Source organism: Streptomyces liangshanensis (assembly GCF_011694815.1).
In the GTDB taxonomy this organism is placed as follows: Bacteria; Actinomycetota; Actinomycetes; order Streptomycetales; family Streptomycetaceae; genus Streptomyces; species Streptomyces liangshanensis.
The window spans coordinates 1-56,262 of the sequence record NZ_CP050177.1; the positions used below are offsets into that span (position 1 = coordinate 1).

The window sequence follows — 56,262 nt, forward strand, 5'->3', positions numbered from 1 at the left end:
CCCGTGAACGCCTCGCCTCAGGGGCCTGCCGGCGCCGTCCCCCACCGGGATCCTCCCGGCCACCACCGGCCGACCGCCGTCCCCAGGCACCGCGGCACCGGCGGTTCGGCCGCGCAGCTCACGAAGGTCACCAGGTACGTACGGGTACGTAGGAAGGCCCGAACCGCTTCCGGCGGTTCGGGCCCCTGGTATGTACGGGGGACTACAGGTGTACGGGGGCTACAGGACGATCTCGATCTCCTGGACGTCGGTGAACTCCACGTCCAGGCCACGGGCGCGACGCCCGTCGTCGCGGAAGTAGTACCGGCCAAGGCCCTCAGCCGCAATCTCAAGAAGATGCTGCTCAGTGTAGGGCCGTCCGTCCAGCGTTGAGAGCCCTCCGTTGACGGAGAAGAATTTACCGTCGGCCCCATCGGTGAAGGCCTTCAGCAGCCGGACATGCCCGATCCGGAGCATTTCATCCACCGTTCCCACTATCACCCAATCAGGGAAAGGGGGCCGCCGAGCGCCGACGGAGCCCCCTTTCCCTGTGCCGATACCCTACTCGGCAGCTGCAATTAACACGGAACGTCACTTCCGAAATCACTCAAAAGATCATCGCGAATCCACCCGGAAACGCCAGTGCTGTCGTTTCTGGTATATGTCCAACTCGCGCCATCATTTCCCACCGTGAAGCAGTGATAGTCCAACCGCTGACCCGAATTTGCCAAACCGTTGATCGCGCACGTGGTGCTGGAACCGCTACGCATGTTCGCTCCGCCCCCGGCGGCATTCCAGCTGCTCGAATCCTTGTCGCTGACTGTCGTGCCGCAAGAGGCATGTGCCGCAGCCGGACCGATTGAGGCCACGGAAGCAAACACCACAAGGACCGCCGCAATTGCGGCAGTAGCCGCTCCCCGCTTCAATGCTTGCACAAACTTCTCCCTAAATTTCGCCGACAGATGTCAGAGATGACATTGGGAGACTGACATGCGCATGCGGGAACTTCAAGACCGCGTCAGCGCTGATGGTTGCCGCACAGGGATATTACATAATTCGACTTCTCCGTCATTTCTGTGAAATACATAATGTCATGATCTGCACTGTTTAGGGACGGGAAGCCAGTGCAGGCACGGTGCGGGTGATCATGTGAGTGACTGGCTGGTCACGCTATCCGCAGCCTCCCGCAATCGGTCCCTGTACGAGTTAAAGGACGGACCCAGCCGGGCCTGCACCTCGATTGGCATACCTCGTTTTACCGAGGGGCCGTGGTCGTCATCCGGTGAACGATCCGACGGCCCGATCGTGACCGATCAACGCCCCTTTGAGGGGATCCTCTTGGCGTATCGCGTGGCATTTCAGCCTTCGATTTGACGAAGTCGGGGCGATCTCTCGCATGAGGCTCGTACATCAGGGAAAGCAGAGATCTGCGTGCTCATCAGGAGTTGCAAGCGTCGAACATTTCGGCGACTGCAGTCTTCTCCGCAGCGTCAAGCCTCGGGCTGTGGCAATACTTTACCCGCCCGCCCGTCCGTCTGCATCATGTGCTTCGCCTCAACGAAGAGGGACTGCTCCGCGCCGCGTCGGAACTGCGGCGGAATCCTGGACGTTACCGCAGTCTCCGGAATCGCCAACAGCAGACTATGAAAGTCCGCCAGCGTCGGCGGAGTACCCACGTGCCGAGGCTGACTACAGCCAGTCCGCAGTGGGACCTGGAGACTCGGGCGTACGGCACGACGGGGGCTTGGTCGCTCATCTGGTTCTCCCGGCAGAGGCCGTCACCTCACCGTGCGGGCGCCGGGCGGTCGTGGATGGGGTCATGGACGGACCCCCTCTACTGGGTGCACAGGGTGCCGGGCGACGGCTTGGGCGGGCTTGCGCAGGGAGGTCCTGTTAGTCCCAGGTGGCGACCACATCGTTGAGGGGTTTCGGCCGTGGCGCGGACACCTGGAGCATCAAACGACTCGGCGATCAGGGGATCTTGTGGCTACCTGATCGTTATGCCGGACACCGACAGATCCATCCCAGACCTCGGCCACAAGGGTCAGGCCGACTGCGCACACCACTCAAGCCGAGTAGCGATGCCCCTGCGTAACGTCCGCTGAATTCATCCCGAGCTGAAAGTCCCCAGCCCCGTACAAACCCCAGGCCAACACATCAAGGAACAGGTCTGATCGTGCGACTACTGAGGAAACGCCGTGGTCGAGCTGTACGAGGTCAACCGCCGCCCAAGGGCGAACCACAGGGACATTGCATGTAAGAACGAGCTGACGCTCCCCTCTGGAAATGACCGCGGCACGGATGTCGGGACGCCACGTCGGACACTCCAGGGCCGCCCACTGTTCACCCCGCTTGTACGACATTCCCTGCGGACGCTCCCGCAACTGACCCACACCACCCTTCACCGTCGCCTTCAGCGCAACAAGCACCGCCGCCATGCCCGGGTCTGCCTGCTTGTAACGCTCCATCGCCGCGAGGAACTCCACGTTCGACAGGTCCCTGGCGACGCCGAGTTCGGCGAGCGTCTCGACGTAGACGCTCCTCGAACGGTCGTGCCACGCTCCAGGTACACCTCCACCGGACGGACCTCATGGCCGAATTCCTGCGCGAAGGCGACGGTATGCGTCTGGTACCAGGCCGGACCGGCCGGGTACCGTCCGGGGTGAACGGCGAGAGAAGCCGGGGGTCGAGCTCGATACGCGAAAGATCGACCAACCAGAAACCGGGCACCTTCTGGTCGAACACCGGCGCACGGAAACGCTCCGCGGCCGACAACCCCACCGTCAGGCACGCCGAGAGGCCTCGAGGAACACGGTGTTGAGGTCCAGCCCGACCGCGAACGGCAGCGTGCACTCCTCGTCACCCAGTAGACCCACCACACGCACCCATTGATATGCCTCCTCGTTCAGGAACCCACCACTCCAGCCACCGTTCACCACCACAGGTTGCTCGGGAGGCGCCTCCGGAGGCGCCGGGTCCACCTGTTCCGTCCCAACGAGCCGGGATTACGCCCTGACACCCAACTCCCCTTCGCCAGGCCCCGCACCGCGCGGGTAGGCGGGCACAACGGCGTCATCAACTCCAGCCCCGAAACAGCGGTGTAACGCCGCGGAGTGATGACCCGCTGGGCATAGACACCAAGGACACCGGCGACACGGCCCGGCTCCATCTCCGCCACACCCAGCCAGGACCACTCGCCAAGAGCCCCCACGACAAAAACGCGAGCTGCACGCACCGCCGCTCACCGCCCTGCGCCTTACGGTAGATCCGCGGCCACGGGTCGAAACCACGCTGAGTGAGCCGCCAACCCGCCACCACCACCTCCTTCACGACCGGGTGCTCGGTGGACAGCCGCAAGGAACGGCACTGGCCAAGTCGCTACAAGCACTCCGGCAGACCCAACTTCACGGCAACCGCACCGGTGAGCACGACCAACGGATCGGAATCCTTACCGTGACGACGCGCCTTCCCAGCCTCCAGACCAGACACCCCCAGCGCCCACTCCACCAACTCCGGAATCGTGACCGCCGGACACTCCCACACAATCCCACCCACCCCATAAGCCCAACCCTCACCATCCAACACCGCGAGCGGACCATGGAGAAAACGCGAATCACCCACACCCGCGCCCGCACTCCGCCGAACAGAACCACGCGACGAGGCACGACAGGCAGAGCGATCCACAACCGCGAAAGACGCAATGGGCGCGGTGGACACGGTTGGTGACGCGGGTGAGGTGCACGAGGCGGACGGAGCAGACGAGGCGGCCAGGGGCGCCTCAAGAACAGGCAGGGAGGGTGCTGCCGACCGCTCCACGGAATCGACAACAGGAGACGGAGACACCAAAGGTGGCTGATATCGAACCGCAAGACCATCCAAACGCTCACCCCTCGGCGCGACCTGGCCCGCCTCCCACGCCACCACACTCGCCACCCGCACACCCGACGCCTCAGCGACCACACTCAAACTCAAACCACCCACCACACGTCCCCCGCTGGTTGGCGATCGGGGAGCAAGGGTCATTCCCGTGGTGGGTGTTAGCTGTTGAGGTCGAACACGCTCCATGTGGTGTACGGCTTGGTCTGGACGTAGATTTTGCTTCCTCGGCTGACGACCCGCCGGCGGCCCGGCGTACGGCCATCGGGCAGGGTGAGCACGCCGACCTCTCCCGGTTCTAGGGATGTTTCGGTCAGCTCTCCGTGTGCGAGTCGGTCCCGTTCCTCGCCGTAGCCGCCGTAGAAGGCGACTCGCTCACCGTGGACGGCCAGCGCTGTGGCGCCCCGTACGCGGTTGGCCCGCACCTTCACGGGCCGGTCGGGGTGGTCGGGGCGTATCTCGACGAGGGGGAAGTCCGTGTAGGGGCAGGCCCAGGCGGCGTTGCCCGACACGTTGAGGGCGTAGCAGTCGAAGAGGCCGGGGATGCGCGCGCCGTCCGACGTCCAGGCGAGTCGGCCCGTGGCGCTCCAGCGGCGGATTCCGGCCGGGTTCTCGTCGAAGTGCCCGACCCAGATGTGGCCGGCCTCGTCCACGAGCAGGTGCTCGATCGCGTCCCCGACGGAGAAGGACGAGGTCTCACGGCCGAGCGCGTCGAAGACCTGGACCTGGTTCGCGTCCTCGTACCGGCGGGTGCGAGACGCGGCGACGACGAACCTGGCGTCGGGCAAGCGGTCCAGGCGCGGCCAGCGCGCCCGCACGGCGCGCAGTTCGGTGAGCTCGACATCGCCGCCCGGGTGGACGGAAATTACCAGCGCGTCGAAGGGCTGGACATCACCGACGGGCTGCGGAGCCTGCTCGGTGAGCAGCCAGTGGGCGGCGCCGACGACGTCGACGGTGCTGGTCAGAACGTGGCGGTCGCGGTACGGGCGAGGGAGCTGGGCGTAGGGAATGAGGGCGGTCTTCTGCACGGGCGGGCTCTCCTTGGGTGGGCAGTCACGGCCATCGAGCGCTGAGGTGAGCGGCGAACGGGCGGCGCGCGGGCGGCGGAGAGCGGAGCGGGGCGCCTAGAGGGCATGGCCCTTTCTGGTCGTCATGAGGTGATCATCGTCGATGTCTGACGTTGCGACAAACCCTTTCGGCCTACTGTCAGATTGATCGAGTGGTGCGAAAGTACGGACCTGACCGCAGTCTGGACAGCCGCTATTGCCTCTCTGGAAGGTGCCTCGGGTTGAGCGCTCGGCTTCGTGGACTTCGCTGAGGATGCGCATGATGCTCCGGACTCGGGCCCGATCGGTTGATCCCCGCGGCTGATGCGGGAGGACGTGTGCCTGAGGCGCTGGGCTGCCGCCGGTCCCGGGTGTCTCGCTCGGTCCAGGTCAGGCAGCTGGTGGTCTCGTGCACATCGGGGAGGGCCGGCGAACGACGTGGTGGAGGGGTGCGCGGGTGGTGTCGGTGGCGGCGATGGCGCCGCCACCGATTGCGAGATGCGTTGCGGCCTGGGGTGGGAGTGGTAAGGGCCCGTCGTCCGCGTATCCGGTCCGGCTCCCTCCTCCGCGACTCGGTCAGGCGAGCCAGTCGGTGTAGCGCGTCGGGGCGATGTGGGCGTCGGGGCGGGCCGTGAGTACGTCGCCCTGGACGGCGGCGAACAGGCCGGCGGTGTTGTCGGTCACGACGCTGCGGCCGTCGGGGTGGGCGGCCAGGGTGATGCGGCCCAGTTCGTCGAGGGGGAAGACGTCGGGGCCCGCGATGTTGCGGATGCCCTGGAGGGGGTTGCCCGACGCGACCTCGGCTACCGCGTCGGAGACGTCCTCGGCCGCGATCGGCTGGAGCGGGGTGGCGGGCAGGCGGACGGTATCGCCGCTGGTGGTCCAGGACAGGGTGGCGTCCATGAACTCCATGAACTGGGTGGCGCGGACGATCGAGTACGGGACCGGGCCGGCCGCGAGGATGTCCTCCTGGAGCGCCTTCGCCCGGTAGTAGTCCAGCTCGGGGACCTGGTCCACGCCGACGATCGAGAGGATGACGAAGTGGCGTACGCCGTGCTTCTCGGCGGCGGCCAGCAGGTTGTCCATCGAGGTCCGGAAGAAGTCGAGGGAGGCCTCATCGAAGGTGGGCGAGTTCGTCAGGTTGATGACGACGTCCGCGCCTGCCGCCGCCTCGTCCAGGCCCTGGCCCGAGATGATGTCGACCCCCGTGGACTGGGAGTGCGGCACCGCCTCGTGGCCTGCGGCGTTCAGCTTCCTCACGACCTGCGATCCGATGAGCCCCGTACCGCCGATGACTGCGAACCTCATGACATGCCTTTCCGCTCGGGAGGTGTGTCCGACAGGTGGCATACATGCCCGTGGACGGGCCGTACGCGCAAACTCGGATACTTGTTGTCCGAGACAATACCCGGATGAATGTTGTCCGGGTCAAGGGCGTGGTGGATTAAAGTGACCGGATGAAGATCTCCGGTGGGGTCGAGTGGGCGTTGCACTGCTGTGTGGTGCTCACGGCGGTCGAGGAACCCGTCCCCGCGGCGCGGCTGGCCCAGCTGCACGACGTGTCGGCCACGTACCTCGCCAAGCAGATGCAGGCGCTGTCCCGGGCGGGGCTGGTGCGGGCGGTGCAGGGGAAGGCGGGCGGTTATGTCCTGACCCGGCACCCCGACTCGATCTCGGTGCTCGACGTCGTGGAGGCGGTCGACGGAGCGGGTCCGGCGTTCGTCTGTACGGAGATCCGGCAGCGGGGACCGCTGGCGAGCCCGCCCGAGGCCTGCTCGGCGCCCTGCGGCATCGCCCACGCGATGGCCACGGCGGAGGCGGCCTGGCGGGAGTCCCTCGCGGGGGTCTCGATCGCGGACCTCGCGCGAGGGGTGGATCCGCCGGGGAGCGGGACGGGCGGGCTCGCCCGGATGGGGGCGTGGCTGACTGCTGGACCGGAGGAGTGAGGGGGGCGTTGGCCGGGGGCCGTCCGGGGCTGGTGGTCCGGGGGGGGCCGCGGCGCTGCGATGGTTCGGGGGTTGGGGCTGCCGCCTGGGTCTGGTCGTTCGGCGGCCGGGGTTGACGCGCTGGGTTGGTGGTCCGGTGGCCGGGCAGTTGGGCCTTTTCGTTATGTGGGGGCGGGTCAGTTGCCTACGAAGCAGAATTCGTTGCCCTCGGGGTCCTGGAGGACCTGGAACCGGCCGTACGGGTCGGCCACCACGCCGCCCACCGTGACCGCCCCGAGCCGTACAGCCTCCGCCGTGGCCTCCTCGACGTCGCCCGCGTTCAGGTCGAGGTGGAGGCGGTTCTTGGCAACCTTGCCCTCCGGCACCAGCTGGAAGGCGATCCGGGCGAACCCGGGCGGGTCGACGTACGACCAGTCAGGGGTACGGTCCACGGGCTCGCCGCCCAACAGGGCCGCCCAGAACCGCGCCAGGGCCGCGGGGCCCGCACAGTCGAACACGATCTCCTCGATACGCGCGTGCATGGTCGTCACCCTACGGCGGGGGCGCACGGCGCGCCGACTCCGCGCCACGTCCCGTCGTGTTGACCGGCGACATCCGTGAACCGGTCGGTGGTTCCTCGGCGTCCTTCGCAGAGAGCGATCGGCGTCGGGGAGAGCACAGGTGCTGCGGATCCATTTCACCAGCGAGGACATCGGGCGGGTCAGGGTCGCCGCCGGACCGGTGCCGGCCTGGGAAATGTTGCTGAGCCTGCACGTACTGCGCGGGAGGGCCGACCATGGTGTCTTCGAGCCCTGGCGGGCCGGGGCGCTCGGGTGTCTCGACGCCTCTTCCCGTCCGCTGCTGGCGCTGGCCCCGCCGAAGGGCTACTCCCCCGACTTCCTCACGCCCTGCGACACCGATGTCGAGTCGGGCGTCGAAGCGGTACGGAGTACCCCCCGGGCCCGGCTGCGCAAGGACATCACGCTCCTGGCCGGACCGGGCGCGGCCGCGGGCGGGCTGCGGCCGCTGGCCGACGGCGACGTGGGCGCCCTTGGCCGGCTGGGCGAGGCGATGCGTACGTATCACGACCGGGCACTGGCCCCTGTCTGGGACCGTCTGCACACGGTGATCTCGGCCGAGCGGGCGGCCCGGGCGGCGGATCTGCTCGACGGCGGTGTGGAGCGCCTGCTGAGCCGTCTGCATCCGCTGGTCCGCTGGCAGGCGCCGGTCCTCTCGGTGGCGTATCCCGTCCGGCGTGACCTCCGTCTGGGCGGCCGGGGCCTGCTGCTCGTCCCGTCGTACTTCTGCTGGGCCCGTCCCATCGCCCTGCGCGACGCGGAGCTGGAACCGGTGCTGGTGTACCCGGCCAACAGGGGGCTGGAACGCCTGGTGGAACCGGCCGGTGACTCGCGCGGGGACGGTCTGGCGCGCCTGCTGGGGGCCACGCGCGCCGCCGTGCTGGAGGAGATCGCCACGACCGGGGGCGTCACCGGTACGGACGTCGCTCGCCGGCTGCGCATCTCGCCGGCCTCGGCGAGCGAGCACGCCACTGTGCTGCGGCACACCGGTCTCATCACGAGCCACCGCACCGCCAACACCGTGTTGCACATGCCGACCCCGCTCGGCCGGGCCGTCCTCGATCGCCGGACTCTGACACCGCGCCTCCGGTGAGGGGGTGGGGCGTTGGGCCTTGACGGGCTGTCAAGGCCGTGGCTGGGCGCTTGGCCGGCAGGTGCTGATGGGGCGGTTCTTCGGGTGGGGCCGAACCGGTTTGTCACGGCCGGGGGGCCGGGGCAGGCTGGTGACTCGTCGTCGGGCTCCGGCCAGGGAGGCGCGTGACCGCACGCCTCGTCCTGGAGACCGTCGTGAGGGGAACACTCGATGCGGGTACGGGGAACCGCGACCGCTCTGCTGTCGGCGGACGCCGCCGCCGGTACTCCGTACCCGTACCGCGTTCCCCGTCGAGACCGACCCGGTGCGCCTTGACCACGCACCATCGACCGCAACACGGGGGTATCACCTTGAAAGCATCCACGCGCAAGCTCTCCGCCGTCGTCACCGGCGTGGCACTCACCGCTCTGGGCACCGTCTTCGCCGGCACGGCCGAGGCGGCCAATCCGTGCTGGTGGGGCGACGGCGGTATGCGCATGTACTGCAACAACGTCTCGGGGGCCACGGTGTACGCCGACCCCAACACGAGCCGTCCGGTCGGCAAGATGTACTCGAACCCGAGCTGGTTCGAGTGCCGCACGGACACCGGCGCCTACGTCGGCGGGCCGCATCCGAACCGCTGGCTCTACACGCAGGCCGACAACGGTCAGTGGGGCTGGATGAGGGACACCGACATCTACAGCGAGACCGACCCGGTGCCCACGCACATCGGCAACGGTATTCCTCAGCTCTGCTGACGTCGGGCGATCACGCCTGCTCTCCGCTGTTGCGTCAAGGGGGGCGTGGTACGCGAGTGTTGGCGGCGGCTCGGGTGTGGTGGCGGTTCCGGAGCGTGGGCTGCGTCACAGGACTTGAACCTGACATTGGTGTCAAGGATTAGCTTTTCATCGTCCTCGGCCGACCGGCGGGCGAGGGCGGTGAGAGGGGAATCCGCCATGAGTACAGCCCTGGGGTACCGGGCCTTCGGTGGCGCCGATGTCCAGGAGTTCTTCGACCGGCCCGTTCCGTCGCCCGGGCCGCACGAGGTCCTGGTCCGTGTCGTGGCCGCGGGGGTCAACCCGTTGGATCATCTGCTCCGGTCCGGACACGTCCGGGCCCTGAACGGCCACCTTCCCTTTCCGCAGGTCCTGGGAATGGAGGCGGCGGGGACCGTCCTCGCGGTGGGTGCTGACGTGACCGGCCTGGCCGTCGACGACCGGGTCGCCGGATTCGCTCTGACCGGCGCCGGTACGTACGCGGGGACGACCCTGTTGTCGGCCGGGGCCACGGCCCGTATCCCTGACGCCGTGCCGGAGACCTGGGCGGCCACCATCCCTGTCGCCGGGACCACCGCGCTCGACGTTCTGGACCAGGTCGCGTTGCCCGCCGGGGCGTCCGTGCTCGTGAACGGCATTGGTGGTGGTGTCGGGATCGTCCTCGCCGAGATGGCGCGGGATCGCGGGCTGGTGGTGGTCGGCACCGGCAGTGCGGCCAAGCGGGAGCGGGTGGCGGCGACCGGTGCGCTCTTTGTCGACTACACGGCGGGCGATGTCGTGGACCGGCTCCGGGAGTACGCGCCGGGCGGCTTCGACGCCGTGCTCGACATGGTCGGGGGTGCCTCCCTGCGGGCCGTTGCCCCGCTGGCGGCGAAGGCTGAGGCGCTCGTCTCCGTCACCGATCAGTCGGTCGCCGAACTCGGTGGCGCGTACGTCCGCCGCCGTCTCGACCGGAGCGGCATCGAGCGCGTCGCGGAGCTGATGGCCGACCGGCGGATCGATCCCCACATCACGGCGAGCTATCCGTTGGCCCGGGCGGACGAGGCGCTGGCCCTGGTCGAGTCGGGCCACGCGGCGGGGAAGGTGGTCATCGACATGCGGCTCTGATCCGGCACTGCGGCGTGACGACGGGGTTCTGGTCTCACGCCGCGTCGTGACGACGCGGCTCTCTCACCTCACGACGGGCTGTGGTGTTGCGCTTGCGCGGGAGCGGGGAGGGGGTGGCTCCGGTGTTCGCCGAGTCGGTACCGGGTGTTGGCCTCGATCACGGCGTCCAACGAGTCCCGGGTCTCGACGAGTCGGCTGATGTCGGCGGTCAGACGGTCCCGCTCCCTGACCATGGTGGTGAACGCCTCCTCGGCCACGTCGGCGCCACCGCTGTCCACGCACGGCATCAACTGGGCGATCACCCTGCTCCCCAGTCCCGCGTCGAGCAGCCGCCGGATGAGATGGACGCGTGCGACCTCCGCTTCGGAGTAGAACCGCTGCCCGCCGCCGGACCGCGCGCTGTGGATCAGGCCCTGTTGTTCGTAGTACCGGAGCGACCGGGCGCTGGCCCCTGTCAGCCGGGCCAGCTCTCCGATTCGCATGGTCGGCGGGGAGGATGTTGTGTAGGTCACGAGGCGTCCCTCCCGCGGGGTGGCCGGTCCCCTCATGGCTTCAGCCTAATGCCCGGGCGGTAGGTGGCTGTTCGAGAGCAGTCGGCTCATGGGCTGGCGTTCCTCGTGTACTTCTGTTCGTGGAGCGGGGCGTGCTCCCCTGGTCGTGGCTGCCGTGCGGTCGGCGGGAGCGAGCGGCTGACCCGTCACTGCGTGGACTTGCCCTTCGAGTTCGCCTCAAGGGCGCGGGCTCTGGGGTGCGTTCGACGTCTCGCGTTCAGCGCCCGCGAGGTGGTTCTCGGGCGGACGTACGCACTCATGGGGGTCGGCCCCGAGGTCCGCGATGCGCTTCGCGGACTCTGCGCGATTTTTAGTGGAGCGGGCCGTTGAACAGCAACTTCGACGGATCCTGCTCGACGGGGACATCGCGCGAAGGGAATCATGGGTGGGTGACGTCGACTGAAGCAGCAGCGCGTGCCCTCCAGGACCATGCGGCTCTCTGGAGCGTGGGAGACGTACGGGCGAGCGACGTCGTCCTCGGGAGTTCGTCTTCCGGCTTCACCAGCGACACGGACACAAGCTGGCCCTGACCGAACCCCGAGGCCGTGGTTGCTCTGGGGTGGGTGGTCCGCGCGCGGGCGGGCTTGTGTGCGGAGGCCCGTGCAGCGGGCCTCGCTCACGGTGTTGCGGTAGTCGGTCCCGCTGCGGAGCCGGCACGTCCGCTGACGTTCGACATCAGCGCCCCGGGGCCGGTCGCGGGCGCTGGCGGTTGGGGCTGTGAGGGGTGCCCCTCGGGGGTCAGCCCGGCTCGGGTGGTTGGTCGGCCAGCGACGGGCGGAGTTCGTCTGGTCGACGGACACGTGCGTGTTGGGCTGGACGAGGGGGTCGGGGCGCTGGGTTCGGTGCGTGTCGAGGTCGGACCCGTATGACGAGGGTGATGCGGGAGTGGCTGTCAGGGGGACGTGCGGACTGTACGGGCTAGGTGGGGTAGCGCTCGCGTTCCTTGGTGCTCTGGTAGAGGGGGAACCACGAGGACTGGGGTGTCCAGGATTTGCCGTGTCGCGCGGGGGAAGATGCCTGGTTCCGTCGAGTGGCCTCTCCTGGGCGGCGCCAGCGGCTGACGCGCTCCATGGGCACGGACGTCTGCCGGGCCCCAGTCCGTGAGGCTCTGCGCGACTCGACAGCGGTAGCTACAGGAGTGCCATCGGGCTTGAGTCCGCGCCGGGGTTTGGGCTGGGCGTTCCGCTTATTGCTTGTGGGGTGGGGCGGCTACGCCGTCAGCTGTCGGTGCGCTCCTTGGGCTCTCAGTAGGCGGATCGCCGCTACCTGGTGGTGGCGGGGGCGGTTTGGGGTGAGGAGTTTGTGCAGTGCCTCCAGTGGGATGCGGTGGGCCGAGGGCAACAAGGACGCCGTTGCCTGACGGACCACTGCTGCCGAGGCGTCGTCCAGGAGGGGGCGTACGTCGTCGAAGCGCGTGGCGTCCAGGGCTCGTAGTCCTGCCACCGCGTGGGCGCGCACGGCGGGGGTCGGGTGGGTGAGGAGGGATCGGACCAGGTCCGCGTCCTCGAGTGTGCCGCACTCGCCGAGGCCTGCCGCGGCGACGGGGTGGGGTGTGGGGTCGGCGCACAGCGTGCGGTACAGCGGTGCGGGGTCGGTGCCGCCCTGGCGGAGTACCCACCGGGCGCACGCCCGCACCACGGCGGACCGGTCGGTGAGATACGGCTCGGCGTCGGCGTGCCGGCCGACCCGGCGCAGTGCGGTCACCCCGGCCGACCTCACCCAGGCGTGCTTGGATCCCAGGAGTACGGCGACGACCTCGGCGAACCCGTCCGGGGAGCCTTCGGCGAGGGTGGCGACGGCCGCGTCGGAGCAGAGGTCCCGCACCGCGACGTCGTCGTGGCGGGCGGCGGTGCGCGCGAGCCGCTTCGCGGGGAGGAGCCCGCGTGCGACGGCGGCGCGGTGCGCGAGGCGGGCCACGGCCCGGTCGTCGCTGCCGAGCAACGCCTCGACCCGAGCGGCGGGGCCCTCGCGCAGCGCCCTGGCCAGCAGCTCCTGCGCGAACCCGCCTCGCGACCGGCGGCCGACCCGCAGGATCAGCGCGGCGTGCGCGGTGAGCCGGTCCGGGGGCGTCCCGGCCAGGAGGGCGCGGGCCCGTTCCCGTACCGGCCCCGCCCAGTCCGCGCACCGGACGACGATCAGCGGAAGGAGCGCGGGCCGCCCGTCGGCCAGGTCGAGCGCGGCCTCGCGGGCGCGGCCGTCGGGGTGGCAGAGGGCGAGGGCGAGTTCGGCGTCGTCCGGCTGCCGGCTCCAGGTGAAAGTGGGCAACTGAGTGTCGCGATCCCAGCGCAGGCGCCGTCCGGACGGCGAGGCGTTCGAGTGGAACAACTCCGGTTGCGAACGGGCCAGTTCGCGCACCCCGGAGTCGAGGTCGATCCAGGAGTCCGGGTCCGACCCGTCCAGCGCCTGGTCCGGGGCGGTTCCGGCGGCCAGTTGTCCGATCGCCTCGTACGGGGCGTTCTGGCTGGTCGGCATGGGGGAAGTCTATTCGGTGGCCCGCTTGCGGGACACGGAATAGACCCGGTCGAGGTGGTGGACCAGTTCGGTGCGGGAGCGGATGCCCAGGGTGGCGAACACGTTGCGCAGGTGGTGGTCGACGGTGCGGGGGCTCAGGGACAGGCGCAGCGCCACCTCGCGGTTGGTGGCCCCCTCCGCCACGCAGCGGGCGATGCGCTGTTGTTGGGGGGTGAGGGTGCTGAACGGGCCTGTTCCGCCGGGGTGGTGAGCGTGCGGGTCGGTCACCGTTTCGCCTGCGGCGCGCAGTTCGCCGCGTACGCGTCCGGACCAGAGGTCGGCGCCGCAGCGTTCGAAGGCGATGAGGGCGTCCCGCAGCGGGCCTCTGGCCTCGCGGGTCCTGCGGCGGCGCCGGAACCAGTGGCCGTGGAGCAGGAGGGTACGGGCGCGTTCGAAGTCGCCGGTCGCGTGTTCGTGCCGGCGCAGCGCCTCCTCGTACCATCGCGCGGCCTCACCGGCGGGAGCGAGCAGGGCCCGGCAACGGGCCAGTTGGGCGGGTGCCTGCGGGTCGGCGGTGTGGGCCGCCCAGACGGCGAACTCCTCGACGGCGGTGCGGGCGTACGACTCCGCGCCCTGCCCGGCCAGCACCGCGGCCTCGACGTAGCAGGGCACGGCCGGCATCCGGACGGCGAAGTGGCCGCCCCGGGGGCCCGGCCGGACCAGCGGTGCCAGGCGGGCGGCCGCTTCCGCGCACCGGCCGTCGGCCAGGGCGGCGCGGGCCACGGCCCAGTCGGCGAGCGAGGCGGCCTGGGTGAGTCCGTGCGGTCCAGCGTCGGCCAGTGCCGCGCGCGCGTGGGTCGCGCAGAGCGCGGCGTCGCCCTCGACGGACGCGGCGAGGGCGAGTACGGCGTGCAGGTGGGCCATCGCGTTGCGCTGTCCGAGCCGTCCCGCCACGGCGAGTCCCTCCCGGGCGTGGGCGCGGGCCCGTGCGTGGCGCCCGGCGCGCAGCTCGCCGTAGGCGAGGTGTTCCAGCGCCTGCGGCAGCAGGGCGTCGGCCCCCCGGGCGCGCACGACGGCCAGGGCCTTGGCCCCTGTCCGGCAGGCGGTGTCCACCTCGCCCAGCACCAGGGCGACGACGCCGGCGCGTAACAGCGTCTCGGGCCCGGCGGGGAGGCCTGGTTGTATGGGTCCTGGAGGTTCGCCGGGTTGCGCCGGCTGACCGGGCTCATCGGGTGTCCCCGGCTTCGCGGGACGCTCGGGCACGCCGGGGTCCCCTGGATTCCCTGGCTCCCCTGGATTCCCCGGGCCTGCGGGATCCTTGGTGCGGACGGGCGGTCGTGTGCGGGGCCGTGTCCCGGCGGGGGAGCCCTTGCTCGTCCCTGCGGCGACGTCCTCGCCGGTCCCGCCCTGGATCCGCGGGCCGGGCAGCGGGGTGGCCTCGGCGTCCGGCTCCGGCGTTGGGCCGGTCCGGGTGTCGCTGTCGCCCGGCTGGCCGTCGTCTCCTCCGCCCCACGGCGGTCCGATCGTCCGGCCGGCCGCCGGGCGGCGGCTCGGGGTGCGATCCCGGGGGGTGGTCCGCGCCTTGGGTTCCGTGCCCGTGGGAGCCGTACCCGATGGTGGCCGGTCGGCAATCGTCACCACGACGCCGTCCGTGGGCGCGCTGGTTCCTGCCGTGCGGCCGAAGCCCGCCGCCCGGCCGGTACTCGGCGTCGCGACAGCGCCCGTCGTGGCGCCGGGGCCCGACGTCCCGGCAGAGCCCGACGTCCCGGCAGAGCCCGACGTCCCGGCAGAGCCCGACGTCCCGGCAGAGCCCGACGTCCCGGCAGAGCCCGACGTCCCGGCGGCTGTCGCCGCCCGGGCCGCCGGGTCCGTACCAGGAGGAGACGCCGGAATGCCGTCGGGGGCGGACGCCTCGTGGGGGACGGGGGCCTTCATCGTGTCCACGTAGCCGCGCAGCAGCGTGAGTCCCTCTACCGTGCGGCCCGACAGGAGCGCGGACATGCCCGCGCGGTACGAATCGAGCGCCGGGTCCGCGGGGTCGGGACGGATCCGGTCCAGCGCCTCGCAGACGGCCGGTGCGTCGCCCATGGCCCAGGCCGCCTCCGCCGCGCCCAGCAGCGCGGTCACCGCCCGGTCTGTGTCCTGGGCGAGGAGCAGCTCGGCCGCCGTGAGCAGGGTCTCCCTGGCGTCGGCCGCCGGGCCGTCGCGCAGGGCAAGCAGACCGTGGACATAGTGGGCGCGTACCGGCGCCGGTACGGTCCGCACCCGTGCCAGCAGCAGGCGGGCCTCCCCCGGCCGCCCGGCGAGCCACGCGTGCTCGGCGGCCGCGCACAGGCGCGCGCCGCGCAGGACCTCGTCCGCCGTGAGCCCGGCCGCGTGGACCAGTGCGGTGGCCCGGTCGGCGTACGAGCGCGGCGGGGCGGCGGCCCGGGTCAGGGCGTCCGCCAGCGCGGTGTCGGGCCCGGGCGCCGCGCACGCCCGTTGGACCAGGCGTGGCAGGGCCTCGTGGGCGCCGTCCAGGGCGGCGGCGAGGGTGCGGTGTGCCGCGCGGCGCCGGGCGGCGGGCGCTGTTCGCAGTACCGCCGTGCGCAGCAGGGGGTGGGTGAAGCGGACCCGGCCGCCCGCGCTGCGTATCACCCCGGCGTGTTCCGCGGGCGCCAGCAGGCCCGGGCGGATCCCGGCCGTCCGTCCCGCTCGCAGGACCAGTGCGGTGTCCGCGCCCGCCCCGTCCGGTTCGTGCTCGGCCGCCGCGGCGGCGAGCAGCAGCAGGTGACGGGTGTCGTCGGGCAGTGCGTCGAGGCAGGCGCCGTAGGCGTCCAACAGGTCCTCCCCGCCGGGCAGCGGTCGCGGCAGGGGCAGGTGGCCCGAGAGGTGCGCGGGGCTCAGGTGCTCCACGAGGGCGGTGAGGAGGCGGGGGTTTCCCGCGCCCTCGCGGCGCAGCTCCTCCCGGACGGCCGGGTGCAGTTGACGGTCCGTCACGTCGTTGAGCAGGGCGTCGACGGCGTTGTCGTCCAGGGAGTTGAGGCGCAGCGCCGGCAGGCCGGCGAAGGTGTCGGTGCCGGGGGTGTGGTCCGCCGCCGTGAGCAGGACCGCGACCCGGCCGCGGGCGGGCAGCCGGCGAACCGCGAACGCGAGCGCCTCGCGGGACGCGGGATCCCAGGCGTGGACGTCGTCCACCTGGACCAGGAGCGGTTCACGGGCGCCCAGGTCCGTCAGGCGGCGGAGCAGAGCCGTACCCGCGGGTCCCGCCCGCACTCCCGCGCCGAGCGGGAGGCGGAGCGGCACGGCTGCCGGCGGGGGCGGGTACTGCGCGGAACCCAGCAGCACGTCCAACCCGCCGTAGGGTACGAGCCGTTCGGCTTGCGCGGCCGCCGCGTGCAGGACCGCCCCTCCCCCGTGTGCGGCAGCGGTGTGTGCGAGCAGCGCGCTGCGGCCGAGGCCCGGTGGGGCGGTCAGGACGAGCGTGCTGCCGTGACCGGCTCGCAGGCGGTCCAGCAGCGTTCCCAGGATGGCCAGTTCACCACGGCGGCCGTACAGCGGGCGTGAACTACGCACGGTCGTCGATGAGTTCATTCCGGTGACGTTACTTGCGCGTAACGAACGCCGGAAGGCCCGCGTCCACGGGCGTGGGGCCCGTGGCGCGGGTCCTGGGCGCCGACCCAGCCGGGGCGGCGCCCGACTGTGCCCGGGCACAACCGGACGGACGGTGGGTCAGCGGCCGGGGCGGCGGGTCGGGAGTGCAGGAGACGGGTCAGGAGTGGGGGCAGTTGCCCCGGTACTCCTCGATGGTCACGCTCGGCCTCGGCAGCGGGCACAGGAACTGCTCGTAGCGGGTGTCGTCGTCGATGAACCGCTTCAGCCAGGAGATGCTGTACTTCGCGATCGTGGTGTTCGAGGAGTTCGGTGTGAAGTGCGTGGCACCGTTGAGCTCCAGGTACGCCTTGTCCAGGGAGCTGGGCAGTGAGGTGTAGAACGGCTCCGAGTGCGTGGCCACGGGTGCGACCGTGTCCCCGTCCGCGCCGATCACGAGGGTGGGCGTACGGAGCTCGGGCCAGGACTTGTCGGTGTTCCAGCCGGTCAGCGGGATGGCGGCCTGGAGCGAGGGGCGGCTCTTCGCGGCCTCCAGCGTTCCGCCGCCGCCCATCGAGTGGCCCATGACGCCCAGGCGGGTGGCGTCGATCCGGGTGCGTACGGACGAACGCTCCGTCAGGTAGTCGAGTGCGGCGAGCAGTTGGCGTCCCCGGCTGTCGGGCTGGTCGAGGGTGGAGTTGGTGTCGATGGTGAACACGACGAAGCCCTGGGAGGCGAGCCGGGGACCGAGCCAGGAGATGCTGGACTGGGTCGCGGTGAAGCCCGGCGAGATCACGACGGCGCCGAAGGTGCCGTCGGCCGTGCTGGTGGGGTAGTAGACGGTCCCCCCGCCGAATCCGGTGACGCCGAGCGAGGAGACGGACGTCTGGGAGACGGCGTAGGAGCCGCGGGCGGCCTCGATGCTGGACACCGAGGGCGCGGGGCCGCGCTCGTACGGGTTGGCGGCGGCCTGGGCCCCGGCGGTGCCGGGAACCAGTGCCGCGACCAGCGCGGCGGCGGTGACCGCACCGGCCCACAGCGTGCGGGGGCCGGTGCGGGGACGGGTGCGAAGGCGGGAGCGGACCGGGGTGCGGGCGTCGGAGAGCGGGTGCACTGGGGGGCCTCTCGGTCGGGGCGGGGGCACTCCGGTCGCTTGGACTCACCGGATGGACACCGCCGTACGGACTGGCAGTGGCCACTGTCCCCGCCCGCCCGGCACCCCGGCATCGGCGACTTCACCGGTCTTCGCGGTGAGTGTCCTGTCCGCACGGGTCGCCTGAGGGATTCCGGGTTCTCCGGGGCCTGAGCGGCCCGCGGAGTCCCGCGACCGTGTCCGAGGTTTAGGCGGCGGTGTACGGGCGAGGCGAAAGGTGTCCGGCGATACTCGACGAGCAAGACAGGGCGTGAGCGCGATGAAGGACAACGAGAAGACCGAGGCGAAGGTCGAGCAGGCCAAGGGCAAGGTCAAGAAGGCGGCCGGCCGTGCGGTGGGCAACGAGCGCCTGACGGCCGAGGGGCGTGCCGAGGAGTCGAAGGGCGACGTGCGGCAGGCCAAGGAGAAGGTGAAGGACGCCTTCAAGGACTGACCTGTACGGCCTCGAACCGAGGGGCATGACCGACGGTGGGGTCCGACCGGCTACGGCTGGTCGGACCCCACCGTCGTCGTGCGGGGCGGGGTGGGCGCCCCGGCACGTCAGACGTGGGCGTAGCCGGGTATGCCGGCCTTGATGCGGTCCATCTCGCGCGCGTCGGAGATGCCCTGGAAGTCGTACCGGGGGGTGTACGGGGCTTCGAGGCGGCGGGCCTCGTCGGCGGACAGGTCGAGATCCAGGGAGGCGACGGCGTCGTCGATCTGCCGGATCGTACGGGCGCCCACCAGCGGGGCGGCGACGACCGGGTTACGGCGCAGCCAGGCGAGCGCGACCTGGGCGCGGGAGACGCCCCGGGCGTCGGCGACGGCGCCGACCTCGTCGAGGATGGCACGGTCGCCTGCGGCGTCGGCCGCGTACAGCAGGTCGGCGTAGGAGCCGTCGGTGGCGGCGCGTTCCGTGGCGTGGGCCCGGTCGAAGGGGCGGGCGAGGCGGCCGCGGGCCAGGGGGCTCCAGACCATGGTGGCGACGCCCTCGTCGGCGCAGAGCGGGAGCATCTCGCGCTCCTCCTCGCGGGCGAGCAGGTTGTAGTGGTCCTCCATGACGACGAAGCGGGCCCAGCCGTGGCGCTCCTGGAGGTGGAGGAGCTTGGCGAACTGCCAGGCGTGCATGGAGGACGCGCCGAGATAGCGGGCCTTTCCGGACTTCACGACCTCGTGCAGGGCTTCCAGGGTCTCTTCCGGCGGGGTGTCGTTGTCCAGGCGGTGGATCATGTACACATCGACGTGGTCGGTGCCGAGGCGGCGCAGGCTGTGGTCGATCTCGGACATGATGGCCTTGCGGGACAGTCCGCCGCCGTTGGGGCTGCCGGGCCGCATGGTGTGGCGGACCTTGGTGGTGATGACGACGTCGTCGCGGTCCGCGAAGTCGTTCAGCGCGCGGCCCAGGATCTCTTCGCTGGAACCGTAGGAGTACAGGTTGGAGGTGTCGAAGAAGTTGATGCCGGATGCGAGGGCGTGCTTGATCAGCGGACGGCTGGCCTCCTCGTCCAGGGACCAGACGGGGTGGCCCCGCCCGGGGTCCCCGTAGGTCATGGCTCCGATGGCGACGGGAGAGACGTCGAGGCCGGTGCGGCCCAGCTTGATGTAGCGCATGGAGGGGCTCCTAGAATGTCCGGAGGAGTAAACGGAGAGATCTCCGGTCGGCTTGTGCCACGCTAACGGAGAACTCTCCGTATCGCAAACGAATGATCGTCCGAGTACCAGGAGGCCTTCCATGTCCGACGCCGCGCCGCAGCGCTCCGACGCGGTGAAGAACCGCGCGGTGATCCTTCAGGTCGCCCACGACGCGCTCGCGGAGTCCCCGGACGCCTCGCTCAACTCGATCGCCAAGCGCGCGGGCGTCGGCCCGGGGACGCTCTACCGGCACTTCCCCACCCGTGAGGCCCTGATCCTGGAGGTCCACCGGCACGACACGGAGCGCCTCGTCGCGTCCGTACCCGACGTACTCGCGGCGCACCCCCCGCTGGACGCGCTACGGCAGTGGTTCACCACGCTCGCGAGCTATGTACGCATCAAGCACGGCCTGGGCGAGGCCCTGCACTCGGCCGCCGCGCAGGAGGTGGTCAGCGCCTCGTGGCCGCCCGTCACCGCCGCGGTGAAGCAGCTCCTCACCGCCTGCGAACAGGCCGGCGAGGTGCGTCCGGGCATCGATCCGGTGGACGTCATCATGCTCATGAGCTGCCTGTGGCGCACGCCGGACAACGCCCAGGGCGCCGCCCAGGCCGGGCGTCTGCTGGAGTTGGCGATCGACGGCTTCCGGCCGAAGAGCTGAGGTCCACGGGTGGCCGGGCGCGTTCACGACCCGCCGGAGGCCGGCCTTCAGGATCCGTACGCGAAGACGAGGCACAGCGCCGCGAACGGCACGACGGACAGGCCGAGCAGCGTCAGCGCCGCCGGGACCGCCGCGGTCGGTCGCGGCTTGCCCCGGCGCCGGCCCGAGAGGAACACCCGGCGGGCCAGGACGAGCGGGAGCGCCACGAGGGCGAGGCCCAGCACCGGCACGACGAACCGGCTGAACGTGGTGAGGCCGGTCTCGGTGACCGCGTGCCACACGTTCAGCGCCGCGACCCAGACCGGGCCGAGGAGCAGGACGAACGAGAGGACCGACGCCACCGTGACGGTCAGCCTCTCCGTCAGTCGTTCGGCCCGTGAACGCTCCTGGCGCGCTTCCGCCGTCGCGTCGTGCTCCACGCCTGTTCCCCCAAGTCCGGTACTCCGGTCCCCCGTTCACCGTGATGATCGCATGAGCCCGGCGGCCGATCCCCTGCTTGTTCGTTCCCGCTGCCTATCCATGGCAGGGGCAGGCTGGGCGTCCCGGCCCGGCCCATACTCGGATCCATGAGCGGAAAAGTGCAGCTCGGGGACTTCTTGCAGACGCGGCGCTCGCAGCTGCGTCCCGAGGATCTCGGAGTACCCACCTACGGCGAACGCCGGCGCGTGCCGGGCCTTCGGCGCGAGGAGTTGGCGCTGCTGGCGGGTGTGAGCGTCTCGTACTACACGCGGCTGGAGCAGGGTCAGTCGCTCAACGCCTCGCCCCAGGTGCTGGACGCGCTCGCCCGGGCCCTGCGGCTGGAGGAGGCGGAGCGCCTGCACCTGCACAACCTGGCCAGGTCGGCGCGGGCCGCGGGTCGCGGGCGGCGGCCCGCGCCGGAGCGGGTCACGGCGGCGACCGGCCAGTTGCTGGACGCGCTGGGGGACGTACCGGCGATCGTGACCGGTCGTCGGGGCGACGTCCTGGCGTGGAACCGGCTGGGGCACGCGCTCTTCGCCGGGCACCTGGATCCGGACTCGGCGGACCGGCCCGCCGAACGTCCCAACATGGCCCGGCTGGTGTTCCTCGACGCGCACACCCGCGAGCTGTACGCGCACTGGAGGGGCAAGGCGCGGGCCGTGGTGGGGAACCTGCGCCTGGTGGCGGGCCAGTACCCGGACGACGCCGCGCTGCACGAGCTGGTGGGTGAACTGAGCGCGAAGAACGCGGACTTCGCGTCGATGTGGGCCGACCACCGGGTCAAGGCCTGCGCCGTCGCCACGTACGAGATGCGTCATCCGCTGGTGGGCCCGCTGACGGTCACGCAACAGACCCTCAGTCAGGGCACGGGCCAGAACATCGTGGTGGCCACCGCGGAGGCCGGCTCCCCCGCCCGTACCGCGCTGGCCCTGCTCGCCCGGGCGGTCACCGAGGGCGCTCCGGTACGGTCCGGGGCCCCGCCCCGGCCCAGGCGCGCCGACCTGACCTGATCCCGCGAGGGGCGGGCCGCGGCACGTCCGGCGCGCGTCCGAGGCGGTCGGCGGGGAGGCCGGGCCCACCAGGCCCGGGACTCCCCGCTCCGGGTCAACGCGCCTGAGTGGTCGGTGAGTTGTCGGCTTCGGGCGTATCCGGTGCCTGCGGGGCCCCGTCGTCCTGCCGCGCCGAGAGCGGCGCGGCGATGTCCTCCAGCGACTTGCCCTCGGCCGCCACGGCGAAGAACCACGCCACGATCCCGGCCAGCACCATCAGCGTCGCACCGACGCAGAACGCCGTCACCGCGTCGCTCACCACACCGCTGTCGGTGAGTTCGGCGAAGAGCAGCGGGCCGGAGATACCGCCGGCCGCCGTACCGATCGCGTAGAAGAAGGCGATCGCCATGGCGCGGGTCTCCATGGGGAAGATCTCGCTGACGGTGAGGTACGCGGAGCTGGCGCCGGCCGAGGCGAAGAAGAGGACGACGCCCCAACAGACCGTCATGGTCGTGGCGTTGAGCCAGCCGTTGCCGAACAGCCAGGCGGTGACGAACAGGAGGAGCCCGGACAGCACGTACGTGCCCGCGATCATCGGCTTGCGGCCCACGGTGTCGAAGAGCCGGCCGAGGAGCAGCGGGCCCAGGAAGTTGCCGAAGGCGATGGCCGCGAAGAAGTAGCCGGTCGAGCCGCTGGAGACGTCGAAGAACTTCACCAGGATCGAGCCGAAGCCGAAGGTGATGGCGTTGTAGAGGAAGGCCTGGCCGATGAAGAGCGAGAATCCCAGCACGGCGCGCTTGGGGTACTCACGGAAGAGCGTCCTGCCGATCTCGATGAAGCCGGTCGAGCGCCGTTGCTCGATGGTGAGGGCGCCCGCCGGTTCGGGCAGCGGGCGGCCGGTCTCCGCCTCGATCTCCTTCTCCACCCCGTCGACCAGGTCGTTCGCCTCGTCGGACCTGCCGTGGATGAACATCCACCGGGGGCTTTCCGGCACGTGGCGCCGGACGAGGAGGATGACCAGCCCCAGGACCACGCCGAGGGCGAAGGTGAGCCGCCACCCGAGGTCCTTCGGGAAGATGTCGGTGTTCAGTGCCAGTACGGAGAGCAGCGCGCCGCCCATCGCGCCGAGCCAGTAGCTGCCGTTGATGATGAGGTCGACGCGGCCGCGGTACTTGCTGGGGATCAGTTCGTCGATGGCGGAGTTGATGGCCGCGTACTCCCCGCCGATGCCGAAGCCGGTGAGGAAGCGGAAGAGGAAGAACCACCAGACGGAGAACGACACGGCGGTGGCGGCGGTCGCCGCGAGATACACGGCGAGGGTGATGAGGAAGAGCTTCTTGCGCCCGTACCGGTCGGTGAGCCAGCCGAAGAACAGCGCGCCCGCGCAGGATCCCGCTACGTACAACGCGGCGGCCAGGCCGGTGACCTGGGCGTCGGAGATCGGCAGGCCGCTGCCGTCCTCCGAAAGGCGACTGGCGATGTTGCCGACGACGGTCACTTCGAGGCCGTCGAGGATCCACACGGTCCCCAGGCCGATCACGATCATCCAGTGCCAGCGCGACCAGGGAAGCCGGTCGAGCCGCGCGGGAACCTTCGTGGTGACGGTCCCGGTGACCGCTTGTCCGGATGGGGTCATGTTCAGCCTCCTGCCTGACGGCGACCCCGGCGGCGCCCGAGGTGCGGCGTCCGGCTACCCGTGGCCGAAAGACACAAACGCCGTGCGGGTCGCGGGGGGTTCGGTAGCCTGCGGGGATGAGCTTCCGGCTGGCGGCGTACGCCCTGTGTGTCGAGCGGGGCAGCGTGCTGCTCGTCCGTCACCGCTCGGGGAACTGGAGCCTTCCGGGCGGCAAGGTCGAGCACGCGGAGGACCCGTTCGACGCCGTGGTCCGGGAGGTCGCCGAGGAGACCGGATGCGAGGCGGTGGTGGAGCGCCTGCTGGGGGTGGACTCGCGGGTGATCCCGGCGGCCGTGACGCATGCGGGGACCGAGCACCAGAACGTCGGTGTCTTCTACCAGGTCCGTCTTGTCAGCGGTGAGCTGCGGCCCGAACCCGACGGCGAGACGACCGGGTCGGTCTGGACACCGATCCCGGACGTCGCGCGCCTGCGCAGGTCGTCGCTCGTCGACATCGGCCTCGCCCTGGTGCGGGAGGCCCCCGCGACCGGCCACGTCGCCGCCGTGCCCGTCGGCGGCCTGGTCCAGTACTAAGGCCCGGTCCGGCGCCGAGGGCCGCCGGCGCCGCTCGCCGCGCGGGGGTGGGCGGGAGGGGTAGTCTGTTTTTGGGGGGAAAGTCGCCCTTGGGCGGCCCATGATCTGGGTGATGGTGCGCCGGTTCGCCCGCGCTGTGGTGCCACCGCCTCTGCGACACCACGGCCTCCCCGAGTGCCACGGCGCGGAGTGTTCTGGAGTCAGTGCGATGTCCCATCACCTCGATTCCCCGGCGGCCAGGGCGGACGCCCGGTTGAACATCTCGGACCTGTACGTCTTCCGCGGCGAACGCGGCACCGTCCTCACGATGAACGTCTGCTCCGACGCCGCGGGCCCCGATGCGCCCAAGGGCTTCCACCCGGAGGCCCGGTACGAGTTCAAGATCGACGGTACGGGTGACGCCGTCGAGGACGTGGCCTTCCGCCTGCGGTTCGGCGCGCAGGACGCGGAGGGGTCGCAGGCCGTCGAGCTGTGTCGCCTCGTGGGGGCGGAGGCGTCCGACGACATGGCGGAGGGCACCGTGCTCCTGACCGGGACGACGGGCCGGGTCGTGGGCGCCCAGGGCGGTCTGCGGCTGTGGGCCGGCCGGGCCGGTGACCCGTTCTGGATGAACCCCGCCGTGGTGGAAGCGGTCGGTCAGGCCTTCCAGCACGGCACGGACGTCGAGCTGCCCGCGCCGGACGGCGAAGAGGTGACCAGCCTGTTCTCGGGGAAGAAGGTACGGTCCATCGTGCTCGAACTCCCGGACGACGCCCTGCTGCCCTTCACGCGCGGCCGGGACATCGGCGTCTGGGGTGTCACGGCGCTGGCCACCGACGCCGGGGGCTGGCACCGGGTCAACCGGTGCGGCCTGCCGATGGTGTCGCCGATCTTCGCGCAGTTCGACGACGAGCTGGCGGAGAAATTGAACCGGACCGAGCCCGCCGACGACATCCCCACCTTCGGCGCGGAGATCACCGACCGGGTCGCCGCCGTGGTGGGCGTCCGCGGGACCACGTCCGATCCGCACCACTACGGGCAGGAGGTCGCGGACCGCGTCCTCCCCGACATCCTCCCGTACACGATCGGCACCCCCGCGGCCTTCGGCTTCGCGAGCTTCAACGGCCGGGCGCTGAACGACAACGCGGGCGAGGTCATGTTCTCCCTCGCCACCGACAGCGCCTTGAGCATCGGGCTGACGAAGGACGCCGTCGACGCGCCGCCGACCCCGTACTTCCCGTACGTGGCCGCCGCCTGACGCGGCAACCCGGGCGGCGCGGGGGCCCGTCCGCCTCCCGCATGCGTGCCCGAGAACGTGTGCCTAGGGTGGAAAGCACCGTAAACGCACTGGAATGCGGACGACAGCTCCCGGACCGTCGGGCCGAACCCCCACACACGCCTGTCGGGCGGGGTCGAGAGGCGGAGGCGTGATGGCGAAACTACTGTTCGTAGTGAGCGGGGCCACGTACTGGGTGCTCAAGGACGGCACGAGGTACGCGACGGGCTACTGGGCCGAGGAGTTCGCGGCCCCGTACCGGGCGATCACCGAGGCCGGGCACGAGGTGGTGGTCGCGACGCCCGGTGGGGTGACCCCGAACGTCGACATGATGAGCCTGCGCCCGTCGATGGCGGGCGGTGAGAAGGGCGCTCTCGAACTGGAGGAGATCATCCGCTCCGCCGAGGTGATGCGGCGCCCCCTCAAGCTGTCGGACGTACGGCTGGAGGATTACGACGCGGTCTACCTGCCGGGCGGCCACGGCCCGATGGCGGATCTGTCGTTGGACGCGGACGCCGGGCGGTTGCTGACGGCGCAGCTCGCGTCGGGCAAGCCGCTGGCGATCGTGTGCCACGCGCCCGCCTCGATGCTGTCCACCAGGATCCACGGGGTGTCGCCCTTCAAGGGCTACAAGGTCACGTGCTTCACCAACGAGGAGGAAGAGGCGGTGGGACTGGCCTCCAGGGCGACGTGGCTGCTGGAGGACGAGTTGAAGGACAAGGTCGGCGTCGACTTCAGCCGGGGTCCGATCTGGGAGCCGTACATGGTGGAGGACCGCAACCTGATCACCGGGCAGAATCCGCACTCGGCCGCGATCCTGGCGGAGCGGTTGCTGAAGATCCTGGTGTGAGGCGCGGTCACCTGACCGGTCCGGGATCGGCGTGATCAGCACGACCACGTCGCCGGGCCCCCGGAGTACGGAAGGGGCCCGGCGACGTCGTCGTGGGTGGGGGACCGTCAGATCGCCGCGACGCGGAGTCTGATCGTGCGCGCCTCGGGGCGCAGGGCGAACTCGGGCCAGACGTCGGGGCCGCAGGCCCGGGAGCCCAGGCCGTGCTGGGCCGCGTCGATGATCAGGTGGGTCGTCGACGACTCCGGGAGTTCGTGCGGGTGGGCCGCCCCGGTGATCTGCTGGGGGGTGTGGCGGCTGAGCGTGAACCCGGGACGGCGGTGACGCGTGTCCGGGAGAGCGGTGACCCGCAGGATGCCGCTTCCGGCGCTCGTCAGGGTCAACCGGCGGAGCTGGGAGCGGTGTCCGGTCTCCTGCGGCCGGGCGTACGCGACGGAGAGGTCGCGCAGGGGGGAGGAGAAGCGGCCGGTCCGGGCGGCGCGCATGCTGTCGGGGTACGACTCCAGGGGGCCCAGGCCGAACCAGTCGGCGCCGTCCACGGGGGCGTCGTCGTCGGGCAGGTCGAAGCGTATGCCGATGCGCGGCCAGACCGTGGGCCAGCCGGCCGACGGGGTGGTCTCCACGCGCAGTTCGAGCTCACCGTCCTCCAGGGACCAGACGGACTCGACCGTCACCGACAGCGCGGAGTGGGCGGCGGAGACCTTGTCCAGGACGCGCAGGGCATCCGGTGTGCGTTCGACGGCGAGGCGCCGCGTGGTGAGGCGGTCGAGTCCGTGGCGGCGCCACAGCGTGGCGTTGGAGATCCCGGCGACACTCGCGTCGCTCTCCTCGATCTCGCCGGAGGTGCCTTCGTCGTTGTCGGTCGGGGCGCGGAACAGTTCCAGCCTCGGGCCCGTCACCGGGCGGCCGGCGAGGCGTGTGAGGGTGCCGCCGGTGAACTCGGCGATGCCCAGGGCCAGGGTCCCGTCGCTCGGCCGCCAGTCGGTGCGGGGCCGGACCGGGGGTACGGGGCGGGGCGCCGACCGGTCCAGTTGGGCGGTCGCGAGGACGTGGCCCTCGCCCGCCCAGGCGGTGTCGGCCGCCAGGGTCGCGTCGAGGGTGAGCCAGGTCTCGCCGTCCGGTGACACCGGGACCGGGGGCAGGGCGACGCGCGCCGATCCGCCGGCCGGGATCACGGGGATCTCCAGGTGCCCGGAGGCCGCGGGCGTGCCGTCGTGTTCGACGCGCCAGGAGAAGCGGAGGTCGGACGTGTCGGCGGAGTGGCGGAGGTTGGTGATCTCCACGTGGTCGTGGCGTCGGTCGCGGCCCTGCTCGTGGTCGTAGTTGTCGTCGAAGGTGAAGCGGATCGGTTGGACGACGGCCTTGAACTCGTACAGGCTCGGCGTGGGGACGTCGTCGCTGAGCACCATGCCGTCCATCACGAAGTTGCCGTCGTGGACGACCTCGCCGAAGTCACCGCCGTACGCGAAGTAGGGGGTGCCGTCGGGCGTGGTCGTCGCGATGCCGTGGTCGCGCCACTCCCAGACGAACCCGCCGTGCAGGCGCGGGAATCGGTGGGTCAGCGCCTCGTACTGGTCGAGCGCGCCCGGTCCGTTGCCCATCGCGTGCGCGTACTCGCAGAGCAGGAACGGCCTGGTGCGCTGCCGGGCGCCCTGTGCGGGGGTGCAGCCCATCAGCGGCGCGCGTGAGCCGTCGGTGCCGATCTCCTCGGTCTCCAGGACCGAGGAGTACATGCGTGAGTAGACGTCGGTGTACTCGCCGGTGTGGTCGCCCTCGTAGTGGACGGGCCGTCCGGTGTCGCGGGCGTGGACCCACGCCGACATCGCGGCCAGGTTGCTGCCGGTCCCGGCTTCGTTGCCGAGGGACCACATGACCACACTGGGGTGGTTCTTGTCGCGTTCGACCGTGCGCCGGATCCGGTCGAGGTAGGCCTCGCGCCACGCCGGGTCGTCGCTGGGGTTGCCGGTCCAGCCGGTGTGGTCGAAGCCGTGGGTCTCCAGGTCGCATTCGAGGACGACCCAGAAGCCGAGTTCGTCGGCGAGGTCGAGCAGCCGGGGGTGCGGCGGGTAGTGGCTGGTGCGGATCGCGTTCACGTTGAAGCGCTTCATCCGGGCCAGGTCCTCGCGGGCGTGCTCCTCGTCGAAGACGCGGCCGCGCTCGGGATGGGTCTCGTGGCGGTTCATCCCGTGGAAGACGACACGGCGGCCGTTGACGAGGAACCGGTCGCCGCGGATCTCGACGGTACGGAACCCGATCCGCAGGGCGATGCTCTCGGCGGCGGACGCGACGGTGGCGTCGTACAGGCGGGGACGCTCGGCCGACCAGGGCTCGACGGCGCCGAGGTCGAGCGGGGAAACGTCGGCCGGGGTCGCCCAGACGTGCTCGACGCCCAGTTCCGGGAGGCGGAGCGTGACGGGGAAGGCGGCCGGGTCGGCGGTGATCTCCGGCTCGACGCGGCCGTGCCCGTCGGCGAAGGCGGTACGCAGCCAGACGTCCTCGACGCCGCCGGCCGGGCGGGCGACCAGGGTGACGTCACGGAAGATGCCGGGCAGCCACCACTGGTCCTGGTCCTCGACGTAGCTGGCGGCCGACCACTGGTGGACGCGTACCGCGACGACGTTGTCGCCGGGGCGGACGGCCGAGGTGACGTCGAACTCGTGGGCGAGGCGGCTGCCACTGGCGCCGCCGATCTCCTCGCCGTTCACCCACAGCCGGAAGAGCGACTCGACGCCGTCGAAGCGGAGGAGGATCCGCTCGGCGTCCGTCCACGCGGCGGGGATCTCGACGTGGCGGCGGTAGTCGCCGGTGGGGTTCTCGTCCGGCACGTGGGGCGGGTCGATCGGGAACGGGAACTGCACGTTCGTGTAGATCGGGCGGCCGTACGCCCCGTCGCCCTGGAGCACCCAGTGCGAGGGCACCGGGATGTCGTCCCAGCCGTGGTCGTCGAAGCCCTCGGCCGCGAAGTCCTCCGCCGCGTACGCCGTCGGCGAGAGCCGGAACCGCCACGGTCCGTTCAGGGAGAGCGAGGGGGCGTCGGAGCGCAGCCACGAGCGCGCCGCGCGCAGGGCGCCGCGCCCCGGCGCGGTGTCGGTTACATACCCGGAATGGGGGGAGGGCACGGGGTCACCACTTTCTCGATGGCGGAAGGACGTGTGGCGGGGCGCACCGCTCGCGGTGCCCGGGGTCCGGTGGACTTCGGGCTCCCGGCCGGTGGTGCGCCCCTGTTGTGGTGCGGTGACGGGTGTCTAGCGGACGACGACCGTGCGGATCTCCCACGGGCCGAGGGCGAGGTCGAGTCCGTCGGCGGCCGGTGTGGTGGACAGGGGCCGGCCGAGCAGGTCGACGGTGGTGGCCTCGGTGAAGGGGCCGGTCAGGCGGGCGTCGGCGCCGGTGTCGCTCATCGCGACGAGCCGTACTTCGGTGCCGGCGCCGCCGTCCTCGGTGGTGACGCGGCGGACGGCCGACACGGAGACGCCCGTGCCGTCGACCCGGATCCCGGTCGCGTCGGCGGGCAGCGGGTCCCCGGCGGGCGCGGTGCCGCGCGTGACCAGCACGTCGTTGCGGAAGCGCTCGGCGAGGGCGACGGCGTCCGCCTCCTGCCACCCGGCTGCGGGGGGCAGGACGGCGAAGCGGTTCTCGATGCGCATGCCGAGGTCCTGGGCGCCGGGGGCGGCGATCTCGGTGGCGGCGGGTTCGTCGCGGAACGGGTGGATGTTGACGCTGATCGAGCCGATGGCGCGCAGGAGGGTGACGGCCAGTTCGGCGCCCTCGCCGACCACTTCGTACTCGGAGGTGTGGTCGAGGAGGACGTGCGCGGCGCCGGCCGACACGAACGACTCGGCGGGGAAGGTCGGGATGGGGTACTCGCCCCAGCCTCCCTCGGCGGTGAGCCCGCGCGGGGTGACGGCGAACTGCCCGGCGGAGGCGGAGCCGGTCACCGGTTCGGGCAGCGGTACGTGGAAGCGGAGCCGGTGGTCGGCGGAGCGGTTCAGGAACGAGGTGGAGACCCGGACGAACGGCTCTCCGGCCCGTACCTCCACGAGGGTCTCGACCGGGGTCGGTACGGTCTCGGCGCTCCGCACGTCGCGGTCGGAGGTGAGCGCGACGGGCCACTCGTAGACGCGGGTGATCCGGGTCCGCGACCGCAGCGGGCCGTGCTCCAGCACCTGGACGGCGACCTCGGCGGGCTCGGACACCAGCACGTCCTGGGCGGGCGGGCCGTAGTTGTAGCTGTCGCCGCGGTCACCGCCGTCGACGAGGCGGCCGACACCGCGCAGGACGGAACCGTCGGCGCCGGTGACGTCCAGGGTGCCGTCGGCGGCGACGGCGACCTCGACCAGGCCGTTCGCGAGGGTGCGGTCCGTCGCGGTCGCGGGGACGAACGCGGCGGGCAGGTCGGGGGTCCGGTCGGCGGGCGCGACCTTGAAGCTCGCGAGGCCGGAGGCGGGGACGTCCACCAGGGCGAGCGCGGTCGCGCGGGCCTGCTCCAGTGTCAGGACGCGCCACTCCCCCGGGTGCGCGGCGGCGGCCTCGGCGACCTTCCCGCGCAGGGTCATCAGGTCGAAGGGTCCGCTGGCCGGCACCTCCGCGAGGTGGAAGACGAGGGAGCCCGGGGTGAGTTCGTACGTGTCGATCAGCCGGCCGAACAGCTCCCTGCGGTGGATGCGGCGCAGCACCCGTTCGAGCTGGGAGGCGTCCATGCGCTCGTCGCTGAGCACGGTGGGGGCCTGCGAGATCAGCTGGACGGGGCGTACGGAGCCGTCGGCGGCGGTGGCGGCCAGCACGCTGCCCTCGGGCGGGGCGACGACGTCGACCTCGACCGCGGCGGTGCGGGCGAACGGCAGGGGGTTGGCGACGAGGTGGCCGTCGCTGGGCACCCGGGCGGCGGCCTCGGCGAGGGCGGCGTCCCGTACGGCTCGGGCGGCCTGCGCGGCCTCGGCGAGGCGCGCGTCGACCTGGTCGCAGGTCTCGTCGGTGCCGGAGCCGACGACCGAGTCGTGTGCGGCCGACTCGATGATCTTGTGCCAGGCGAGGGTGAGGAACGGTGTGTCGTCGCGCCGGGACCAGAGGGCGTTCATCCGCTCGGCGTGGTCGATGGTCCGTTCGGCCACGGCCATGCGCTGCTTGAGCCCGAGCCGTACGGAGAGGACACCCGGGAGGATGTTGCCGCGTACGTGGCTGCGGAGTTCGCCGGTGACGACGGTGGTGGCCTCGTCGCGGACGTGCTCGCGGATGTACTCGTCGAGGGTGGCGATGGTGATGGCGCGCTCGTCGCTGGACGCGCGCCGCAGCCAGGCGGCGAGGCGCGGGTCGGGCGCGTTGTGGTCGGTGCCGGCCATCGCGAGCACCGGGTCGGTGCCCCAGCGGGCCGCGGTCATCTCCGCGTACTCGCCGAGGGCCCGGCCGATCTCGTCGGGCACCAGGAGGACGTCGAGGCCGTTGTCGTACCCGTCGAAGAGGAACTCCGTGCGCACCTCGGAGCCGTCGGGGGCGCGCCAGCGGAAGGCGTGGCCCTCGACGGTTCCGGGGACGCCGCGCCACAGCGCGGCGTGCTCGATGCCGGCGCGGGCCAGGATCTGCGGCATCTGCGCGACGTGGCCGAACATGTCCGGCAGGTACCCGATCGGCATCGAGCCGCCGAGCCCGGCCGCGGCGGCCCACCCCATCTGGAGGTTGCGTACGACGGTCTCGCCGGAGCAGAGGAACTCGTCGAGCAGGATGAGCCAGGGGCCGATCGCGATCCGGCCGTCGGCGACCAGTGCCGCGAGCCGGTCGCGGTTCTCGGGCCGCATCTCCAGGTAGTCCTCGATCGCGGCCATCTGCCCGTCGACGGTGAACCGGAAGTCCGGGTTCGCCTCGGCCGTCTCCAGCACGGTGTCGAGTGCGGCCACGAGCCGGTGCCGGAAGACCTGGAAGGGCTCGTACCATTCCCGGTCCCAGTGGAAGTGGGGCACGAAGACGGCGGAATTCTGCATGGATCAGGGACCTTCTGTCGGCGGGGTGCGGAGAGAGGGGAGTACGGGCGCGAGGGGTGGCTACGCGGTCACTTGAGCGAGCCGGTGGCGAGGCCGGTGCGCCAGAACCTCTGGAGGAGGATGAAGACGATGATCACGGGCACGATCGAGACGAGCGAGCCGGTGATCACGGACTGCTGGAGGAGCGGGGCCCTGGCGGTCTGGCCGTTCCAGGTGTACAGGCCGAGGGTGACCGGGAAGAGGGATTCCTTCTGGAGCATCACCATCGGCAGGAAGAAGTTGTTCCAGATGGCGACGAACTGGAAGAGGAAGATCGTCACCAGGGACGGCGCCATGAGCCGGGAGGCGACGGAGAAGAAGGTACGGAACTCCCCCGCGCCGTCCAGGCGCGCCGACTCCAGGAGTTCCTGGGGTACGGCGGCGGAGGCGAAGATCCGGGCCAGGTACACGCCGAACGGGCTGACGATGCTCGGCAGGAACACCGCCCAGTAGGTGTTGACGATGCCGGTCGCCGAGAACAGCAGGAACAGCGGCAGGGCGAGCGCGGTCGTGGGCACCAGGACGCCGCCGAGGATGACGGAGAAGAGGAACTCCTTGCCGCGGAACTGGAACTTGGCGAGCGCGTAGCCGCACAGCGCGGAGATCAGCGTGCCGACGGCCGCGCCGAGCACCGCGTAGATCACGCTGTTCAGGGCCCAGTGGAGGAAGATGCCGTCGCTGCGGGTGAACAGGGTGTGCAGGTTGCTGAACAGGTTGAAGTGCGAGAAGGCCAGGCCGTTGGTGGAGGCGAGGTCTCCTTGCGGTTTGGTCGCCGCGACGATCAGGAAGTAGACCGGCAGCAGGAAGTAGATCGTCAGGAGAAGCATCAGGGCCATGACCGCGGTGCGGCCGGCCCGGCTCTCGCGGACGGTGGGTTTGTCGCTCACGATCAGCTTGTTCACAGTCCGGCCCTCTTCGACGTCAGCCGCATGAACCCGAAGCTCAAGACGAAGGTGATGAGGGCGATGACCACGGAGATCGCCGCCGCCTGCTGGTAGTTGTTCCCCGAGGCCACCGCGTAGGCGAGCATGTTCGGGGTGTACGTGCTGGAGATGTTCGAGGAGATCTGGCGCAGCACGGCCGGCTCGGCGTAGAGCTGGAGTGTGCCGATGATCGAGAACACCGTGGTGAGGACGATCGACGGGGCGATCATGGGGACCTTGATGCGCCAGGCGATGGCCCAGTTGCTCGCGCCGTCGAGCTTGGCGGCCTCGTACAGCTCCTGCGGGACCGACTGGAGTGCCGAGTACATGATCAGCATGTTGTAGCCGGTCCACAGCCAGGTGGAGATGTTCGCCGCCGACCACAGCACGGCGCCGGGGCCGAGGAAGTCGGGGTGCAGGCCGAGGCCCTGCAACAGGTCGACCACGGGGCTGAGCTGCGGTGAGTAGAGGTACGACCACATGATCGCGGCGATGACGCCGGGCACCGCGTACGGCATGAAGACCGCGATGCGGAAGAAGGACTTGAGCTTCAGCAGCGGGGTGTCGAGGAGCAGCGCCATGATCAGGGCGACGAACAGCATGACCGGCACCTGCACGATGCCGAAGAGCCCGATGCGTCCGATGCTGGACCAGAACTCGGTGTTCTCGAAGACGTGTCCGTACTGCTCGAAGCCGCCGAACGTGGTGTACGAGGTGCCGTACTGGCCGCCGGTGCGGCGTACGACCCGGAAGCTCTGCCAGATCGCGTAGCCGACCGGGACCAGGTAGAAGAGCACGAACGGGAGGAAGAACGGGGTGAGGAACGCGGTGATGACGCCCGCCCGGGGCCCGCCGCCGTTGAGACGGCGGCGGGCTCCCTTGGACGCCGCCACCCCGCGTATCACGCGGGCGTCGGTGTCGGTCATGCTGCGGTCACTTGCCCGCCTGGGCGGGGATGGCCAGGTCCTTCATCGAGCTGAGCGCGGTCGACTGGGCGGTCTTGAGCGCGTCGGCGAGGGTGCCCTTTCCGGCGGCGGCCTTGGCCATGGCGTCCTGGAGGCTCAGGTTGACCGTCTTCTGGGTGGGTCCCCAGGTGAAGCTGGTGTCGATGTTCTTGGACGACTCGGCGAAGACGTCGAAGATCTTCTGGCCGGCGTAGTACGGGACGCCCTGGGCGAGCTGGGGCAGTCCGGTGCCGACCGGAGACGCCGAGTAGAGGCCGCCGAGCTTGTTCTCCAGGGCGAGGGCCTCGGGGTCGGTGTTCAGCCAGGTGTTGAACTTGACCGACTCGTACAGGTGCTTACTGCCCTTCATGAACGCGACGGTGGAGCCGCCCCAGTCACCGGACGCGGCGCTGGTGCCCCAGGTCGGCATGGGGACGATCGCCCACTTGCCGGACTGCTTGGGCAGGTTGTCGCGGAACATGCTGTAGCCCCAGGCGGCGCCGACGTAGCTGGCGATCTGGTTCTGCTGGTACGCCGCGTACATCTGGGTCGAGCCGTTGGCGAGGTCGGTGCGGACGAGCTTGTCGTCGATCATCTTCTGCCAGTAGTCGGCGACCTGCCGGCTCTGCGCGGAGTCGACGGTGACGTGCCACTTGCCGCCCGAGTACGAGTACATCTCGGCGCTGTTCTGCCAGAGCAGGCCGTTGAACCACTCGGCGTTGTTCGGGTCGAAGAACGTCATGGTGAGCTTGGGGTCGGCGGCGTGCAGCTTCTTCGCCTCGGCCGCGTACTCGTCCCAGGTCTTCGGTATCGCGAGGCCGTGCTGCTTGAAGAGGTCGCTGCGCACGTAGAGGGCCATCGGGCCGGTGTCCTGCGGGAGGGCGAAGACGCCGGTGCCCGCGAAGCTGGTCTGCGACCACGTCCAGGGGACGAACTTGGACTTGGCGGCGGTGGCCTCCTTGCAGGCCGACGCGTCCACGAACGCGTTCTGGGTCCGCAGGTTGGGCAGCTCGTCGTAGCCGACCTGCGCGAGGTCGGGGGCCTTGCCCGCCTTGAGGGCGTTGCTGATCGTGCCGTACTGGTCGTTGGAGATGTTCTTCGTCTGGACCTGGATGTCGGGGTTCTTCTTGTTCCACAGGGCGACGACCTGGTCCATGCCCGGAACCGTGTTCCAGTACTGGAGGGTGACCTTGCCCTTCGCGGGCTCGCAGGAAGCGGCGGCCGAGGAGCTGTCCGGCTTGTCGGACGACGAACAGCCGGCGAGCACGGCGATGCCCGCTGCCGCGGCGACGGCGGCGAGACGGACGCGCGAGGCGGTGTTTCTCATGATTTCCTTCCAGAGTGTCCAGCTGCACTGCTGGACGCGTCGACGTTGACACCTCAAGGCACGGGATGCCTTCTGGTTGGAATGCGCGGGTGTGGTCACCGGCGCCACTGCGTCGGACCGAGCATCGAACGCCGTTGCGGGAGTGGCACATCCTGTTCGCGTGAGCGCTCACGTGAACGTTCACGGAAGTCCGTGAATTTTCCGGAAGTTTGCGCTCCGGTCCGGATGTATGTCAAGACATTCGGGTCGAACAGACGTCGCGCAGGTTACGCGGACCCGCCCGGTCTCAGCTCGGCGCGGACGACGAGTTCGCCGGGCTCCAGGGAGTCGGCGCCGGTCAGCAGGCGTCCGACCTGGTCGATCGCGAGGGCGCCGAGCCGGCGTGTGTCGAGCGCCACGCTGGTGAGCGGAGGTTCGACGAGAGCGCCGAACTGGAGGCCGTCGAAGCCGATCACGGCGAGGTCCCGGGGGACGCTCCTGCCGAGCCGGCGCGCTTCACGCAGGGCGCCGATGGCGACGATGTCGTTGAAGGTGAAGACCGCGGTGACGTCGGGGTGGGCGGCGAGGAGGTTGCCGAGGCCCGCTCCCCCGCCGTCGGCCGACTGGCCGGCGCCGGCCACCAGGCCGGGGTCGACGCCGAGGGCCGTCGCGGCCGCGGTGAACCAGACGCGCCGGACGCTGGGCTCGGCGCGGTTGTCGTGGTCGAGCATCCCGATCCGCGTGTGGCCCCGGGCGACGAGGTGCGCGATCGCGGCGTGGACGCCGGCCTCGCCGTCGATCCGTATCGAGCTGAAGCGCCCCATCCGGGGTTCACGGCCGATGAGGACCATGGGCATGCCCCGGGTGAACCGGTCGAGGTCGCTCTCGGAGCAGCTGAAGTAGCCGACGACGGCGTCCACCTGGGAGCCGATCACCTGGAGCGTGCTCAACTCCTCCTCGGCCCGGTCCGCGGTGTCGTACACGACGACGTGCCAGCCGCGGGCCCGCGCCGCCTCCAGGGCCGCGGCGGCGACCTCGGTGAAGAACGGGTTGAGCAGGTCCGGGATCACCAGGCCGATGGTGGTGGTGTCCTGCCGTACGAGACCCCGGGCGAACCGGCTCGGCCGGTAGCCCAGTTCACGGGCGGCGTCCAGCACCCGCTGCTTGGTGGACCCGTCGATCTCCGCCTTGTCGTTCAGCGCCCGTGACACGGTCTGCCGGGACACCCCGGCCGAGCGGGCGACATCATGGATCGTCACCCTTCGGGGTTCCGACCTCGCCGGCGACACCATCGCGCACCTCCCGCTGCTCGCGGGCGCTGACGTGCCCCGCAGGGCCCGAGTATGCCCGACGTACCCGTGAACCTTCCCGGCTCCGGTGCGCGGCAGCGGCACCGCGGGTCCCGGCCGGGGCGGGCGGACCCGGGCGGGAGAGTGCCCGGCCGGGGCGATCCCGCCGTGATGCTTTCGTTTCCGAATTGCCACCGGAAACGTGATGGTGAATCGTGAGGGTGGATAAGGGAATCCGTGATTCTTTCCGCTGCCGGACAGGCGTCGCGGGCCACTCGGAGTGCGGGAGGAATTACCCCGGGATCCGTGTGTGTGAAGTGATCGCCCGGGGGCACACGCTGCCCTGGAGGTTGATAATCATGGTTCCCCTGCTTCTCGTTCTTCTGCTCGCCCTGATTCTTTTCGGCGCGGGCTTCGCACTCAAGATCCTGTGGTGGATCGCCATCATCGTGCTGGTGGTCTGGGTGCTCGGTTTCCTGGTCCGTCCCACCGGTGGGGGCGGCAAGCGCGGACGCTGGTACCGCTGGTAGACGGCGTCGCGCGTGACATGTGGGTGGGGCCCCGTCGATGACGCCGGGGCCCCGCCCACGTGTGACGCGGGGCCGGTCCCTTTTCCGGTACGAACTCCGCGGGTATTCACGGTCGGTACGAGGATGTCGGATGGATATACGAAACAGGAACCATGTGGTGGTGACCGGCCGCGCCGACGGTCCGGTGCTGATGCTGGCGCACGGATTCGGGTGCGACCAGAACATGTGGCGCCTGGTGGTGCCCGCTCTCGCGGAGAGGTTCCGCCTGGTCCTCTTCGACCATGTCGGTGCCGGACGCTCGGACCTGGCCGCCTGGAACGCCGAACGGTACGGGTCCCTGGACGGCTACGCGGACGACGTCCTGGAGATCTGCCGGGAACTCGGTCTCGGTCCGGTCACGTTCGTCGGGCACTCGGTCAGTTCGATGATCGGCGTGCTGGCCGCGAACAGGGAACCGGAGCGCTTCGAGCGGCTGGTCCTCCTGACCCCGTCCCCCTGCTACCTGGACGACGGGGAGTACCGGGGCGGATTCAGCGCCGAGGACATCGACGAGCTGCTGGAGTCCCTGGACAGCAACTACCTGGGCTGGTCGGGGGCGATGGCTCCGGTGATCATGGGCAATCCGGACCGTCCCGAGCTGGGCGAGGAGCTCACGAACAGCTTCTGCCGTACCGACCCGGCCATCGCGCGGGCCTTCGCCCACACCACGTTCCGCTCCGACAACCGGGCCGACCTGCCGCGCGTGAGCGCCCCGACCCTGGTGGCGGAATGCGCGGACGACGCGATCGCGCCGACCGGTGTGGGAGCCTTCGTGCAGGCGCGGATCAAGGGAAGCCGGCTGGTCACGCTGGACGCGACCGGCCACTGCCCCCAGTTGAGCGCCCCGGAGGCCACGGCCACGGCCATCACCGCGTTCGTGGAGGACACCCGATGATGTGCGAGACGGGAGGCCCCGCCGCCGGTCTGCCGGAGTCCGGGTCCGGTGGCGGGGCGCAGGACGGGGAAGCGGACCGGAAGAGCGGCGGAAGCGGAAGCGCGCTGTTCGCGTCCCTGCTGGAGGACAGCGCGGAGGACCTGTACGAGAACGCCCCGTGCGGCTACCTGTCCACCCTTCTCGACGGCCAGATCGCCAAGATCAACGGCACGCTGCTGGGATGGCTCGGCCACCGCCGCGAGGATCTCGTGGAGCGCAGGCGCTTCGCCGACCTCCTCACCGTCGGCGGCAGGCTCTACCACGAGACCCACTTCGCCCCGCTGCTGCGCATGCAGGGCGAGATCAGCGGGATCGCGCTGGAGCTCAAGGCCGCCGACGGCAGCCGCCTCCCGGTCCTGGTGACCTCCACGGTGAAGAAGAGCGCGGACGGGCAGCCGCTGCTGATCCGTACCACCGTCTTCGACGCGCGGGACCGCCGGGCGTACGAGACCGAACTGCTGCGGGCGCGCCGTGAGTCCGACCTCGAACGCGAACGGCTCCAGCGCCTGAACGCCACACTCCAGCGGACGCTGCTGCCGCCGGCCCTGGCCCCCGTGCCCGGCCTGGACGTCTCCGCGTACTACCGGATCGCCTCGGCCGACCTCGTCGGTGGTGACTTCTACGACCTGTTCGGCCTGACCCCGGGGACCTGGGGCCTGTTCCTCGGCGACGTCTGCGGCAAGGGGGCCGCCGCGGCGGCCGTCACCTCCCTGGCCCGCTACACCCTGCGCGCCGCGGCCGTCTACGACCCGGTGCCGACCGCCGTCCTCGCGAACCTCAACACCGTCCTCAACCAGGAGTACCAGGGCCACGACCCGCGCTTCTGCACCGCCGTCTTCGGGCTCCTCACCCCGGACGGCGACGGGGGCTTCGAGGTCACGCTGGCCGGCGGTGGTCACCCGCCCGCCCTGCTGATGCGCGCGGACGGCTCGGCCGACTACCTGCCCACCCCCGGCGGGCAGCTCATCGGCGTCATCCCCGACGCCCACTTCGCCACCACGCGGGTGCGTCTGGAAGCGGGCGACACCCTGCTCCTGTACACCGACGGCCTGACGGAGGCCCGCACGCCCCCGGACGGCGAACGCTTCGGCGACGACGCGCTCCTCGGCCTCGGCCGGGAGCTGGCACCGACCACGGCGGCCGCCGCCGTGGCACACCTGACCGGTCTCCTCGACACCTTCGGCGAGGGGCTGGACGACGACACCGCGCTCCTGGCCATCGGCGTGCCGCTCCCCGGGACGGAGGGCGCCCGGTGAACCCCCTCGGCGTCCGCACCCGGAGGTCCGCGGCCGGACCGGTCCTCGAACTCGCCGGCGACCTCGCCTACGAGTCGGCCCCGGAGGTCCGCGACCTGCTGCCCACCCTGGAGCTGGAACCGGGGCAGCAGTTGCTGGTCGACCTCGGCGGGCTGACCTTCTGCGACTCCAGCGGCATCACCGTCCTGATCGCCGCCCGCAACCACGCCGAGGCCGCCCGGGCCACGCTCGCCCTGGCGGCGGTCCCCCCGCATGTCGCGCGCATCCTGCGCCTCGTCGGGCTCGAACCGATCCTCACCAGCTACCCGACCCCGCAGGACGCCACCGACGCGTGGGCCAGGAGGGCGGACGGCTCCTGAGCCGGCGCGTCGCCGTGCCGACCGGTCCCCTCCGGCGCGGTGTCTCGCGAGGCCGGTAGGGGGTCAGTCCGACGCGGGGTACGTGCGCGCGGCGGTGTCCAGCGAGTCGGTGAGGGTACGGAGGCGGTCCCGCAGGTCCGCCGCCTGCTCGGGGCTCAGGCCGGTCGCCGCCATGATCTGCCCCGGCACCTCCCGTACCCGCTCGCGCAGGGCTTGGCCGTCCGCGGTCGGACGGACCGTCACCGACCGCTCGTCGGCCGCGTTGCGCTCCCGCGTCACCAGGCCCGCCGCCTCCAGCCGCTTCAGCAGCGGGGACAGGGTGCCGGAGTCGAGCCGCAGCACCTCGCCGAGCTGCTTGACCTGCATCTCGCGGTGTTCCCAGAGCGTCATCATCGTCAGGTACTGGGGGTACGTGAGGCCGGACGCGCCCAGGAGGTTCCGGTACACGCCGTTGAACGCCCTGGACGCCTTGAGCAGGTCGAAGCAGAGCTGGAGATCGAGCATCAGGCCGTCGCCGGTCTCCGCCGCTCCGGCCGTGTCGTCCGCTGACAGTTCTCCACCCATGGGTCCAGTCTACGCAGGTGAGCGGGCCGCGCCATATGGTTGTGCAAAATTCAGTTGTGTACTACCTTTCTGGTACGCGGAGCGGATCGCCGCCCCGCGAGTTGCGGGATCACCTGAGAGAAGTGGCAGACCCATGGTCAACAAGCTCGAGAAGGTCGTCTACACGGCGCACGCCCACACCACCGGTGGCCGCGAGGGTGGCGCGAGCCGCACCGACGACGGCGCGCTGGACATCAGCCTGTCCACGCCCGCCGTCATGGGCGGCTCCGGCGGACCGGGCACCAACCCCGAGCAGCTGTTCGCCGCCGGCTACTCCGCCTGCTTCATCGGCGCCCTGAAGGCGGTCAGCGGCAAGCTGAAGATCAAGGTGCCGCAGGACATGTCGATCGACGCGTCCGTCTCCTTCGGCCCGATCGAGAACAACGCCTTCGGCATCGCGGTCCGCCTGGAGATACACCTCCCCGGCCTCGACCCCGAGCAGCAGCGCCAGCTGGTCGACGCGGCGCACCACGTCTGCCCGTACTCCAACGCGACCCGCGGCAACGTGGAGGTCGACCTCGTCATCGCGTGAGTGCCCCGCGCGCGAACGGGCCGGTCGGGCGGATGTTCCGCGCGACCGGCCCGTTCGTGTCGGCGGACCTGTGTCCCTCCGCCGGGCTGTTCGTGTCAGCCGATGCGGGTGCCGTACACCTTGTCGACCGTGATCGTGATCAGAATCCTCCGGTCCGACACCATCACCGACCGGTACTCGTCCCAGTCCGGGTGTTCGCCCGCGGCCGCGCGGTAGTAGTCGACGAGGACCCCGACCTCGGGGCCGTGCGGGTCGCTCCCCGGTCCGACGAGGGTGGCCGTGCCCTCGACCGTGGCCCACGCCCGTCCGTCCTGACTGGTCACCTCCAGCGTGGCCCGCGGGTCCCGGCGCAGGTTCGCGATCTTGGCCGTCCGCTCCGTCGTCGACACGCGGATGACACCGGCGTCCCGGTCGTACGTCGGCATGACAGGGGAGAGCTGGGGGCGGCCGTCGGACTTGATCGTCGCGAGGACACCGAGCCGGCTGTGCGCGAGCAGCTCGTACGGATCGAAAGATGTGTCGGTCATGACGACCACAACCCGTGACCGGCCGCACCGTATTCCGTGGCGGGAGCCCGCCCGGTTCTTTCACTCCCCTGGGCTCTCCCGCTGGGCGCGTCGGGTGATCAGGGAGGGTGAGTACGCGTGCTCATGCGCCGCCGGTCGGGTGATCGAAGACTGGGCGCATGACACGAACTCCGTTACGGACCAGCACTACTGCACGCTCCCCGCGCCGCTCGCGGTACGCCGTCCCGGGCGCGACCTTGGCGATCACGGCGCTCGCCGCCCTCGCGCTGACCGCGTGCGGCACCACGAAGGCGGGGGCCGCGCACGCCCGGGACACGTCCGGCGCCGTGGGAGCACGGCCGGCCACCGGGATGCCCCGGCCCGATGCCGAGATGGCCTTCCTGGAGATGCTCACCACGGTCGGGGAGACGTGTGTGGGGGCCACCCCCGGCGGGGACGAGGTGATCCCCCCAGGGGAAAGGCCGCGGAGCCGTCCGGAGCGGATACCGCCGATCGGCGCGGCCCCGTCCGGTCCTCCCGCCACCCTCGCGCCGGATCGGGGAACGGAGTTGCACGAGGACGAGTGGTGCGCGAGGCGGCTCCACGAGGAGCGCGTGGGCCGGGCGCTCCGGAGCCTGGCGCGCCCCACCCCCGCACGGGTCAGGGAAGTCCTGAACCGTCTCGGGTACATCGATGCGCGCATCCACGGCGTCGGGCGGTCCGGCGCGACCATCCGGTTCTTCGTCGACCTGCGGTTCATGGGCAGCCGGCTCGCCCTCAGGGGCACGGCGGCCGGCCCGAGAAGCGTCGTCGAGGGGTTCGGGGTGTTCGAGTCGGGGCCGTTCGACCCGGGCGCGGTCCGGTGACGGCTATGTGTTGGGCACCTGGAGGTCGTCGTTCGTAGTGGGTGGGGGGAAGCGTAGGCCGCAGAACGGATGTGGCGTCAGGTCCCGGGCGTGGTGAGGGATCGCGGACGGGGCCAGTCCCGGTGGGGTGTCCAGCAGGTCGCGTACGGCGGCGCGTACCGTCTGCCGGACGAACGCGTACACGCGGTCCGGGGACGCGGCGCGGAAGGCCGCGGGCGCGTAGTGCTCGATCGAGTCGACGATGACCGCGCCCGCGCCGGTCAGGGGTGTCGGTACGTGGTCGATCCCGCGGCGGCGCAGGATCCGGGCCGTGGTGTCCTCCTCGGCGAGGACCGCGTTGGCGGATCCGATGACCGCGCCGCAGCGCAACCGCCCGGCCAGCGCCGGGTCGACGAGGTCGCTCACTGAGCAGGGCACCAGCACGTCGACCTCCCGCGCGGCCCAGTCCCGGACCGGGCGGCTCCCGGGGATGTCCGGGGCGCCGGGATCCGTGTCGTACGTCAGGACCGAGGCGCCCGCCGCGACCAGTTCGCGGGCCAGCGCGCCGCCGACCTTGCCGACGCCGTGCACCAGGACGCGCAGGCCGGTGACGGGGCCGCGGGCCCATGCCTCGATCGCGCCCCACACGCCGAAGGCGGTCGCCGTGTGGGGTGCGACGCGGCTTCCGATCGCGTTGAGCACGTACGGCGTCATGCGTGCCAGCCGTTCCATGTCCGCGGTGGTCACTCCCATGTCGGCGCCGGTGTAGAGCGTGCCCGCGTGCGCGTCCAGCACCCGGGCCACGGCCGCGAGCAGTGCGTCGTCCACCGCGTCGGCGCCGGTCACGAGCATCTTGGCGCCCCAGAAGCCGGTGCGGTGGAGTTGGTGCTTGAGCAGCATCTCGGTGGCCAGGCGGCGGGTGAGACGCTCGGGGTCGGGGAAGCCAGGGCCGCCCGCCTGTACGCGCAACCCCCCGTTGGCGGGCAGGGGTCGGGCCGGGTCGCAGGTGGCGAACGCCAGGTGGAGGGTCGTTCCCCGGGGGCCGGTGAACCGGCTGACGCGTACGGATCCGGCACCCGTACGGCCGGTCACGCGAGCGCCGACGCGGGGTCGTGGTGGGCGCTGTGGCCGTCGAGTGCCAGGTCCGCGCAGATCCGGCCGAACATGGGGACGAACTTGAAGGCCCATCCCGCCGACTGCACCACCACGCGCTCGCCGTGCGGGACCGTCGCGGGCAGCGCCCCGAGGTGGAACTGTCGGCCGGGGTCGGCGGGGAGTGCGGCGAGGCAGGTGCTCGCGCGTACGCCGCGCGGTACGAGACCGGGGAGGTGCTCGCGTACCCAGGCGGCGGTGGTGGCGAGGTCGCCGCCGTGCGGGAGACCGGGCACCGACGGGTCGGCGTCCCCGACGGGCCGCTCCGCGTCCGAGGCGGCCCGGACGAGACCGCTGCCCGTCCACGGGTTGTGGCCGAATCCGTAGAGGGATCCGTTGGCGGCGCCGTCCTCCGGTTCCAGGAAGGCGTACCAGGTCGGCAGGTCCATGCCGTCCGAGCGCCGGGCGAAGTAGGCGGAACTCATCCGGAAGACCCGCAGGTCCAGCGCGCAGCCGAGCGGGGCGAGCAACTCGTCGGTGAACGCGCCGGCGTTCACGACGACCGCGCCGGCCCGGTGCACTCCACGGTCGGTACGGACCGTCACGCCCTCGCCGTCGGGCTCGACGGCCCGTACCCGTTCGTTCTCGCGGACGCGCACCCCCGCGAGGGAGCAGAGCCGTGACAGGGCGCCGACGGTCCCCTTGACGTCGATCACACCGCCGTCGCGCTGATAGAAGCCCTCGTGGTCGGCCGGCAGCCGGGCGAAGCCGAAGCGTGCCTCGATCTCCGGCGCCGACAGCCATTCGTACGGCACGCCGAGACGTTCCAGCACCGCGCCCGCGGCCCGCAGTTCGCCCTCACTGGTCGCCACCCCGGCGCGGCCGAACCACAGGCTGCCCGTCCGGTGGACCAGCCGCAGGCCCGCCGCGGACTCCAGGGCGTGCCAGAGGGGCACGGTCTCCAGCGCGAGCCGTGACCACCGCTCCTCGCTGTACTGGATGCGCCACTGCCGTTCGAGTCCGGCGGAGCTCGCCCGGTCGTGGCCTGTGCCGAACCGTTCCAGCACGAGCACCGAGTGTCCGCGCCGGGCCACCTCCCACGCGGACGCGAGACCTATCGCCCCGCCTCCGACCACGATCACGTCCGCGTCGTTCGACGACATCGCCCACCCCATCACCCCGGCCGGAACTCACCACGGACGGCGCATTCCTTCCCTCGTGCCCCGGCGGGAGAACGCGACAGGCCCGGGCGTGCGGGAGCACGCACACGCGGTGCCCTCACCTCGCACGCCCGGGTCCGGGAGCCCCGTCGGCTACGAACCGCCGGCCGCCCCCACGACCCCGTCGGCCGCGCGGGCACCGTCGTTCACCGCGCGGCGCTGGCCCGGGAGGCGCGCCTCGCCCGGCGACGCGGTCCGCTCGCGGCGTACCACCAGCGTGCCGATCACGCACACGACGCCCACCAGGACGAAGGCGAACGGCGGGGTGGCTCCCTTGGGCACGGTCTCGTACGCGAGGGCCGCCGACAGCACCGCCACCACGGTGCCGGCCCGGCCGTTCCAGGTGGTGGCGGCGATGACGGTCATGCCCCAGAGCAGGTACCAGGGTTGCACCATCGGGGAGAGCGCGACCAGGGCCAGCAGCGCCAGCCCCAGCGCGTGGACCGGCTCCACGCGGCCACGCGCCGCCCGCCACCCGAGGTGGGCGATCACCGCGAGGGCCGCCACGAGGCCCAGGGTCCGGACGGCGCCCGTGACCGGGTCCGGGTCGGTGCCGACGAGGACGTGCAGCAGCGTGCCGAGCGCCAGGCCCAGGTCGCTGGTAGCCGACAGCGGGGTGTGTATGCCGGCCGCGACGCCCTGCGTCCGGAGCCAGCCGAAGCCGGTGCCGGCGATCAGTGTCACGGCGACGGCAACCGCCCCGGCGATCAGGCCGGGCGCCAGCAGGCCCTTGGCCGTGCGGCGTACGAGCGGTCCCGAGGCCGCCCTGCCCACGAGCACGCCGATGAACAACAGGGCCAGCGCGGCAGGGGACTTGATCATCAAGGCGAGCCCGATGAGCGCGCTCCCGGCGATCCACCTCCCGCGCAGGGCAAACACCACACCGGCGAGCAGGAGACCGATCATCAGGCCGTCGTTGTGCATGCCACCGACCACGTGCATGAGGAGCAGCGGGTTGAGCGCGCCGAACCGGAGCGCGGCGCTCTCGCTCCTGCCGAGATGCCGGGCGAGGTGGCGCAGGCCCCACACCATCAGGACCAGCGCGCCGAGGGCGAGGAGCCGCATGCCCAGTACGGCGGGGACGATCGCCCCGCCCGCCGTCCAGGCCACCGCCCGGGCGAGGATCAGGAAGAACGGGCCGTACGGCGCGGGGGTGTCGGTCCAGTTGCCCCCGACACTCGCGGCGGCATCGCCGCCGAGGCCCGCGGGGTCGACGACCGACGGTCCGGCGGTGTAGACGTCGTGGCCTTCGAGGACCATCGCGCCCTGGGCGATGTAGCTGTAGACGTCGGCGCTGTAGAGCGGTGGCGCGAGCAGCAGCGGGGCCACCCACCAGGCGAGGGTGACCAGCGTGTCCCGTACGCCCGCCCCGGCCTTGCCGTACCGCCACCAGGCCACGACGAGCACGCTCAGTCCGGCGTACGCGAGGACGGTGCCCGCCCCGGTGACGAGGGACCCGTGCCGTACCCAGATCCCCCACGGGTCACGGGCCGGGAGCGCTCCGGCGAACCAGCCTCCCACGGCGATCGCGGCGGCCCCGGCCGTTCCCCAACGACGGCACCCGACGGCGCTCATTGCCCACATGGTCGGTCAACCTACCGAACAATCATCGAACGGGCGCACGAGGCTTCACACTCTCGTGGAAGCCGCCCCGGGCCTCGGCCCTACCCGGGCCCGTCCCACACGAACACCTCGGTGCTCGGCCCCCGCTCGGAGAACCGCCCGGACGGGGAGGCCTCCCGGAGCAGCCGTGCCAAGTCCGCCTCGAAGGCGTCCCGTTGCCCGCCGAACAGGTGGGGCGCGGAGAACGAGAGCGAGAACACCCAGGCCGCGACGTCCTCCCGGGTACGGACCAGCTCCTGGCCGCCCGGCACCACGTACCGCCGCGGGCCGGCGTACCCGGCCCGGGTGAGGACGGCGGCCTCGTCGCCGGGTGTGCCGTGGCGGAGCATGCCGCGGCCGGCCCGTCGTACCGGCCCGAGGTAGCGCTCGGTCAGGGCGGTGATCTCGGCGTACGGGACCGCGGGGTGGGGCAGGCCGTCGGCGGTCCTGGTCTCCGTCTTCAGGTCCGCGAGGTGAAGGAGAGCCCCGCCGGGTACGAGCATGTCCTTGACGACCGACGCCACCAGGTCGCGTTCCATCCAGTGGAAGGACTGGCCGAACGCCGCGCCGGTGAACGTCCCGAGGTCCAGGGGGAGTTCCTCGGCGCGGGCCCGGACCCACCGGGTCTTGGCGGAGACGCCCGTCCCGCGCGCCTGCCGCTCGGCCTCCGCGATCATGCCGCCGTCCGGGTCCACACCGACCACGTCACCGAACAGGTGTGCCAGGCCCAGGGCGAGGGTGCCCGGTCCGCATCCCACGTCGAGGAGGCGTCCCCGGCCGTCGAGGGCGAGCGCGTCGGCCAGTACGTCCGGGAGTCCGGGGGCGTACGGGAGTCTCCCCCGCCGGTAGTAGGGGGCCGACCCCAGGAACAACGTGTCGTCCCACTCCCACCCCTCGGGCATGCCGGATTCCCCACTCCCCCGGTGCCCTCGCGGGCCCTTCCGGGCGGGGAAGGGTCCGGGGCCCGTCACCGCGATCATTCCACGGACCGGCCCGCCGGGTAGGCACACCGGTACCAGGCACACGACCGCGACCCGCAGCACACTGGAGGCATGGAGCAGCACCGCGACACACCCGGCCGGCACGAGCTCGGTGACTTCCTGCGCGCCCGCCGCGCCGCGCTCGACCCCCGGCGGCTGGGGCTGCCGGACGACGGCCGCCTGCGCCGGGTGCCGGGCCTGCGCCGCGAGGAGCTGGCCCAGCTCGCGCACGTGAGCGTCGACTATGTCGTACGGCTGGAGCAGGGCAGGACGCGCAGGGTCTCGCGCCCGGTGCTCGACGCGCTGGCGGACGCGCTCCGACTGGAGCCGGACGAGCGCGCGTACCTCTTCGCCGTGGCCGACGTCACCCAGGCCGCGCCCGCGCGGCGGCCGGCCGAGCAGCGGGTCGATCCGCAGCTCCTGCGGCTGCTCGACGGCATGCCCGACATCCCTGCGCTGGTCCTGGGGCCCCGGCAGGACGTGCTCGCCTGGAACTCCGCCGCGGTGGCCCTGCTGATCGACTTCGGGGCGCTGCCGCCACGGGAGCGCAACCTGTTCCGGTTGACGTTCCTCGACGACGGGTTCCGTTCCCTGTACGCGGACTGGCCGCGCGTCGCGCGCGAGTGCGTGGCGGTCCTGCGGATGGAGGCGGGCCGCCATCCCGACGACCCGGGCCTGGCAGCGCTGGTGGGCGAACTCAGCGTGCGTGACCCGGACTTCAGGGCGTGGTGGGGAACCCACCAGGTCCGGGGGCCCCGCGAGCTGACGAAGAGCTACCGCCACCCGGTGGTGGGCGCCCTGACCCTCGACGTCCAGCAGCTTTCCGTCGACACCCGGCCCGACCAGCGTCTGGTCACCTACACCGCGCCGCCCGGCAGCCCCGCCGAGGAGGCGCTCCACTTCCTGCTCCGCTGGTCCTCGCGGACCGAGCCGGCCGGTACGGATCACAGGCGGACCGGGCCGCACCCCTGACGCGGACACCGCCGCGTGCGCCGCGATCCGCGTTCCGGATCGCGGCGCACGCGCGGTCTCAGGAAGCAGGCTGGGGCGCCGGCAGGGGTGCGCACGTCAGATCGGCGTGACGGCCCGGGTGACGCGCGGGAAGCGCGCCGGTGGCGAGGTAGTCCGCGATCGGCTGGTCCACGCAGGCGTTGCCGGTCGGCGTGGCGCCGTGGTCGACGCCTCCCGCGACCGCGACCAGCGCGGAGTGCGGGTAGCGGACCCGTACTTCCAGGCTGCCCTCGAAGGGGGTCGCCGCGTCCTGGGTCCCGTCGACGAGAAGCGCGCTCGCGACGCGGGATCCGTCGATCCGCACGGGAGTTCCCGGGGCGGCGGGCCAGGTCAGGCAGGGGGCGTTGAACCAGGTGTTGCCCCACGTGGTGTCCGGGGCCTGGGCGTGGGCGGCCTGCGAGTCCGCACGCCAGGTGCTCCAGTCGGACGGGTACGGGCCGTCGGTGCAGATCTCGGCGAGGAGCGCCGCGTACGTGTTGTCGTTGCCCCGCTGGCTCAGCTGCGCGAAGAGCGCCTTCAGCGTGGCTCCGTCACCCTGGTGGACCCAGCCCGACAGGGCCGAGCCGAGCATCGGCCAGCTCTGCTCGAAGTACGAGGCCACGAGGAAGATGTCGATCCACTCGTCGGGACCCACCGCCCCGGCGGCCGGTGTGCGGCGCACCGCGGCCAGCTGCTCGTCCCAGACGCGGGCCACGTCGCTCTCGGTGGCGCCGAGACCGTACGTGGCGTCGTGCGAGGCCAGCCAGGCGAACCAGGTGTGCAGGTTCCGCTCCAGCGGGACCGCCTGGTCGAATCCGTTGGCGTCGTACCAGGTGCGGCGCGGGTCGACGTTGCTGTCGAGGACCATCCGGCCGACCCGCTCGGGGTGGAGCGTGGAGTAGACCTGCGCGACGTACGTGCCGTACGACTGCGCGTAGAGGGAGAGCCGGGGCGCGCCGAGTGCCTGGCGGATCGACTCCATGTCGGCGACCGTGTCGGTCGTCTTCATGTGGTCGAGGACCCCGCCGGGGTAGTTGGTCGCGCACTTGTCCGCGTACGACGCCGTCCGGTCGAGCCACGCCCGCTCGGCGGCGGCGTTCGCCGGTACGTAGTCGGGCCGGTCGAAGTCCATGTACGTGGGATCGCAGGACAGGGCCGGGACGCTCGGGGCGAGGCCGCGGCGGGCGAACCCGATCCAGTCGTACGTACTGGCGGCGCTGCCCGGCAGGCGCGAGCCGAGCAGGGACGAGGTGTATCCCGAGCCGCCGAGCGGATTGGGCGCCGCGAGCAGGACGCCCTGGTACGCGGTGTCGGGCGAGGTGTGCCGTACCCGCGACAGCGCCAGGGTGACCCGGGGTCCCGCGGGGTCCGCGTGGTCCAGCGGCACCTGGAGCGTGCCGCACTCGGCGCCGCCCTGGACGAGCGTGGGGTCGGTGCAGGCTCCCCAGGCGATGGAGGCCGCGCGGGCGGGGGTGGGAGTGCGGGTGGCGGTTGTGGTGAGGGGGGAAGCGACGGACGGCGCCGTGGACGACAGGGCGGCCAGGCAGAGTCCGGCGGCCAGTGCCGCCATGAGTCTTCTCAACGTCCAACTCCTAGGAACGCGAAGCGCGTTGGGTGCGGTCCGTGAGTCGTACACGGACCGGTCATCGCATTCTGCTCCACACGGTTCGCGGGAGTTGACCTTGGGGGGCGTAACCCGGAGTACCGGGTGTCAGTCCGGGGGGCGGACGCCCTCCGCCGGGTCGCGGGCCACCGCGTCCAGGGCGGCGCGCAGGTAGGGCACCAGCTGCTCCACGTCCGGGCCGTTCATCAGCGTGTTGCCGAGGAGCATCCTGCTCAGGAGGACGCCGGAGCAGATGGAGACCAGCAGGGCCGCGCGGGCGTCGGCGTCGGCGCCGGGCAGGGCGTCGGCCAGTTTGCGCTGGTAGTCGCCCTCGATGCTGGCCCGCATGATCGCGGCGGCCCGCGCGTTGGACGCCGAGCGGAGCGTGAGCAGCAGGCCGTCGGAGGCGGCCTCGTCCTCGCCGGTCAGCAGGGCGCGGGCCGCCTCGTCGGTGACGTCCGGCGTCATCATCAGGGACTTCTGGTAGGCGAGGTCGACGACCTCCGCGAACAGGCCTTCCTTGGAGCCGAAGTACCGGCCGATCAGCCGCGTGTCCACGTCCGCCGCCCGGGCGATCTCGCGCACGCCCGCCCCGTCGTAGCCCAGCCGCGTGAAGACCTCGCGGGCGGCCAGCAGGATGGACGCCCGGGTCGCCGCCGCGTCCCTGCGGCGCACCGGGGCGGGAGAGGGAAGGTCGTCCTCGTTCATACGCCCAGGATATCGGTGCCGCCGTGCCTGGTACGGGCCTGCATGGGCAACACCCTCCCTGGCACCCGCCTCGCCGCGGCGTGACAGTGGACGGGTCAGCGCAACAGCTCGCAGAAGATCATCATGGAGATCGTCATGAGGACGGACGTCACCTTCCCCAGCAACGGCCTGATGCTGGCCGGCCACCTGTACACCCCCGACGCCCCCGGCCCCCGGACCGAGGCCCCGCACCCGCTCCCCGCGATCGTCGTCGGCCACCCCGCCAGCGGCGTCAAGGAACAGGCGGCGGGCCTGTACGCCGAGCGCCTGGCGCGCGAGGGGTTCGTCACCCTCGCCTTCGACGCCGCCCACCAGGGCGAGAGCGAAGGCGTCCCGCGCGGCCTGGAGGACCCGGACCAGCGGGTGGAGGACATCAAGGCCGCCGTCTCCTTCCTCGGCGTGCGCCCCGAGGTCGACCCGGACCGTATCGGCGCGCTCGGGATCTGCGCCTCCGGCGGCTACGTCGTCCCGGCCGCCGCCACCGACCACCGGATCGGCGCGGTCGCCACCGTCAGCGCCGCCGACATCGGCCGCCAGTTCCGCGAGGGCGCCGACGGTACCCAGGACCCCGCCGTCGTCCGGGGCATGCTCGACGCGGCCGCCGCGGCCCGCAGCGCGGAAGCCCGCGGTGAGGGCGCGGGGGTGTTCCCGATCTTCCCGGCGACGGAGGAGGAGGCCAGGGCGCTCGGCCCGCACACCTTCGACGGCTGGGAGTACTACCGCACCGACCGGGCGCGGCACCCGCGCTCGGCGGAGGCCTTCACGTGGAACAGCGTCGACCGGATCGTGACCTTCGAGCCGTTCCGTTTCGTCTCGCTGATCGCCCCGCGCCCGCTGCTCATGATCGTCGGAACGGAGGCGGTCACCTCGCACATGACGACGGAGGCGTTCGCCGACGCGGGAGAGCCCAAACGGCTCCACTGGATCGACGGCGCCAGCCACGTCGACCTCTACGACAAGGACAAGTACGTCACCCCGGCGGTGGCCGAACTGACGGCCTTCTTCCGGAAGCGCTTGGGTGACGCCTCGCCGGTGGGCTGACGCGGGGAACGCCCCGGGGGGCATCTCACCGTTGACCGTCGGACGGACGACACGACACACGGACACGACACACGGAGAGGGTTCTCGGTGACCGGGACCGACCTGACACGCGGTGCGCGCCTCACCGCCCACGGCGCCGTCTCCACCCGCCTCGCCCGGCTCGGTGACGACGACCTGCGCGCCTTGGTGGACACCGGCGTCCCCCTGGGCACCGGGATCGGGGGGAAGTCGTCGTTGTCGTACGTCGACGGGACCCCTGTCTTCGTCAAGCGGGTGCCCCTCACCGACCGGGAGAGGCTCCCGGAGCACACGCGGTCCACGGCGAACGTGTTCGGGTTGCCCGCCTTCTGCCACTACGGCCTCGGCGGACCGGGGTTCGGAGCCTGGCGGGAGCTCGCCGTCCACGCCATGACCACCGACTGGGTGCTCGCGGGCGACCACGAGGGATTCCCCCTGATGTACCACTGGCGGGTGCTGCCGGACTCGACGCCCCTGCCGGAGGAGTTGGCGGACGTCGAGAGGACCGTCGCGTTCTGGGGCGGCGGAGCCCAGGTGCGCGACCGGATCGAAGGGCTGCGGGAGTCCTCGGCGAGTGTCGCGCTGTTCCTGGAGTACATCCCGCGCACGCTCCACGCGTGGCTGGGTGAGCGGATGGACGCCGGTGACGCGGGACGAGGCCGACTTCTTCGGGCGGCACCGGGGGTACGACCGCGCCTACAGCGCCGCGTACCTGGTCAACTGGCTGGTGACCGACGCGTACGGGTACGGGAGGGAGGAGCGCGAGGCGCGGGTGCGGGCGTACGCCCGGGGTGAGCGCCCCACCGGGATGCCGGAGGCGGCCGCCGCGCTCGTGGCGCGCCACGCGCCGGTCACGGCGGTGATGGCGGACTTCTTCCGCGCGCTCAGGACCGGGAGTAGGGAGACGCCCTACCCGGTGGAGGCGATCCGCGACGCGGAGAGAGCCGGGCGGGCGGGGCGGCGGCGTGCGCCCGAGGATCGTTCGCACGCACCGGAGGATCGTTCCGGGCCGGCCTGACACGTCGTGGTGGAGCGGACAGAGGCCCCCGACCCCGTGGTCGTCCGGGTCGGGGGCCGCTGTTGTCCTGGCTGCGCGGTGAGGCCGTCGCTCACACCGCGGGGGCGAGCGGCGACGAGCCGAGGAAGCCCTGCATCAGCTCGTCGAGCTTGATCTCGGTGGCGGCGGCCGGAACGGTGGCCTTCTCGCCCTTGTTCATGCGCAGCACCACCGCGAGCTGCTTCACCTTCGCGTTCTCCGCCAGCTTGGCGAGGTCCACGGACACCTCGGTGAGCGCGCCGTTCTTCAGGGCGAAGTCGGCCGTGACCTTCGCGTTGGGGGCGTCCTTGAAGTCCTTGTCCGTCGGGAGCTCGGCGCCCGCCGGCAGTTCCTTGGACAGGGGACGGAGCCCGTCGAAGAGCCCGGTGAGCAGCGTACGGAAGGGGGCGGTCGCGGTGATGTGCTCCGTCCCGTCCTTCTCGGCGGCGGTCTTGAACTCGACGTCACGGGCGATGACTCCCCGCAGCGCCTTCACGATCTTGTTCTGCGTCTTGGCGTCGAGCGTGGGCTCCGGCGACGGCTTGCCGCCGCCGGCCTCGCCGAGGGCGCCCTGCTGGAGGTCCTTCGTCGCGACCTTGACCCAGTCGCCCTCCAGGATGTTCTTCAACGCGCCTGCCTCCGGGGGCAGTTCGTCCGCGGCCGGGGCGGGGCTGCCCGCGGCGCTCGACAGGGCGTCCACGTCGGCACGGAAGTAGGTGTAGTCGCCGACGACCCGGTACTCCAGCAGGTCGCCCTTCGTGCCGGTGACCTTCACCGCCACGCCGGTGATGTCCTTCTCGCCGGACTCGGCGAGCGGCTTCTTCGACTGCACGGATACGGAGATCTTGGCGCCGCTGAGCAACTCGGCGACCTGGTCCGGCAGTTCCTCGCCGGGGGCCGCGTCGGCGTCCAGCGCCTGCAACGTCTTGGCGTCGGCGTCCAGGTCCAGCTCGAAGCCGAGCGAGCGCTCGGCGCCGAGCTTGTCGACGGCACGGTCGAGCTTCTGCCCGGCGGAAAGGTTCTCCACCGTGCCGCAGGCGGCGGAACCCGCCAGGACCGCCGTGACAACAGCGGTGGCGGTCATGGTCTTGCGTATGACGGAAATGGTGAGCTCCTCTTAGGTACGACCAATCTGCTGGTCATCCCTAAGACCCCCGGGCCCGCTGCGAAGTTGCACGTGTACGTACAGTCGTGACCAGTTCGTTGCCGTAGTCAGAGGCCGGCCGCGGCCGCTTCCGCCACCGTCTGGTCCTGTTCGCCCGAGCCGCCGCTGACACCGACCCCGCCGACGACCTTGCCGTCCCGGTAGAGCGGGACCCCGCCGGCGAAGATCATGACGCGGCCCTGGTTGGATCCGCTGATGCCGAAGAACTGCGCACCCGGGCCCGCGTTCTCCGCCAGGTCCTGGGTGGTGATGTCGAAGGCGCGCGCGGTGAAGGCCTTGTTGATGGAGATGTCGACGCTGCCGATCCAGGCGTCGTCCATACGAATGTGCGCCACGAGGTTCCCGCCGTGGTCGACCACGGCGATGTTGCTGGGCTGACCGATGTCCCGGGCCTTCTTCTCGCCCGCCTCGATCACTCTGCGTGCCTCGTCCAGGGAAACCGTCTCGATGGTGGTCATGCCGCCCTGCCTCCCGTCGTCAGCGTCGCCGTCGTCCCGTTCCAGCGTCCCACGGCGGAACAACCTGTCAACTCATGGCCGCGGCTCGTCACCTCGCCGCTCCGCCGGCCGCGGCGTCCGCCGCGCAGCCGATGCACGTCCTCGCCGTGGGGCGGGCGACGAGCCTCTCCGGGGCGATGGGCCCTCCGCAGTGCTCGCAGATCCAGTAGTCGCCGGTACGGATCCGCTCGGCGGCCCGCTCCAGGGCGTCCAGGTCGGCGTGCGCCTGCTTCAGGACGTCCCTGAGCTGGGCCCGCTCGAAGGCGACCGTGGCGCCTTCCGGGTCGTGCTCGTCGTCGTTGGCCACCAGGGCGGACGCTTCCACGACGTCGTCCCACAGGCGCGTCAGCGACTCGATGAGCCGCGCGCTGCCCGCCCGGGCCTCGTCGATCGCCTCCGTCGCGGCCCTGCGCCGGGCCGGCGAGCCTCCGGCGTCGCTCCCGCTCGTACCACTCTCCATGGCAAACCGGAACAAAGCACGCCGATCGCCTATTCCGGCGGCGGCGTCAGCGCAGGGCCGCGATCTCCCTGACCGCCGCCCGCGACGCCTCCTCCACGAAGGAGATGCCGGCCTCCTGCGTGGTGTGACCGTTCGTCAGGACGGCCATGAAGTAGGTCCTCCCGTCGATCTCGACCTGGCCGATGCTGTTGACGTCCCACTTCTTCGTCAGGGTCCGTTCCAGCCAGCCGTTCTTGAGCGCGGTCGCCGACGGGTCGTCCGCCACGACGGAGATGCCCCAGTCCTGGCCGGGGGCTATGTGGTGCATGAGCCCCTGGATGTACGCGCGGGACGGCTCCGACAGCGGCGAATCGGCGCCGAACACGCTCCGGAGCAGCCGTACCTGGTCCTCGGCCGTGGTCTGTGTCACGCCCCAGACCGTCCCGTCGCCGCCCTGGGTCTCGATGAGACCGAGCCGCTTGTTCGCCGCGTCGAGCCCGGTCGCGCTGCCGATGACGGTCCACAGCGCGCTGGTCGCGTCGTTGTCGCTGTTCTGGATCATGTCGGCGGCGTAGGCCTGCTCCTTCGTGGTCAGCACCCGCCCGGCGTCCTGCGCCTGGAGCAGCAGCGTGGCGAGGATGTCGACCTTGACGATGCTGGCCGTGTCGAAGGCACCGTCGCCGTACGCGGCCCATTCGCCGCTCGCGGTGTCCATCAGCGCCACGGATAGCCGCCGGCCGGCCAGGTTCGCGGTGATGCCGTCGAGGGCCGGTGCCAGATCCTCCGGCGCGGGCGTCGGGGAGGCGGACGGCGTCGCGGCGCCGGCGGACAACGCCTCCGGCTTGGCGTCGCCGCCGCCCGCGTCGCCCTGGCCGTTCGCGGCGCCGTAGGCGGCCGCGGCGACCGCCAGCAGGGCGGTGCCGGCCACCGTCCACACCACCTGTCGTCTCCTGGCCCTTCGGCGCCGCCGCTGTTCCCGGCGGGAGCGGGAACGGGAGCGGGTTCGGGAGTGGCGCCCACCAGGCATGTCCTCATGCACGCGTTCGATGGTAATCGACGGTCAGTTCGACACTCTTTGCGCCCTTCACCCCGAGATGCCCGCGCCCCGAGATGCCCGCACCGCGGCACCCCGTCACAACACGTCGAGGGACCTCTTGCGGACGGGAGCCGGGAAAGCCCGGTCGAGGGTACGGAGTTCGTCGGCGCTCAGACGGATGTCCAGGGCCGCGTGGTTCTCCTCGACGTGCGCGACGCTCGACGCCTTGGGGATCGCGATGACGTCGTCCCGGCGCAGCACCCAGGCGAGGGCCACCTGTGCGGGCGTCCTGCCGAGGGCGTCGGCCACCGCCTTCAGCGCCTTGTGGCCGAGCAGACGGCCCTGCTCGACCGGTGAGTAGGCCATGATCGGGACGGCCCGTTCCCGGCAGTGGGGGAAGAGGTCGAACTCCGGGCCGCGCCTCGTCAGGTTGTAGAGCACCTGGTCGGTCTCCCACCGGGCGCCGGCGGGAAGGTCCGCGAGGTCGGCCACGTCCAGGTTGCTCACCCCCCAGGCGCCGATGCTGCCCTCGGCGACCAGCGCCTCCATCGCCTCGGCGGTCTCGTCCAGCGGCACACTCCCCCGCCAGTGCAGCAGGTAGA

General features: G+C 71.5%; 49 protein-coding genes and 1 pseudogene (1 of these 50 only partly in view). 19 read left to right on the forward strand and 31 right to left on the reverse strand.

What is annotated here, in order from left to right:
- Positions 1-219: 219 nt before the first annotated feature.
- The 4 genes from HA039_RS33685 to HA039_RS00020 all read right to left on the reverse strand — a co-directional run bounded on the left by HA039_RS33685 (position 220) and on the right by HA039_RS00020 (position 6,209).
- Positions 220-465: a hypothetical protein gene (locus HA039_RS33685; protein ID WP_243868938.1), complete on the reverse strand. Its 246-nt coding sequence runs from the start codon at positions 463-465 to the stop codon at positions 220-222.
- 1,580 nt (positions 466-2,045) lie between these two features.
- Positions 2,046-2,465, reverse strand: coding sequence for a hypothetical protein (locus tag HA039_RS34555; protein WP_208298501.1), 420 nt, complete (start codon positions 2,463-2,465; stop codon positions 2,046-2,048).
- A 1,551-nt stretch (positions 2,466-4,016) separates the two neighbouring features.
- Entirely contained in the window at positions 4,017-4,883 is an 867-nt protein-coding gene (locus HA039_RS00015; protein ID WP_167021919.1) for a hypothetical protein, read from the reverse strand.
- A gap of 594 nt (positions 4,884-5,477) precedes the next feature.
- The gene (locus HA039_RS00020) at positions 5,478-6,209 is read right to left on the reverse strand and encodes an SDR family oxidoreductase (RefSeq protein ID WP_167021964.1); all 732 of its coding nucleotides are present in this window, start codon (positions 6,207-6,209) and stop codon (positions 5,478-5,480) included.
- Positions 6,210-6,358: 149 nt separating this feature from the next.
- On the opposite strand from HA039_RS00020, the gene HA039_RS00025 reads away from it, so the two are divergent.
- Positions 6,359-6,847 carry an RrF2 family transcriptional regulator gene (locus tag HA039_RS00025; protein ID WP_167021966.1) on the forward strand — a complete coding sequence of 163 codons (489 nt, stop codon included), beginning with the start codon at positions 6,359-6,361 and terminating at the stop codon, positions 6,845-6,847.
- Between the two features lie 176 nt (positions 6,848-7,023).
- Here HA039_RS00025 and HA039_RS00030 read toward each other — a convergent pair whose 3' ends face one another.
- The gene (locus HA039_RS00030; RefSeq protein WP_167021968.1) at positions 7,024-7,368 is read right to left on the reverse strand and encodes a VOC family protein; all 345 of its coding nucleotides are present in this window, start codon (positions 7,366-7,368) and stop codon (positions 7,024-7,026) included.
- A 139-nt stretch (positions 7,369-7,507) separates the two neighbouring features.
- Between HA039_RS00030 and HA039_RS00035 the strand changes: the two genes are divergently transcribed.
- From HA039_RS00035 to HA039_RS00045, 3 genes are all read left to right on the forward strand, one after another.
- Positions 7,508-8,497 (forward strand): winged helix-turn-helix domain-containing protein, encoded by a 990-nt coding sequence (locus tag HA039_RS00035; protein ID WP_167021970.1) that lies wholly within the window; start codon positions 7,508-7,510, stop codon positions 8,495-8,497.
- Positions 8,498-8,847: 350 nt separating this feature from the next.
- Positions 8,848-9,234: a hypothetical protein gene (locus HA039_RS00040; RefSeq protein ID WP_243868941.1), complete on the forward strand. Its 387-nt coding sequence runs from the start codon at positions 8,848-8,850 to the stop codon at positions 9,232-9,234.
- A 198-nt stretch (positions 9,235-9,432) separates the two neighbouring features.
- A complete protein-coding gene (locus HA039_RS00045) occupies positions 9,433-10,359 on the forward strand; it encodes an NADP-dependent oxidoreductase (RefSeq protein ID WP_167021972.1) in 927 nt (308 codons plus the stop codon).
- Positions 10,360-10,427: 68 nt separating this feature from the next.
- On the opposite strand, the gene HA039_RS00050 is transcribed toward HA039_RS00045, so the two are convergent.
- The 4 genes from HA039_RS00050 to bdeA all read right to left on the reverse strand — a co-directional run bounded on the left by HA039_RS00050 (position 10,428) and on the right by bdeA (position 18,045).
- Positions 10,428-10,841, reverse strand: a complete 414-nt coding sequence (locus HA039_RS00050) for a MerR family transcriptional regulator (RefSeq protein WP_167021974.1) — start codon at positions 10,839-10,841, stop codon at positions 10,428-10,430.
- Between the two features lie 1,278 nt (positions 10,842-12,119).
- On the reverse strand, positions 12,120-13,382 hold the full coding sequence (locus HA039_RS00055; RefSeq protein ID WP_243868944.1) for a hypothetical protein: 1,263 nt from the start codon (positions 13,380-13,382) through the stop codon (positions 12,120-12,122).
- Positions 13,383-13,391: 9 nt separating this feature from the next.
- Entirely contained in the window at positions 13,392-16,934 is a 3,543-nt protein-coding gene (locus tag HA039_RS00060) for a helix-turn-helix transcriptional regulator (RefSeq protein WP_167021976.1), read from the reverse strand.
- 178 nt (positions 16,935-17,112) lie between these two features.
- On the reverse strand, positions 17,113-18,045 hold the full coding sequence (bdeA, locus tag HA039_RS00065; RefSeq protein WP_167021980.1) for a bis(hydroxyethyl) terephthalate hydrolase: 933 nt from the start codon (positions 18,043-18,045) through the stop codon (positions 17,113-17,115).
- A 298-nt stretch (positions 18,046-18,343) separates the two neighbouring features.
- On the opposite strand from bdeA, the gene HA039_RS00070 reads away from it, so the two are divergent.
- On the forward strand, positions 18,344-18,517 hold the full coding sequence (locus tag HA039_RS00070; protein WP_167035842.1) for a CsbD family protein: 174 nt from the start codon (positions 18,344-18,346) through the stop codon (positions 18,515-18,517).
- A 107-nt stretch (positions 18,518-18,624) separates the two neighbouring features.
- On the opposite strand, the gene HA039_RS00075 is transcribed toward HA039_RS00070, so the two are convergent.
- Positions 18,625-19,674: an aldo/keto reductase gene (locus tag HA039_RS00075; protein ID WP_167021982.1), complete on the reverse strand. Its 1,050-nt coding sequence runs from the start codon at positions 19,672-19,674 to the stop codon at positions 18,625-18,627.
- Between the two features lie 121 nt (positions 19,675-19,795).
- Here HA039_RS00075 and HA039_RS00080 point away from each other — a divergent pair, with 121 nt between their 5' ends.
- Complete coding sequence (locus tag HA039_RS00080; protein ID WP_167021984.1) at positions 19,796-20,353, forward strand: TetR/AcrR family transcriptional regulator; 558 nt, start codon at positions 19,796-19,798, stop codon at positions 20,351-20,353.
- Between the two features lie 47 nt (positions 20,354-20,400).
- On the opposite strand, the gene HA039_RS00085 is transcribed toward HA039_RS00080, so the two are convergent.
- Complete coding sequence (locus HA039_RS00085; RefSeq protein WP_167021986.1) at positions 20,401-20,772, reverse strand: hypothetical protein; 372 nt, start codon at positions 20,770-20,772, stop codon at positions 20,401-20,403.
- Between the two features lie 147 nt (positions 20,773-20,919).
- Between HA039_RS00085 and HA039_RS00090 the strand changes: the two genes are divergently transcribed.
- Positions 20,920-21,822, forward strand: a complete 903-nt coding sequence (locus HA039_RS00090; protein ID WP_167021988.1) for a helix-turn-helix domain-containing protein — start codon at positions 20,920-20,922, stop codon at positions 21,820-21,822.
- Between the two features lie 94 nt (positions 21,823-21,916).
- Here the strand turns inward: HA039_RS00090 and HA039_RS00095 are convergent, their stop codons facing one another.
- Positions 21,917-23,437: an MFS transporter gene (locus tag HA039_RS00095; protein ID WP_167021990.1), complete on the reverse strand. Its 1,521-nt coding sequence runs from the start codon at positions 23,435-23,437 to the stop codon at positions 21,917-21,919.
- A gap of 116 nt (positions 23,438-23,553) precedes the next feature.
- Here HA039_RS00095 and HA039_RS00100 point away from each other — a divergent pair, with 116 nt between their 5' ends.
- From HA039_RS00100 to HA039_RS00110, 3 genes are all read left to right on the forward strand, one after another.
- Entirely contained in the window at positions 23,554-24,009 is a 456-nt protein-coding gene (locus tag HA039_RS00100; protein ID WP_167021992.1) for an NUDIX hydrolase, read from the forward strand.
- Positions 24,010-24,217: 208 nt separating this feature from the next.
- Entirely contained in the window at positions 24,218-25,246 is a 1,029-nt protein-coding gene (locus HA039_RS00105; RefSeq protein ID WP_167021995.1) for a DUF4331 family protein, read from the forward strand.
- 172 nt (positions 25,247-25,418) lie between these two features.
- Complete coding sequence (locus tag HA039_RS00110; protein ID WP_208298502.1) at positions 25,419-26,114, forward strand: type 1 glutamine amidotransferase domain-containing protein; 696 nt, start codon at positions 25,419-25,421, stop codon at positions 26,112-26,114.
- Between the two features lie 107 nt (positions 26,115-26,221).
- On the opposite strand, the gene HA039_RS00115 is transcribed toward HA039_RS00110, so the two are convergent.
- The 6 genes from HA039_RS00115 to HA039_RS00140 all read right to left on the reverse strand — a co-directional run bounded on the left by HA039_RS00115 (position 26,222) and on the right by HA039_RS00140 (position 36,593).
- Positions 26,222-29,233 (reverse strand): glycoside hydrolase family 2 TIM barrel-domain containing protein, encoded by a 3,012-nt coding sequence (locus tag HA039_RS00115; RefSeq protein ID WP_167021999.1) that lies wholly within the window; start codon positions 29,231-29,233, stop codon positions 26,222-26,224.
- Between the two features lie 126 nt (positions 29,234-29,359).
- Positions 29,360-32,089, reverse strand: a complete 2,730-nt coding sequence (locus HA039_RS00120; RefSeq protein ID WP_167022001.1) for a glycoside hydrolase family 38 N-terminal domain-containing protein — start codon at positions 32,087-32,089, stop codon at positions 29,360-29,362.
- A gap of 68 nt (positions 32,090-32,157) precedes the next feature.
- Positions 32,158-32,964 carry a carbohydrate ABC transporter permease gene (locus HA039_RS00125; protein ID WP_243869955.1) on the reverse strand — a complete coding sequence of 269 codons (807 nt, stop codon included), beginning with the start codon at positions 32,962-32,964 and terminating at the stop codon, positions 32,158-32,160.
- A 62-nt stretch (positions 32,965-33,026) separates the two neighbouring features.
- Entirely contained in the window at positions 33,027-33,977 is a 951-nt protein-coding gene (locus HA039_RS00130) for a carbohydrate ABC transporter permease (protein WP_167022003.1), read from the reverse strand.
- Positions 33,978-33,984: 7 nt separating this feature from the next.
- On the reverse strand, positions 33,985-35,322 hold the full coding sequence (locus HA039_RS00135) for an ABC transporter substrate-binding protein (protein WP_167022005.1): 1,338 nt from the start codon (positions 35,320-35,322) through the stop codon (positions 33,985-33,987).
- A gap of 266 nt (positions 35,323-35,588) precedes the next feature.
- Positions 35,589-36,593 (reverse strand): LacI family DNA-binding transcriptional regulator, encoded by a 1,005-nt coding sequence (locus tag HA039_RS00140; protein WP_167022007.1) that lies wholly within the window; start codon positions 36,591-36,593, stop codon positions 35,589-35,591.
- 356 nt (positions 36,594-36,949) lie between these two features.
- On the opposite strand from HA039_RS00140, the gene HA039_RS00145 reads away from it, so the two are divergent.
- The 4 genes from HA039_RS00145 to HA039_RS00160 all read left to right on the forward strand — a co-directional run bounded on the left by HA039_RS00145 (position 36,950) and on the right by HA039_RS00160 (position 39,708).
- Positions 36,950-37,120 carry a hydrophobic protein gene (locus tag HA039_RS00145; RefSeq protein ID WP_167022009.1) on the forward strand — a complete coding sequence of 57 codons (171 nt, stop codon included), beginning with the start codon at positions 36,950-36,952 and terminating at the stop codon, positions 37,118-37,120.
- Between the two features lie 130 nt (positions 37,121-37,250).
- A complete protein-coding gene (locus tag HA039_RS00150; protein WP_167022011.1) occupies positions 37,251-38,054 on the forward strand; it encodes an alpha/beta fold hydrolase in 804 nt (267 codons plus the stop codon).
- Complete coding sequence (locus HA039_RS00155; RefSeq protein ID WP_167035847.1) at positions 38,054-39,349, forward strand: PP2C family protein-serine/threonine phosphatase; 1,296 nt, start codon at positions 38,054-38,056, stop codon at positions 39,347-39,349. The genes HA039_RS00150 and HA039_RS00155 overlap by 1 nt, the downstream gene beginning before the upstream one ends.
- Positions 39,346-39,708, forward strand: a complete 363-nt coding sequence (locus HA039_RS00160) for an STAS domain-containing protein (protein WP_167022013.1) — start codon at positions 39,346-39,348, stop codon at positions 39,706-39,708. Before HA039_RS00155 ends, HA039_RS00160 begins: the two co-directional genes overlap by 4 nt.
- A 63-nt stretch (positions 39,709-39,771) precedes the next feature.
- Here the strand turns inward: HA039_RS00160 and HA039_RS00165 are convergent, their stop codons facing one another.
- Complete coding sequence (locus tag HA039_RS00165) at positions 39,772-40,272, reverse strand: MarR family winged helix-turn-helix transcriptional regulator (RefSeq protein ID WP_167022015.1); 501 nt, start codon at positions 40,270-40,272, stop codon at positions 39,772-39,774.
- Positions 40,273-40,405: 133 nt separating this feature from the next.
- On the opposite strand from HA039_RS00165, the gene HA039_RS00170 reads away from it, so the two are divergent.
- Entirely contained in the window at positions 40,406-40,843 is a 438-nt protein-coding gene (locus HA039_RS00170; RefSeq protein WP_167022017.1) for an organic hydroperoxide resistance protein, read from the forward strand.
- A gap of 95 nt (positions 40,844-40,938) precedes the next feature.
- Here HA039_RS00170 and HA039_RS00175 read toward each other — a convergent pair whose 3' ends face one another.
- Complete coding sequence (locus HA039_RS00175; RefSeq protein ID WP_167022019.1) at positions 40,939-41,370, reverse strand: PPOX class F420-dependent oxidoreductase; 432 nt, start codon at positions 41,368-41,370, stop codon at positions 40,939-40,941.
- 158 nt (positions 41,371-41,528) lie between these two features.
- Between HA039_RS00175 and HA039_RS33530 the strand changes: the two genes are divergently transcribed.
- On the forward strand, positions 41,529-42,215 hold the full coding sequence (locus tag HA039_RS33530) for a hypothetical protein (RefSeq protein WP_208298503.1): 687 nt from the start codon (positions 41,529-41,531) through the stop codon (positions 42,213-42,215).
- 3 nt (positions 42,216-42,218) lie between these two features.
- On the opposite strand, the gene HA039_RS00185 is transcribed toward HA039_RS33530, so the two are convergent.
- The 4 genes from HA039_RS00185 to HA039_RS00200 form a co-directional block, all read right to left on the reverse strand.
- A complete protein-coding gene (locus HA039_RS00185) occupies positions 42,219-43,286 on the reverse strand; it encodes a Glu/Leu/Phe/Val dehydrogenase (RefSeq protein WP_167022021.1) in 1,068 nt (355 codons plus the stop codon).
- The gene (locus HA039_RS00190; protein WP_167022023.1) at positions 43,283-44,449 is read right to left on the reverse strand and encodes an FAD-dependent oxidoreductase; all 1,167 of its coding nucleotides are present in this window, start codon (positions 44,447-44,449) and stop codon (positions 43,283-43,285) included. The genes HA039_RS00185 and HA039_RS00190 overlap by 4 nt, the downstream gene beginning before the upstream one ends.
- A gap of 150 nt (positions 44,450-44,599) precedes the next feature.
- Positions 44,600-46,090 carry a polyprenol phosphomannose-dependent alpha 1,6 mannosyltransferase MptB gene (gene mptB / locus HA039_RS00195; RefSeq protein ID WP_167022025.1) on the reverse strand — a complete coding sequence of 497 codons (1,491 nt, stop codon included), beginning with the start codon at positions 46,088-46,090 and terminating at the stop codon, positions 44,600-44,602.
- An 80-nt stretch (positions 46,091-46,170) separates the two neighbouring features.
- Positions 46,171-47,010: a class I SAM-dependent methyltransferase gene (locus HA039_RS00200; protein WP_167022027.1), complete on the reverse strand. Its 840-nt coding sequence runs from the start codon at positions 47,008-47,010 to the stop codon at positions 46,171-46,173.
- A 150-nt stretch (positions 47,011-47,160) separates the two neighbouring features.
- Here HA039_RS00200 and HA039_RS00205 point away from each other — a divergent pair, with 150 nt between their 5' ends.
- A complete protein-coding gene (locus tag HA039_RS00205) occupies positions 47,161-48,060 on the forward strand; it encodes a helix-turn-helix domain-containing protein (protein ID WP_167022029.1) in 900 nt (299 codons plus the stop codon).
- Positions 48,061-48,118: 58 nt separating this feature from the next.
- On the opposite strand, the gene HA039_RS00210 is transcribed toward HA039_RS00205, so the two are convergent.
- Both HA039_RS00210 and HA039_RS00215 read right to left on the reverse strand, forming a co-directional pair.
- Complete coding sequence (locus HA039_RS00210; protein WP_208298504.1) at positions 48,119-49,660, reverse strand: alpha/beta hydrolase; 1,542 nt, start codon at positions 49,658-49,660, stop codon at positions 48,119-48,121.
- Between the two features lie 129 nt (positions 49,661-49,789).
- Entirely contained in the window at positions 49,790-50,389 is a 600-nt protein-coding gene (locus HA039_RS00215; protein ID WP_167022031.1) for a helix-turn-helix domain-containing protein, read from the reverse strand.
- Between the two features lie 123 nt (positions 50,390-50,512).
- Between HA039_RS00215 and HA039_RS00220 the strand changes: the two genes are divergently transcribed.
- Together HA039_RS00220 and HA039_RS00225 are read left to right on the forward strand one after the other, a co-directional pair.
- Positions 50,513-51,469 (forward strand): alpha/beta hydrolase, encoded by a 957-nt coding sequence (locus HA039_RS00220; protein ID WP_243868950.1) that lies wholly within the window; start codon positions 50,513-50,515, stop codon positions 51,467-51,469.
- An 87-nt stretch (positions 51,470-51,556) separates the two neighbouring features.
- Positions 51,557-52,505, forward strand: a pseudogene (locus HA039_RS00225) (protein kinase family protein).
- 91 nt (positions 52,506-52,596) lie between these two features.
- Here the strand turns inward: HA039_RS00225 and HA039_RS00230 are convergent.
- From HA039_RS00230 to HA039_RS00250, 5 genes are all read right to left on the reverse strand, one after another.
- Positions 52,597-53,607 carry a hypothetical protein gene (locus tag HA039_RS00230; RefSeq protein WP_167022033.1) on the reverse strand — a complete coding sequence of 337 codons (1,011 nt, stop codon included), beginning with the start codon at positions 53,605-53,607 and terminating at the stop codon, positions 52,597-52,599.
- Between the two features lie 128 nt (positions 53,608-53,735).
- Positions 53,736-54,146 carry a GlcG/HbpS family heme-binding protein gene (locus HA039_RS00235; RefSeq protein ID WP_167022035.1) on the reverse strand — a complete coding sequence of 137 codons (411 nt, stop codon included), beginning with the start codon at positions 54,144-54,146 and terminating at the stop codon, positions 53,736-53,738.
- 88 nt (positions 54,147-54,234) lie between these two features.
- Positions 54,235-54,645, reverse strand: a complete 411-nt coding sequence (locus HA039_RS00240; RefSeq protein WP_167022037.1) for a TraR/DksA family transcriptional regulator — start codon at positions 54,643-54,645, stop codon at positions 54,235-54,237.
- A gap of 46 nt (positions 54,646-54,691) precedes the next feature.
- Positions 54,692-55,564, reverse strand: coding sequence for a serine hydrolase (locus HA039_RS00245; protein WP_243868952.1), 873 nt, complete (start codon positions 55,562-55,564; stop codon positions 54,692-54,694).
- Between the two features lie 192 nt (positions 55,565-55,756).
- On the reverse strand, positions 55,757-56,262 hold the 3' portion of the coding sequence (locus HA039_RS00250; protein ID WP_167022039.1) for an aldo/keto reductase. It continues 328 nt past the right edge of the window; the window shows 506 of its 834 coding nt (coding positions 329-834); its start codon lies beyond the right edge, outside the window; the stop codon is at positions 55,757-55,759.

What these genes read in the sequence shown, in the direction of transcription:
- HA039_RS00020 (WP_167021964.1), bottom strand. Translation starts at nt 6,209, where the DNA reads ATGAGGTTCGCAGTCATCGGCGGTACGGGGCTCATCGGATCGCAGGTC.
- HA039_RS00025 (WP_167021966.1), top strand. Translation starts at nt 6,359, where the DNA reads ATGAAGATCTCCGGTGGGGTCGAGTGGGCGTTGCACTGCTGTGTGGTG.
- HA039_RS00030 (WP_167021968.1), bottom strand. Translation starts at nt 7,368, where the DNA reads ATGCACGCGCGTATCGAGGAGATCGTGTTCGACTGTGCGGGCCCCGCG.
- HA039_RS00045 (WP_167021972.1), top strand. Translation starts at nt 9,433, where the DNA reads ATGAGTACAGCCCTGGGGTACCGGGCCTTCGGTGGCGCCGATGTCCAG.
- HA039_RS00050 (WP_167021974.1), bottom strand. Translation starts at nt 10,841, where the DNA reads ATGCGAATCGGAGAGCTGGCCCGGCTGACAGGGGCCAGCGCCCGGTCG.
- HA039_RS00055 (WP_243868944.1), bottom strand. Translation starts at nt 13,382, where the DNA reads ATGCCGACCAGCCAGAACGCCCCGTACGAGGCGATCGGACAACTGGCC.
- HA039_RS00060 (WP_167021976.1), bottom strand. Translation starts at nt 16,934, where the DNA reads ATGAACTCATCGACGACCGTGCGTAGTTCACGCCCGCTGTACGGCCGC.
- HA039_RS00070 (WP_167035842.1), top strand. Translation starts at nt 18,344, where the DNA reads ATGAAGGACAACGAGAAGACCGAGGCGAAGGTCGAGCAGGCCAAGGGC.
- HA039_RS00075 (WP_167021982.1), bottom strand. Translation starts at nt 19,674, where the DNA reads ATGCGCTACATCAAGCTGGGCCGCACCGGCCTCGACGTCTCTCCCGTC.
- HA039_RS00080 (WP_167021984.1), top strand. Translation starts at nt 19,796, where the DNA reads ATGTCCGACGCCGCGCCGCAGCGCTCCGACGCGGTGAAGAACCGCGCG.
- HA039_RS00090 (WP_167021988.1), top strand. Translation starts at nt 20,920, where the DNA reads ATGAGCGGAAAAGTGCAGCTCGGGGACTTCTTGCAGACGCGGCGCTCG.
- HA039_RS00095 (WP_167021990.1), bottom strand. Translation starts at nt 23,437, where the DNA reads ATGACCCCATCCGGACAAGCGGTCACCGGGACCGTCACCACGAAGGTT.
- HA039_RS00100 (WP_167021992.1), top strand. Translation starts at nt 23,554, where the DNA reads ATGAGCTTCCGGCTGGCGGCGTACGCCCTGTGTGTCGAGCGGGGCAGC.
- HA039_RS00105 (WP_167021995.1), top strand. Translation starts at nt 24,218, where the DNA reads ATGTCCCATCACCTCGATTCCCCGGCGGCCAGGGCGGACGCCCGGTTG.
- HA039_RS00110 (WP_208298502.1), top strand. Translation starts at nt 25,419, where the DNA reads ATGGCGAAACTACTGTTCGTAGTGAGCGGGGCCACGTACTGGGTGCTC.
- HA039_RS00120 (WP_167022001.1), bottom strand. Translation starts at nt 32,089, where the DNA reads ATGCAGAATTCCGCCGTCTTCGTGCCCCACTTCCACTGGGACCGGGAA.
- HA039_RS00125 (WP_243869955.1), bottom strand. Translation starts at nt 32,964, where the DNA reads ATGGCCCTGATGCTTCTCCTGACGATCTACTTCCTGCTGCCGGTCTAC.
- HA039_RS00130 (WP_167022003.1), bottom strand. Translation starts at nt 33,977, where the DNA reads ATGACCGACACCGACGCCCGCGTGATACGCGGGGTGGCGGCGTCCAAG.
- HA039_RS00135 (WP_167022005.1), bottom strand. Translation starts at nt 35,322, where the DNA reads ATGAGAAACACCGCCTCGCGCGTCCGTCTCGCCGCCGTCGCCGCGGCA.
- HA039_RS00140 (WP_167022007.1), bottom strand. Translation starts at nt 36,593, where the DNA reads ATGGTGTCGCCGGCGAGGTCGGAACCCCGAAGGGTGACGATCCATGAT.
- HA039_RS00145 (WP_167022009.1), top strand. Translation starts at nt 36,950, where the DNA reads ATGGTTCCCCTGCTTCTCGTTCTTCTGCTCGCCCTGATTCTTTTCGGC.
- HA039_RS00150 (WP_167022011.1), top strand. Translation starts at nt 37,251, where the DNA reads ATGGATATACGAAACAGGAACCATGTGGTGGTGACCGGCCGCGCCGAC.
- HA039_RS00155 (WP_167035847.1), top strand. Translation starts at nt 38,054, where the DNA reads ATGTGCGAGACGGGAGGCCCCGCCGCCGGTCTGCCGGAGTCCGGGTCC.
- HA039_RS00165 (WP_167022015.1), bottom strand. Translation starts at nt 40,272, where the DNA reads ATGGGTGGAGAACTGTCAGCGGACGACACGGCCGGAGCGGCGGAGACC.
- HA039_RS00170 (WP_167022017.1), top strand. Translation starts at nt 40,406, where the DNA reads ATGGTCAACAAGCTCGAGAAGGTCGTCTACACGGCGCACGCCCACACC.
- HA039_RS00175 (WP_167022019.1), bottom strand. Translation starts at nt 41,370, where the DNA reads ATGACCGACACATCTTTCGATCCGTACGAGCTGCTCGCGCACAGCCGG.
- HA039_RS33530 (WP_208298503.1), top strand. Translation starts at nt 41,529, where the DNA reads ATGACACGAACTCCGTTACGGACCAGCACTACTGCACGCTCCCCGCGC.
- HA039_RS00190 (WP_167022023.1), bottom strand. Translation starts at nt 44,449, where the DNA reads ATGTCGTCGAACGACGCGGACGTGATCGTGGTCGGAGGCGGGGCGATA.
- mptB (WP_167022025.1), bottom strand. Translation starts at nt 46,090, where the DNA reads ATGTGGGCAATGAGCGCCGTCGGGTGCCGTCGTTGGGGAACGGCCGGG.
- HA039_RS00200 (WP_167022027.1), bottom strand. Translation starts at nt 47,010, where the DNA reads ATGCCCGAGGGGTGGGAGTGGGACGACACGTTGTTCCTGGGGTCGGCC.
- HA039_RS00205 (WP_167022029.1), top strand. Translation starts at nt 47,161, where the DNA reads ATGGAGCAGCACCGCGACACACCCGGCCGGCACGAGCTCGGTGACTTC.
- HA039_RS00215 (WP_167022031.1), bottom strand. Translation starts at nt 50,389, where the DNA reads ATGAACGAGGACGACCTTCCCTCTCCCGCCCCGGTGCGCCGCAGGGAC.
- HA039_RS00220 (WP_243868950.1), top strand. Translation starts at nt 50,513, where the DNA reads ATGGAGATCGTCATGAGGACGGACGTCACCTTCCCCAGCAACGGCCTG.
- HA039_RS00230 (WP_167022033.1), bottom strand. Translation starts at nt 53,607, where the DNA reads ATGACCGCCACCGCTGTTGTCACGGCGGTCCTGGCGGGTTCCGCCGCC.
- HA039_RS00235 (WP_167022035.1), bottom strand. Translation starts at nt 54,146, where the DNA reads ATGACCACCATCGAGACGGTTTCCCTGGACGAGGCACGCAGAGTGATC.
- HA039_RS00240 (WP_167022037.1), bottom strand. Translation starts at nt 54,645, where the DNA reads ATGGAGAGTGGTACGAGCGGGAGCGACGCCGGAGGCTCGCCGGCCCGG.